The organism is Plebeiibacterium marinum (assembly GCF_026013615.1).
In the GTDB taxonomy this organism is placed as follows: domain Bacteria; phylum Bacteroidota; class Bacteroidia; order Bacteroidales; family Marinilabiliaceae; genus Saccharicrinis; species Saccharicrinis marinus_A.
In genome coordinates this window covers 57672-115342 of record NZ_JAPDPI010000005.1, presented here as the reverse complement: position 1 = coordinate 115342, position 57671 = coordinate 57672, and the positions used below count along the sequence as shown (strand labels likewise).

Below are 57671 nucleotides of genomic sequence, written 5' to 3'. Positions count from 1 at the left end.
GAAAAATCAAATTCTTCAATTAAAGTTGAAATTTCTTTACCTGTTGACTGTAAATATGCGTTTAAATATTTCCTTTCTGTTACTCTCATCTCAAAAATAGTTTACCTACAAATATAGGTAATTTCTGAGTCAACACCTTGTTTCATGTGGGATTCCAACACATTCAAAAAAAAGAAAAAGTGTCAATTTCCGTAGTTGTAAATATTTTATCTGTTTCTATTAAAAGTCTGTTTTTGGTCTGGAACGATTGCATGAAACCAAATCGGGATAGAATGATGGATTGCTCCACCTACCCCCACCGCAGATCCGGACATACAGAATTCCCGTATCCGGCTCCTCAATCAATATGTTTTATTATCTGGTGCGTAAATTGCAATTTGATATATGCGGTTTATGGTTTAAGAACAAAACCAACAGTCCTGAACTTCTATGTAAAAATCTAAATGTACCGGTTAAAACCATTAAGCTTTCCAGAGCTCAAGTATTGGAACTGAAGTTTGGTAAATGTTGCTGGAATAATGTTTAGTTCAACAAACCCTACAATGTGTAGGGCATGCAAGCAACCCTACATTAGAGGCTAAGTTATTCAACACAGCATCCTGCCGCTGTTGTACAAACAGGCAGGACGCTTAGTTATTAGCACGTTGATATTTCAATCAATCAAGCTAATAAAATCTCTGCTGGAATTTTTAATCCTTTGTATAATGATTTAATCATACCCAAAGTCAAACTTCTTTTTCTATTAAGAATCTCGCTGACTCTACTCTGACTACCAAGATATTTTACCATGTCAGCTTTAGTCATACCCATCTGCTCCATTCGAAATTTAATAGCATCAATCGGATCTGGTGGTGCAATGGGATAATGTTTCATCTCGTATGACTCAACTAAGGTCACCAATAAATCAAGCTCGTCACCATCTGGAGTATCTTTTTTTGCTCCCCACAAATCTTCAATCCTGTTTATAGCAGAATTATAATCTTGTTCTGTTTTAATTGGTCTTATTTCCATAATCAAATCGTTTTAGCATCAATTTTATCATACTGTTTATGAGTTCCGATAAACCTTACAAAAATCACCTGAAATTCATAATCAATAGCAACTACTAATCTATAATCATTGCCTTTAATATTAAAAACTACTCTTCCGTCTCCGACAATACTTGCGTTTTTATATTGTCCTTTCAATTCATTTGAATTCTTCCAATCAGCTGTTTTAGTATCATGATACCAAGCTCGTAATGAAACCTCAGAATCTGAGTATTCAGGTTTCTCGAAAAACTCTCTTATAGTTCTAAAAGCAATAATTCTCATAATGCAAATTTATGAAAATTAATTGTTATTTTCCCAATTTGGGATATTTTTATTGATTGGACTGTCAATTTGCACTGCCCCAATGTTCTACAACGGATTGGCCATATGATGCGTTGCGCTTTTCCGTAACTGCGATATAGTTAATTATCCTTACTTAAATTCCGAATTTTCACCAACCAAAATTTCCTAACGCGCAATGTATTATGATGGCGTGTTGTATGCTGGGCTTTATTCATTATCAGTTAATTATCAATATTTCTCAAACACTAATCCACTCAATCAAAGCACGGCTGTTCCCGAAAAAATTAGTTTTTAGGGTAGGACAAAAAGCGTTAGCAGACAGACAAGCTCTTTTATAATTTTTGGACGCGTGATGGCTCGTGCGAATTACAAATGTGCTTGGCTGTGAGGTAGGCCACTCCTGTAATTCTCTGGGATTCAAACCATTTTAAATCCAAACGGCCAATTCGGCCAATTATCGGTCAATTACATATTTTGAACCTCTACCTTTACTTCCTGCTTGCTTCAATAATCCTTTTTCAACAATCTTGTTTAATTCTGATGTAGCAACAGTTTTACCTATAGTATTTATTTCCTGATAAATGGAATTAGTTACTGCACCATGTTCTTTTGCATACAAAACAGCATTAATTTGGCGTTCATTTATACCAAGTTGTTTTAAAGTCTTTTCGTTATAAATATCCTTTCTGAAAACAACCCAAAAATCTTTGCCATTGTTTTCAAATTCTGGTTTTTGCAAACCATGTTCAGCACATTGCTCAATGATTTTGATTGTTCCCCTTCCCCAAGATTCTACATGACCAGCTCTAAAAAAAGCATTTGCAATATCAGGATTATATGGAATTGATGAATGTTTTTGCATTAAATTTTCAACTGTCCAATCTTCAGGTAATTGTCCATAATTCCAAATCATAAGTTTATCTTCATAAACACTAATTTGAATTGGAACACCCATTGAGTAGTCTTTATGGGCAAGGGCATTTAATATTGCTTCACGCACTGCATCTCTTGGATATTCGTAGGTTTCAACTCTATGAATTCCTTCGTAAGAAATTATTGCTTTTATGTATTTTGTAAAGAGTATTTCAATTGTCTTTTCTACTTGTTCAAATAAATTTCCTTTTACTTCGTCTTGAAATATTAATTCCGTATCAGTCTGAAAAAAACCGATTTTTATAAATGCTCCAGTAAAATATTTTTCAGGGTCAGGGTGAAAAAGCAATAGGGATGCACGTTTTAGATATGGTTTTTCAGTTAATCTCAAATTTTCAAGGATGCTAAAATTATCCTCGGTTAATATACTTTCATCAATTCTCTTGCTAACTATTGCCCTTTTCTTGAAAAACTCAAACGTTTCACTTTTTAAATCATCGACTGACACATTTGGCACTGGCACACCATCCCATTTCTTGCCTTTTTTTTCAAGCATGAATTTATCTAAAGCAGCACCTTTTAGCTCTTGTTTTGTACTTCCACTTCTATAATGATATTGTCCTTTATAGTTAACTGGGAAGGGTTGTGCTTCAACGATAATTTCAAGATAATTGCCACCCTCAGACTCTGCCAAATTAACATCTACTAAAATCCCAAGAATATCTCTCACCTTATTAGGAATGTCTTCTAGTAGCTTTTCTGCGTTGTCAATCCCAACAATTTCGCCTTTGTCATTTTTACCGATGAATATCTTACCCCCCTGAGCATTAGCAAAACCACAAATCCATTTTAGGTATTCGTCGCGCCAGCTTTCTTTCCATTCTATATTTTGACTTTCTGCCATTATTAGCAAACATTAAATATTCTCGCTCTTTCAAACTCTTTAATATTTGAAATGGCTTGTCTGTTTTGAATTTGCTCCATAGAACGAGCTACTTTTGAGCTTTCTTTATCACTAAATCCAAGGAATTTATTAATAATTTTCAAGTCATTTTTAGATTTTATATTCATAAGAAAGGCTGTTTCACACATACTTGAAAAATCAAACGAAGGTTGATTAAACTCCTCAATACCTTGTGATAATAAAACAACTGAAACACCTTTGGAGCGAATCTCTCTAAGTATTTTTTCTAAAATTTCTTTTGACTTTTTATCTTTAAAAACATTATGAGCTTCATCAATTAACAAAACATATCGCATTCCTTTAATTTCATTCTTCACCTCTGAATTTTCCATATTCATAAAGGTATTATAGATATAATTGATAATTAAAAAAGCTGCTGTAAACCTTACATTTCTACTCAAATCACCAGAAAGACTTAAGTAGTAATTTTTATTTAAAAATGCCCCATCATTATTTGTATCGAAAAGATTAATTTCACTTAATCCAATAAGAATTTCCGTCAATGTTGATGGCTTTTCTCCTGCAATATCATAAACATTACTCAAGATTTCCTGAATCGTAGGATATTTTCCACCATGATGATTATCAAAAGCCCTCTTTGTTGCTTCTTTGAGTTGCTGAACTTGAACTTTTCCAAGACCTGCATAATCAGTTATAATATCAACAAATTTATTTATACCTAATATTTTATTGTTTTCATTGATACTATCAATAAACGATAAAGGATTAACAGGAAAAGGTTTGTTTGGAGTATCAATTAACTCTGCCTGTGTTGATTTGAAGAAACCTTTAAACTCATCACTATCTTTCTCAGAATCACTAATTCCTTTAAAATCTAGGAACAAGAAGTTTGTTTGATAGTCACTTGCATCTACAATTCGTTCCAATATTCTTTGTGCAAAATACGTTTTACCAGAACCCGATTGACCAGCAACTGCTATATGTGCATTGCTATATAAAACTGTATCATTTGGTGTAAAATAGATTTCTTTGCCTTCATCATCTATACCAACAAGCAGTTTCCAAGGATTACATGAGTGTGTTTTTTGAATATTCTGATTATAATTATTTATATGCTCTAAACTTACGTTTGAACTTTCCAGCTCTGAAATTCCACTTTCAATATTATCAATAAGAAAGTCAAAACCAGAATAGTTAACATTATCCTCAAACAGTTTATTAATCATGCCTAAACCATGGTCAACATGCATCTTAACATATTTTCCTATATCCGTATTGGACTTGTGCAAGTTGTAGTGTTGGCACATCAAGGCTATGTAGTAATTTTTATACTTTCCAAAAAAAGTATCGTCTTTATAAGCCTTACCCCTAGAGTCTTTAAGGTCTTTTGTAATTGATAATCGAATCTTTGTTTTTAAAGAATACGCTAATGCAATTCTTGAAATATGATTTTCTGAGCCTAAATTTAGCTTTTTTGTTAAATCTAAACCATTTTTGTTGATATGTTGATTGCCTAATATCATCCTTTAAAAGTATTAATATTGTGCCAACGAATGTTTTCTAACGAAGGATAAAACCGCTGTTCTATCGGCAATTGAATTTGTTTGCTACGAAATTGAGTTAGTGAATAGTCTGTTTTATTTTCACTAAACTTTGTTGAGATTAGTACTCGGTAATTCTCATCTATTGAAATTAATCCTCTATCAAAAGCTCTATGCAAATTAGGACATAATGCTAAACCATTAGTTATTGTATCATTATTACTTTCAGAAAAAGGAATTATATGACAAGCATCTATCATTGAAATATTTATAATACTATCAATCCTTAAACCAGAAATGCAACATGTTTGATTATAAATTTTAGGAATTTCTCTTTTAAAAACATTACTCCTTACAAAGATTTCTTCTTGATATGAATTTTCTTCTAACTGCTTTTGTAATTCGGTAATTCTGGTTGAATAAGTTTCGGAATCCTCATTAACAATTTGGCTTTCAATATCTGTCAGATAAGAACTTTTTCCATAATTGCCTTTAGTATCGGGAAAATACTTATCCAAAATAAATTGCTTTACTATTTCATTATTCTCTTTTTGTTGAAGAATTTCAAATAAGTCAAGGTCAATCTCTGCATAATTAATTGCGATAGTCAAATTCTGCAAACTTCGCATTGAACTTTTTGATTTGACCCATAACTCACAACCTTTATTTGGAGTTAATCTCCAAAATGGTTCGGAATTCATATGGTAAAATGGAAGTGCAAATAAACATTGGTGATTTGTAACTACTAAACTATTCCAATTTGATTTAAACAATCCTACTATTTCAGGTGAAATATAGATTTGTTTTTTATTTATAAGTCCATTAGCTATAGCTTCACATAAACTTATCAATAAAATAGGTTTATGAGGAGCCCCTCCATTTTTATGGTCTCTACGAAGCTTCCCAAAAACATTTAAATAATATGGTAGTTCTTTCTTTGCCAAAACTTATGCAGCAAAATTTATAAGTGATACATCATTTTTACAAGCTTCAAGTAAAAGTTTGTTTTCTTTTTCTTGTCTTTCTGCTTTATCTTTCATATCGAGCTTAATGTTAAATACTTCGTTATAAATTAGAGAAACTTTTTTATCAAAATACAAATCCCTGTTCCATATTACTTGAATTGCAATTAACTCCTGATTAGTAATAAGTTCTAAGTGAGGTTTAGTTTCTTGTAAAGCTTTTTGCGTTTCAAGAACTCTTTTTAGTATAGAAGCCCTATAATGCGGCCAATAAGTACCCATGTCATTAATAGCAGGAGAACCATCTCGCCTTGTAGGCATTCTATTTTTCAAATCATTTCTCTCTTTATCCAGTTTATCCCTAAGTGTTAATAACGGCTTTAACCATTCAAATCCATTTCCAATTAATGCTGTCATTGACTTATCAACTTTCACAACCGTACAAGTCCAACACCCAAATCGACTCTGACCACAAGAAGAGTGTTCTTTACTAGTTACCATTGTTGGACACTCGTAATCATCAGCACTTGCATTTACATAAATATTAAAAAGCTCTGAATTATCAGCTTTCCATGGAGATGGGTGATTATTAATAAGCCCCCAAACTTCCTCTGTCAATAAATGTTTTATAGGTGCATAAACAAAAGTATTTGATTCATTTGGATGTTTAGTTAATCTTTTCCCTTTGATTTCGTGCTTTTTTATTGATTTTGCACGAGTTGCACTTTCTGCAGACCTAGTTCCAATTAAAATAATTGCTTCATTGTTTTCAGCTACTTGCTCTTTTATGAATCGTGAAGTAGGTTTTATTTTTAATTTGTCTGTGCACCAACGAAATGCATTGTTAGGCACGGGATAACCTTTTCCAATAATGTTTACCCAAAATGAATCTTCCAATCTAGGTATCGTTTTTTTTACAAAAATTGGCAAATCCTGCTCTCTTGCTGCGACGCTAATTTTATTAAGTACACGCTCAACGTACTCAACGACTATTGGATTTTCAACAAGGGTGTCATTACAAACGACATAAACAGGTCTTCTAAGTTGAAATGGTGTTGGCATTTCACGCACTTTTAAAAGTGCTTCCCAAACTAAAGTAAGTAATACAGTAGAATCTTTTCCTCCACTAAAACCAATAATCCAAGGCTTTTCTGTTGAATCAGCATAGCAATATTGGTCTACAATCTCATTTATAATATGTTCTACTCTTTTATTTTTCATTCAATTAAATACCACATTATTTTAAAATTGCACAAATATACATAAAGCAAGCGTGGGTTGGAAATAATTGCACTCTTTTGCAAATTTTGGTTTGTGCGTTAGCTTGTGGGGTTTGCAAATGTGTGCAATGTGCGTTGGCTTTCTTAACTGTCCCGAAGGGCAGAAGCGCGGTGGCAAAACTAATTTTTTCTTGCTCTGAAGCTCAATCAACAAGCTATATAACTGGTTCTCAATTTTAAAGTATTTTTTCTAACCAAGCTGTTATTCTTGCCTTGCATACAACATTTCCCTAAACCCATTAGCTTTATATATATTATATACAAGGACAACCACCCTTGCAACTAACTGATTTAACGAACATATATATGTTTTGTATATATTTGGTTATTAAAATTTCAGTTAAAAAGGTATGCTTGTTTTTTTAATACAATCAGCTCCATAGTTGCTCTTTATTTTTGGTGTTATTGAACATCGTAATAGTCAAAACGTCATTACATGTATTTAGGCCCAACAAAGGTAATAAATGATTTTAAATAATATTGCTTTAAACTATAAAGTCTCCAATATTGTCGAATACATTAATAAACAACTAATTAGCATATACTTTCAAACATACATCACAATTATTTGGTACACAATTTCAATAAACAATGATCAATGAACAATCATCAATCATCAATGATCAATCATCAATGATCAATTCATGTCATTGTTCATTGTTCATAACTATTCAATAAGGGAAGTCTCCTGATTGGCGTCCTATTGTTGTCTGTGCTTGTTCGGTTCTCCTTCGGTTCTCGTTCGGTTCTCGTTCGGTTCTTGTTCGGTTAAAATGGAATGAAATGGGTACAAATACCATCTTAATGGCATCTTAAATACAAAGTTTACTGCACCACAATAGGAATCAGTCCCGATGTCTTGACACAAAAACCCCGTCTATCCAAACGGACAGGGAAGCAGAAAAAGGAATCCATGACCCTGTTTCTGGTAAAGCAGAATGCAAAGTATTTTATACTGTTAAAGGAGATAATTATATTAAAACAGTACCGAGAATATACAGTTACTCATCGTTAACAAAAATGGATAAGGCTATGTTTTTCGACAAATATGCAGGTTATACACCATGGGTTTTGTGAACAACCTGCATATAGTTTGTGATAAAATCATATGTACCTGTAGGCTTTTGTCAGCGCAGATCTATTATTGCCCCGGACATAACGCGAACATTTTTCATCAATAGCTGATACTATTTTACTGCCGCCAGCTCTACGATTTTAAGAATGACTTCAACAGCTTTTTGCATGCTTTCAAGTGGAACAAATTCAAAACGTCCGTGAAAATTATGACCTCCGGCAAAAATATTAGGAGTAGGCAAACCCATAAAAGAAAGGCGCGAACCATCAGTTCCCCCTCTAATAGGACGAACATTTGGTTTTACCCCAACCAACTCCATTGCTTTTTCAGCATTATCTACAATATATTTTACAGGTTCTACCTTTTCGCGCATATTGTAATACTGGTCTTTAACCTCAATTTCAACCGTTCCGGAACCATATTCTTTATTCACTTTACTAACAATATGCTTAATTTCCTTCTTCCGGTCTTCAAACCGGTCTCTTCTGAAATCCCTGATTATATAGGTCAACTCACTCTTTTCCACCTCGCCAACAAACGACATTAAATGGAAAAAACCTTCGTACCCTTCGGTATGTTCAGGTGTTTCAACACGGGGCAACATAGTAACAACCTGGTTGGCTATACGAATTGAATTACGCATTTTGTTTTTTGCATAACCAGGATGCACATTCCTCCCATTAACGGTTATTTTTGCAATAGCCGCATTAAAATTTTCATATTCAAGCTCTCCAATCTCACCCCCATCCATGGTATAGGCATATTCAGCCCCAAACTTCTCAACATCAAAATGATCTGCTCCCGCACCAATCTCTTCATCAGGTGTAAAACCAATTCTTATTTTACCATGTTTTATTTCCGGATGGTTTATTAAATATTCTGCTGCAGTAACAATTTCGGCTACCCCGGCCTTATCATCAGCACCCAAAAGCGTAGTTCCATCGGTAGTTATCAATGTTTGTCCTACGTATTTACTCAATTCCGGGAACTCATCGGGAGCAAGAACAATATTTTCCTCCTGATTTAAGGTTATGGCTGATCCGTCGTAATTTTCTATAATTTGCGGATTCACATGCTTACCACTAAAATCAGGGCTGGTATCCACATGGGCAATAAATCCAATTACAGGTACTTCGGCCTCAACATTTGAAGGAATAGTGGCCATTAAGTAACCATTTTCATCCAGCTCCACATCTTCCAGTCCTATTGAATTTAGCTCTTCTGCCAATTGTTGCGAGAACAACATTTGCCCGGGTGTTGAAGGGGTTAATCCGGTATCGGTATCCGATTGGGTATCTATCCCAACATATTTTAAAAACCGCTCTTTTATATTTATCATTTTAACTAATAATTAATTGATGAATCTTCATGCTCTAAGTCAAATTCCCGTATTTCTACCCAAGAAAAAACAAAGCATTGCTCCAAAAAAAGGCACGTGCATTACAACCAGCACCCGCAATATTTTTTATGAGTAGAATGAATTCGAACTACCTAATTTTTTTAGGAAACTAAATGTAGAAGTAAATATCCCAAAAACAAAAAAGGGAGACTATAAAAATAGCCTCCCTGACAAATATCATCTGATACGGTTATCAATGAGCAATGAACAATGAACAATGAGCAATGAGCAATGAACAATGAACAATGAGCAATGAACAATGAACAATGAACAATGAACAATGAGCAATGAACAATAACCAATAACTAATAACCAATGACTAATAATGACTAACTATCAATACGCTTTAGCGAATATTACGCGCTGTGCAGATGGGTTTCCGGTAACAATACAATTTCCCGGTGTTTTATCGCCATCCAAAGGAATACAACGGATTGTTGCTTTAGTTTCATCCTTAATTTTTTGTTCGGTTTCGGATGTTCCATCCCAGTGAGCCATGATAAATCCACCTTTTTCTTCCAACACCTTCTTAAATTCATCATAAGATTCCACCACTGTAGTCTTTTCAGCTCTGAAATCAAGGGCTTTTTGGAATATATTATCCTGGATCTGATCCAACAAATCAGTTACGTAATCCTCTATCCCATCAATTGACACCACTTCTTTTGTCAAAGTATCACGACGAGCTACCTCCACGGTATTGTTTTCAATATCACGAGGACCAACAGCCAAACGCACCGGCACCCCCTGTAACTCATATTGAGCAAATTTCCAACCCGGCTTACGGTTATCTGAATCATCAAACTTAACTGAGATTCCACGTTTTTTAAGTTCAGCCACAATCACATCAACTTTCTCAGTAATTTTAGCCAAATCCTCTTCACTCTTATAAATAGGAACGATAGCTACCTGTATTGGAGCCAGTTTTGGAGGCAACACCAAACCAAAATCATCAGAGTGCGCCATAATCAAAGCCCCCATCAAACGGGTTGAAACACCCCATGAAGTAGCCCATACATAATCTTCAGTTCCTTCCTTGCTGGCAAATTTAACATCAAATGCTTTGGCAAAGTTTTGTCCTAAAAAGTGCGATGTTCCCGATTGCAATGCTTTTCCATCCTGCATTAAAGCCTCGATGGTATAAGTTTCCAATGCACCTGCAAAACGCTCGTTTTCTGTTTTTAAACCTTGAATAACAGGAACTGCAAGATACTTTTCAGCAAACTCTGCATAAACCTTAATCATTGTTTCCGTTTCTTCCAATGCTTCTTCTTTAGTAGCATGGGCCGTATGACCTTCCTGCCATAAAAATTCAGCTGTACGCAAAAACAAACGGGTTCTCATTTCCCAACGAACCACATTGGCCCATTGGTTACATTTAATCGGAAGATCGCGGTATGATTGGATCCAGTTTTTATAGGTGTTCCAGATTATTGTTTCAGAAGTTGGACGAACAATCAGCTCTTCCTCCAATTTTGCACTAGGGTCAACCACAACTCCGTTGCCATCAGGATCATTCATTAAACGGTAGTGTGTTACCACTGCACATTCTTTTGCAAATCCTTCAACGTGATCAGCTTCCTTACTAAAAAAAGATTTAGGAATAAATAACGGGAAATAAGCGTTCACATGCCCTGTCTCCTTGAACATCTTATCGAGTTGCTGTTGCATTTTTTCCCAGATGGCATAGCCGTAGGGTTTAATCACCATACAGCCTCTAACTGCAGAATTTTCAGCCAAATCGGCTTTTATTACCAATTCATTATACCACTGAGAGTAATCTTTACTCCTTTTAGTTAATCCTTTTGCCATTTTGTTCTTTATCTAAATCTTTCTATAATTTCTTTTTCTCACTTTTTCAGTACCATTACTAAAAAGGATTCGCAAAATAACAAAAAATACAGCACATTAGGAAGTGTGGATCAGTAGATTTTTAGACAAAAGATCAGGGACTTATTTAGCCTCTGTAAGAAAACCGCTGAAATTTTTGTTATGATAGTAGCAGAACAGACTGGAATCAAATCGTGCTGAAAGCACAGTTCAAAAATGAATGAGCTGTCCCTACAGGACGTTGATTACCCCTTACATAACCCCATGCGCTACATGGGGCCAGGATAAGCTGTGCTTTCAGCACGATTTACAAAATGCCTTTACAAAAGATCTTCAGCCTAAAATATATAACATTATTCCAGTAAAATAGAACCTTGGCCTGACGGCTATTCCCTAAAGGGGAAGTCTCTCTCGCTGTGGGGGTTGTGGCTCCCTTTAGAGGGTGTATAAAAACTCTTTTAACGAAAAGTGGTTACTTACAAGCACTCTCTCGTTTTACTCCCATACCTCCTCCCGTTTGATCGGGACAGGCTCTGAAGTGGAGGCTACCCTTATGGAGATTTATTTACAGCTTGTATAACCCCAAACCCCTAAAGGGGCTTCTGATTTACAGCTTGTTATCATGTGCTGCAGAAGTCTTGGTTACGGGAAGGGGTAAAGTCCCCTTATGGCGATATAGGGTTGTACAAGAAGGAGTTGTGATTTAAAATTAAAAGTTTCTCAAAGATATTTATCTATTTTCACACACCCTGTTTAGAGCCTGCCCCAAACTTGTATTCGGGAGAGTTGGAGGGTGCGGGTTGGGATAAAATCGAGTTTTCAGGCAAGCACAATTTGAATAGAACTCAGAGTCTGACTTTTACATGAAGACACAGCGGGTATATCCAAAACAATCCAACAACCGGCTTATACAGGATATTTTTAAACCAAACGCATTGATTACAATAGTTCGTTAGTTTTTTATAAGTGTAAGATTATGAGATATTTAATAAAATCAACTTAGATTGGGTAAAAATCTCATTTTAAGCATCTTGTAAATGAGTCTCTTATCTCTTATCTCTTATCTAAAATCTAACGATCTGTTAGATTAGAAAAAAACTATTAAATCATATATCACGATTTATTATATCGGCATGGTTATTGATAGATATAAAACGAAACCAATTTTCATTTTAAGCTCATTTTTTGCAGCTTTAAATGCGATTTTTACAGTAATAATTACTTTTTTTACGAAAAAAGATTTGTGTGAAACCCTTGTAACACTAGTGCCATGAAAAAGATTATTCAAATATCAGCCGTTGCCTTGTTTGCTTTAACAAGTTGTGCAACATACCAAAACAGTGCAAGTGTATACGAAGATGATTTATATTATTCACCTTCCGATAAACCCATTTCAATAGCAGAGGGGTATTCTTCTTTGCCATCTCCTGATAAGCAGGTTCAAAAGGAAGATAATAAAACCTATTCTCACCTGAAAAGCTCATACCAGCAAACACCTCAGGCAAAAGTAAATGAAGATTTAAGGGATTTTTCGGGCATACAGCAAGAATATACCTCCTTGTTAACTAATGACTCTGTTCAGGATGTAGATACCTTATTATATTACAACGAACAAACAGGTTATTGGGTAAATGAATTTGAAGGTTCACAAATGGATAAAGACTATGCAGAGCGCATTGCCCGCTTCCATGGACCTATGAGGGGGATTCCATATTGGTCGCCTTTATATGACGAAGTCATTTTTAACAGCGGCTTTGATTACAACGTATATATTGACGGAGACTATGCTTTTGTTGTACCTGAATGGCACAGCAGATATTACTGGGACTGGCGTTACAGCCGACCCTATTCAAACTATGGCTTTTACGGATATTACGGATGGAACAGTCCCTGGTATAGCAACTGGGGATGGGGAATCGGATTTGGTTACTATGACTACAGTTACCCATACTGGGGATGGGGATATCCATATCATTATGGAGGATACTATGGAGGACATTACCCATACCACGGTCATTATGCAAAAAACAACTTTTATCGTGAACGTGCACCAAGAGAGGTATACTCAGACAGGGTACGCAGCAGCAGGCAAATTTCCACAAACAAAGCAGCTACACAATCTTCAGGAACCGGTAACATTGGAAGAACAAGCCGTGTAGCACAAACAACAAGCAACCCTGCGGCCACTAAAACATACTCCAGCAGAACAACAAGGGCTTCGTATAACAGAGCTGCTTCTGCAACCACAAAATCTTCACAGGTTTCAGGCAACACAAGGAGCACTTCTACTCCTACATACACCAGAACATCAGGAAGATCAAATACAAGGAGCACTTACAATACAAATTCAAGCAGAACAAACAACACTGCTCCTACCAGAACATATTCAAACTCTTCAAGTAACAAAAGCTCTTACTCCAATAGCCGTAGTTCTTCAAACAGAACTTACAATACCGGGAGTTCAAGAAGCAGAAGTTCTAGTTATAACAATACCAGAAGCAGTACGCCAACAAGAACTTACTCACCATCATACAACAGCAGCACCAGATCTTCTTCATCTTCTTATTCAAGCGGAAGCAGATCAAGCAGCAGTAGCAGCAGCGGTACAAGAAGTTCGGGAAGCAGTAGCAGATCAAGTAGCGGAAGTTCACGTTCCAGCAGGGGGAGGTAAATACTAGATAAGAGATAAGAGATAAGAGATGAGAGATGAGCTGAGGGATTGACTTACAAATAGATTTAAAAAACATTACTGAATAAAAACACAGTGATACAATAACAATACAATCTTAATTTAAATACTATGATTAAATCTAAAATAATATATAGCTTATTTTTAATTTGCCTGAGCACTAACATGCTTGCTCAAAGCTATCTTGACGTCCTCAGATACTCCCAACCCCAATACAGCGGAACTGCCAGATCAACAGCTATGGGTGGTGCTTTTGGTTCATTAGGTGGGGATTTTAGTGCTATTGGCATCAACCCGGCAGGCATTGCGGCCTACAGGTCTTCCGAGTTTTCTGTTACGCCATCGGTTATACTCAATTCAACAGAGAGCATGTTTCATGCGCCAAGCGGCACAACGCTTAACACCATAAATTCAGAAGACAACAAAACCACATTTGCATTTAACCAGATAGGCTACGTGGGCACATACAAACCCATGCGAGAGGTTAAAAAAGGTATTGTCAGTACCCACTTTGGAGTTGGCTATAACAGGAACAACAACTTTAACTACCGCTCCATGTCGCAAGCCAGAAACGTTTCCAACTCAATGACTGATATGTTTCTTTTTGATGCAGATGGTTTACACCCTTCTGAACTGGAAAACTTATCTTTGCTTGGATATAATACCTATTTAATTAACGAGCTTGACCCAAATACCACCGACTATATTTATACCAGTCTGTTGGATATTGGCGACAAGGTTCACCAAACCAGGATTATTGAAAAAGACGGATACACCGGTGAAGTTAACTTTACATTTGGTGCCAACATCAGCAATCTGTTGCTAATAGGTACCAGCATTAACTTTTCCATGCTTAACTACGATGAAGAATCATCTTATTTTGAAGAGTTTAGTGAAGAAGACAATGTAATTTATGATGATTCATTCAGGCGCTTTACCGTATCTGATTATTTAGAGGCTTCAGGTACTGGTATTAACTTAAAACTAGGTGTTATTGTAACTCCGGCAAAAGGGTTGAGACTAGGTTTGGCTTACCACTCTCCCACCTGGTACAACATTGAAGAAAACTACGGTAGCAGAATAGACTCCTATTTTTACAATGAAATTCCGGAAGAAGGCTCCAGTAATATTTACGATTATTACGATGGCGAATACGATTACAACTTCCGAACTCCTGACAAATTGATTGCCAGTGCTTCGTATATTATTGGAAAGGTAGCCATCTTAAGTTTTGATTACGAAAGAATAAACTATGCCAACGCCAAGTTTAAATCAACAGTTGATAGCTGGAAAGATGTTACTACCATCAACTATCAAAACGACGAAATAAAAAACATATTTACCAATTCAAATAATTTTAGGGCTGGGGCTGAATTCAGAGTAAACAATCAACTTAGTTTGAGATGCGGTTATGCCCTGCAGGGTTCTCCTTATAAAAACGATCCTAAGGATAATGAAATAACAAGTTATGCTGCAGGCTTTGGATACCGTTTCAAAAGCTACTTTATTGATTTTGCGTATAAGTTATCATCATTCGATATCAATTATTACAACTACAATTGGAGTCCCGAACATGATACTGCTGTAGGTCCACCACCTATTACCAAAACAAGCACTGAAGACCACTCAATGGTTCTTACTTTTGGTATGAAGTTTTGAAAATAGACATTAGACAATAGATAAAAGACATAAGACTATATAATTACGCATAACAAAAAATCCCCGATAGAAATTCTACCGGGGATTTTTGATATTATCATATTGTTGTATTAACGAATCATACCTGCAGCTACCGTTTCATTAGTGCCTTCATCCACTAAAATTACACTACCTGTAATTCTATTTTGGTTATAGGTATCAATATGCAATGGTTTTGTAACCCTTAAAGTTAACTTTGCAATATCATTCATACCAACTTCTTTATCCTCTTCATTTTTTTCAAGCGTATTGATATTCATTTTATAATGAATATTTGTTACCATACATCTTGCTTCGGCTGAAGTGTGGCGAATAACATATTTTCCTCTAGGTATAACTTTACGCTCATTAAACCAGCATACCATCAAATCAATATCCTGTGTTGTTTGAGGCAAGTTATCTGATTTAACCAACATATCTCCCCTGCTGATGTCAATCTCATCTTCCAGGGTGACAGTAACCGATTGTGGGGCAAAAGCTTCCTCAAGGGTATCCTCAAAGAAATCTATTGTTTTTACTTTAGAGGTAAAACCAGAAGGCAACACCGTAATAGGATCTCCAACCTTAACAGCACCACTGGCTATTCTACCACCATAGCCCCTGTAATCAGGGAATTCTGCAGTTTGAGGACGAACAACATACTGTACCGGGAAGCGGAAATCCTGATGGTTAATATCACTACTGATATGTATATTTTCCAAAAGGTGCAATAATGTTGGTCCGTCATACCATTCCATTTTTTCAGAACGCTCTACCACATTATCCCCATTTAATGCACTTATTGGCACAAAACGAATATCCTTAACGTCTAATTTTGACGAAATCCCGTCAATATCATTCTTAATCTTCTCAAAAGTTTCTTCACTGTAATCCACCAAATCCATTTTGTTTACACAAAAGATAATATGTGGAATTTGCAACAATGACGCAATATATGAATGGCGCAACGTTTGTTCCAACACACCATGTCGGGCATCTACCAAAATAATGGCCACATTAGCAGTACTTGCCCCTGTTACCATATTTCGGGTATATTGTATATGCCCCGGGGTATCTGCAATAATAAACTTACGTTTTGGAGTTGCAAAATAACGATAGGCCACATCAATAGTAATCCCCTGCTCCCTTTCAGCTTTTAAACCATCAGTTAATAAAGCCAGGTTTACTTCTTCATTACCTATTCTTTCACTTGCCCTTTCGATAGCTTCCATTTGATCTTCAAAAATGGCTTTACTATCATAAAGCAACCTACCTATTAAAGTACTTTTACCATCATCAACACTACCTGCGGTGGTGAAGCGTAAAAGCTCCATATCTAAATATCCTGAATTTTTATCGCTCATAATAATTTGATGCTTAGCTTTATTGGTTAGAAATACCCTTCTTTTTTACGATCTTCCATTGCTGATTCCGATCTCTTGTCATCTGCACGGCCACCTCTTTCTGTAGTACGGGTAGCTGCTACTTCCTGAATGATATCTTCAATGTTATCAGCCTTTGAAAGTGTTAATCCGGTACAAGTAATATCTCCAATTGTTCTACATCTAACATCCTTCTCTATCAACTCCTCACCTGGTTTAAGCTGCATAAAAGGAGCTTTAAACATCCAAACGCCATCGCGGTTAAACACTTCTCTTTTATGCGTAAAATACAAGCTCGGCAATTCAATGTTTTCCATGTAGATATACTGCCAAACATCCATCTCTGTCCAGTTACTAATTGGGAAAACCCTAAAGTGCTCACCCATATTTTTTCTGCCGTTGAAAATATTCCAAAGCTCCGGACGCTGGTTTTTAGGATCCCACTGACCAAATTCATCCCTATGAGAAAAGAACCTTTCTTTTGCACGTGCTTTTTCTTCATCTCTACGTCCGCCACCCATTGCAGCGTCACATTTCAATTCGTCCAAAGCATCCAGCAAGGTAACTGTTTGCAATTTATTACGAGAAGCATTTATCCCTTTCTCTTCCACTACTTTACCCTGATCAATTGAGTCCTGAACATAACGCACCAGGCATTTGGCCCCGGTTTTCTCCATTAAATCATCTCTGTAGTCAAGTGTTTCCTGAAAGTTATGCCCCGTATCAATATGCAATAGTGCAAAAGGGACTTTTGCAGGATAAAACGCTTTACGCGCCAAGTGAAACATTACAATTGAATCTTTTCCTCCGGAAAAAAGCATCACCGGTCTTTCGAACTGGGCAGCAACTTCCCTGATAACAAAGATCGACTCTGCTTCAAGTTCTCTAAGGTGATTAATTCGGTATCTATCCATAGTTTTATCTTGATGTTTACCTTTTAGTATTTTAAAACGACGCCAAAGTTAAATGATTTTTAACTTAAAGCCTATTATAAAAAAAAAAATATCCCACTAAAAAGCGGGATATTATAAAGGCACGCTAACAATGCCCCAAATATTTTAATCAAGGTTTTCGATATCGTCGATATCAAAACTCTTATTATACTGAGTCATAGCCCGCAAACTCATACCCACATTAGAAAAACCTCCATCATGGAAAAGGTTCTGCATGGTTACTTTCTTGGTAAGATCTGAGAACATGGCTATACAATAATTAGCACACTCTTCTGCAGAAGCATTTCCTAGCGGCGACATTCTTTCTGAGAAATCCATCAGGCCATCAAAACCTTTAACACCACTTCCTGCAGTTGTAATTGTTGGCGACTGAGAAATTGTATTTATTCTCACTTTTTTCTCACGACCATAAATATATCCAAAACTACGTGCAATTGACTCAAGCAGAGCCTTGGCATCCGACATATCGTTATATCCATAGAAAGTACGCTGAGCAGCAACATACGATAAACCTAACACTGATCCCCATTCACTGATGGCATCCATTTTAAAGCCAACCTGAAGCATCTTATGGAAAGATATTGCTGAAATATCAAGTGTTTTGTTTAAGTAACTATAATTTAAGTCGTGATATACTCTTTTTTTACGTACGTTTAGAGACATACCAATTGAGTGTAATACGAAATCAATTTTACCACCCAATATCTCCATCGATTTTGAGAATACATTTTCTAAGTCCTCTACACTTGTAGCATCAGCAGGTATAACCTCCGCATTACACTTTTCCGACAATTCATTAAGTGTACCCATTCTACAAGCTACAGGGGTATTGGTCAATGTAAAAGTTGCACCTTCGGCATGTGCTAATTCTGCAACCTTCCATGCAATAGACATGTCATTTAGAGCACCAAATATAATTCCCCTTTTTCCTTTTAATAAATTATATCCCATTTTAATATTTATTTTTGAGCGTACAAATATATATGATTAATGCACTTTGAAAAACAGTAAGGTTTAAATATTTAATACTTTAACGTAATTTAAATAAAAAAACACGCCCATTTTAACACACTAAACATTCAATTACAACAACTTACAAACACAACAACTTCACCACACCCTATGACAGAATTAAATTTTAGAACACAAATCGTTAAAATTCAATCCTCTACACCTAACAAGTGTTTTGCATTGCTTAACGCTGCACTGGTAAGATCACTACCACTAAGCATTTTAGCTATTTCTGTTATTCTGTTATCTGTTGATAATTCCTCAATACTGGTTTGGGTACTATGATGATTGTCCTTTTTAAACACCTTGTAGTGCTGCTTACCTTTACCTGCAATTTGAGGCAAATGCGTAATACTGACAACCTGAATATTCTTAGAAATATCCTGCATAATTTTACCCATCTTATCTGCAACTTCACCAGAAACACCGGTATCAATTTCGTCAAATATTATAGTTGGCAATCCTTTTGATATGGAAAGCAAGCTTTTAATACACAACATTACACGTGACATTTCACCACCTGATGCCACTTTAGGTATGGCAGCAAGCGCACCATTTTTATTGGCTGAGAACAAGAAATTAACATCATCAATCCCATTTTCGGCATAGTCTTTCAAAGGTTCACAAACCACCCGTAAAGTAGCATTTGGCATCCCCAGCTCTAACAATTGCCCTACAATGGTACTCTCAATATTCTTTAAAACCTTTTTTCGCGACCCCGAAAGCTTACTACCTACAACCTTCAATTCTTCAAGGGCAAGATCAATCTGTTTCTGTTTTTCTTTTAAATCGTCATCAAAAGAAGTTATTTTTTGAAGTTGATCCCCCAGGTCGTCTTTAATCTTAATCAAAGCATCAACATCATCAACTTTATGCTTTTGCTGCAATGAAAATATCTGATCTAAACGGGAACTGATAAACAAAAGTCGCTCGGGATCATATTCAATCCCTTCCATTTTATCTTCTATTTCACTATTTAAATCATCCAGATCAAGAAAAGCAGAGTCTATTCTCTGAACCCACCCTTCCACATCAGGCAAAAACGAAGCTATCTTTTCAAGGTTTTTCAATGATTCCTTTAAGGCATTCAGCACAGGTGCATTGTCGCCACTTAACAACTGGCTAACCGAAAAAAGCCCGCCTTTGACCTCTTCGGCATGGGTCAACAATTCCTGTTCCTTTTCCAGCTCTCCCTGCTCCTCTGGCACCAGCTTCAGTTCTTCGAGTTGATTATATTGAAACTGCATATAATCCACATCGGCACTTAACTTTAAATTTTGCTCTTCCAGCTCTTTCCTTTGCTGTAACAAGTTGCGATAAACCTTAAATTTATCTCTATAATCTTTTAAAATACCACTGTTTTTGGCTACTGTATCAACCACATTCAACTGAAAAGCCGTATCCCCTAGCAACAAGTTTTGATGCTGTGAATGAATATCAATCAATTGATGCGCTATTTTTTTCAGAAAACCAAGATTAACAGGAGTATCATTTATAAAGGCCCTGGATTTACCATTTACCAGTATTTCTCTACGAATAAGCGTATTATCGTCATAGTCAATATCCTCTTCCTCAAAAAGCTTGTTGAAGCCATAATCCTTCACATAAAATTCAGCCTCTATTACACTTTTTTTTTCATTATCCTTTAACACAGACACATCACTACGCTGCCCCAACACCATGGCCAAGGCACCTAACATGATGGATTTACCGGCTCCTGTTTCACCGGTAATTACCGAAAACCCATCTTTAAACTCAATTTCTACCTGATCAATTAAAGCGTAATTGGAAATAAATAAAGATTTAAGCATAAAAACTATCTACAGTTATTTGTTTTGGATCAACTTTTCGTTGTATTTTGATGAATTAGCAGGATCTATCTCTGCTAATATTTCAACTGCCCTGCTTTTTTCTAAAGAAAAAGAATCCGAGAAAACGTTAATCAACTCATCTGATTTGGCATCAAAAAACAATTGCATAGCAAATGTCCCGGGACGTTGGCGGTGAACTTTTTGTAGTTTTTCAACAGCCAGCAATATTTCCTTTCGGCCATCTTCAGGTTTTTCACTCATTTTATCCAGCCCTTGCCTATGATATTGATACATACAATCGCGCATCGGTTTATGCTGCTGGTTCAAATAGTTTTCTACCAGCCAGTACCTATTCCTTTTACTTTCGTAAGATCTCCATCCTGAATATCTGGAATTCTGGGACATACTTACTATTTTTTCAGCCTGTTCAATATATTTTGTACCGCCGTTTTTTGAATAAGAATCATAATCAAGGCCCAGGATCACATAGGCATAATAAGACAATATACCCACCAAATCTGATTCAATAGAGTTTGGATTATATATCAGTGGTTCAAACTCTTCATATTTAAATTTAAAGTCCTGATCCAGATAATTAAAAAGCATACTGCGATAAGAAGAATTAAACACCGGACGGCGCGACTGAATCTGAATTGTACCGGAATATTCGCCTGCAGAAACAACTTCCTTAATATTAATAAGAATGCTGCATTCAATCCTTTCTTCAGGACTAAAAACATTGTCTGTCCATTTTTGGCCATTCACAAACTCCATAATGGCCGTTTGCATTGTTTGGTAAACTTGCTTATTGGTACCTTGTACACCTGGCGACACAACTGAAACACTACATTGAAGTTCCTGGGCATAAACACCCACTCCAATAAACAGAAGAAAAATAGAAAACAAAAGACTTTTCACAGTACACTTATATTTAAAAACGTTTATAAGGAAATTATTTTATCAACAATATCAATTGCAACTTCCTTTTTACTTTTTAACGAAAACTCCTCCTTATTATTATTTCGATCAATTATTGTGATCTGGTTTGTATCATGCCCAAAACCAGCACCTGTGTTTTCCAGTGAGTTTAACACGATAAAGTCCAGATTCTTTTTTTCCAACTTCTTTAAGGCATTCTTCACTGCATTTTCTGTTTCCAGCGCAAATCCAACCAAAACCTGCCCTTCCTTTTTCATTTGGCCAAGTTTACTGGCAATATCTACAGTAGACTTTAATGAAACCACCATCTGGTCATCATCACTTTTTACTTTTTGATCGGCACATATTACTGGAGTATAATCTGCCACCGCAGCCGACAACACAGCTCCATCACAATTGGGGAAGTATTCAGCACAAGCCTGGTACATCTCCTGGGCTGATGTAACATGGATTAATTTGATACGCTCCGACTTAACCTTTTGGTTTACCGGTCCGGATACCAATACCACTTCAGCCCCCCGCTGTGCCAACTCTTCTGCTATTGAATACCCCATTTTGCCACTGGAAAAATTTCCGATATAGCGTACCGGGTCAATTTTTTCATAAGTAGGCCCGGCGTTTACCAAAAACGTTCTCCCTTTCAGCTGGTCATTTTTAGCACTCGTCTGTTTCTGAAAGAAAGTGATCAGATCATCAACAATAGTTTCCGGTTCAGCCATGCGCCCCTTGCCACTCAACCCACTAGCCAACTCTCCAGAGCCAGCTTCTATTATATGAACACCATCCTCTTCGAGCTGTTTCATATTTCGTTGATTTGCCGGGTGGAGATACATATCAAGATCCATTGTTGGGGCAACAAAAACCGGGCATCTGGCCGACAAATATGTAGTTACTAAAAGGTTATCAGCAATCGCATTTGCCATTTTACCCATGGTATTAGCTGTGGCCGGAGCTACAACCATAGCATCAGCCCACAACCCTAAATCAACATGGCTATTCCAATCACCATTTTCGGGATTGTAAAAATCAACCATAATTGGATTTTTAGACAATGTTGCCATGGTTAGGGGAGTAATAAACTCTTTGGCCTTTTCAGTCATCACAACCTTTACCTCTGCCCCATTCTTTACCAAAAGCCTGGTCAACAATGCTGACTTGTATGCAGCAATCCCGGCAGAAACGCCTAAAATAATATTTTTACCTTTTAACATACCCTAAGCTTATAAACAAAAAAAGATAAAAGAAATATCATAAACCTCCTTTACCTTTTTTTAAAATTTCTTAAAAGAAATATATACCGTAATTACTTGCTTTCGGCACCTGCGTTACGATAATACACTTTGTCTTCTACAAATTCCTGAGTTGCAATTGCTGAAGGCTTTGGCAATCTTTCATAAAACCTTGAGATCTCAATTTGCTCACGATTTTCAAAAACCTCTTCCAAATTATCTGTGTAAGAAGCAAATTCCTGAAGTTTTTTGTTCAACTCCTCTTTCATTTCCACACTAATCTGGTTGGCTCTTTTGGCAATTACATTAACAGCCTCATAAATATTACCTGTATCTTTCGACAACTCTTGTGTATTCCAGGTAATTGTGCTGCCTGGAGCGTTTGATTTCTTATAATCCATGGTATATATTAATTATTCTAATTTACATCTTCAAATTTCACTTCTTTGGAGGCACTTTCAAATATTTTTACGGCCTTATCCATATAACCACTTTCCGGAAATTCATTAATGAATGAATAATATTCATCAATGGCTTCCCTCATACGGTCTTCCTTTTTATCCAATATACTGTTCTCAGCCTGAATATATTTTGCTTCCAGGATCAAAAACGACAGCTCTTCCCTATACTTGGTATCAGGGAATTCTTTTAGACTATTTTGGGCAGCAATTATAGAAGAGAGGTAGTTATTACCCATATAATTGCCCAAGTTAAAATACAGCTTTGCCGACAAATATGATTTATACACCAATTTATCCCTTAGCTCATCAATTAACCTGTTGGCCTCCTCAACCCTTGGACTCTGAGGATACAGATTAACAAACAATTGAAATTCGCTTATAGCTTCGTATGAATCTGTTTGATCGAGCCGTGGTTTGGGCGATGTCATATAATAACAATAACCACTCATAAACTGGCATTCTTCCACCATATCACTTGATGGGAAAGTTTTAACAAACTGACGAAAATAATGCCCCGCCATTATATAATCACTTAAACCATACAGACATTTTGCATAAGTAAAATTTATTACCTCAGCTTTTTCAGTCCCCCTGTATATCCCCTGAAGTTCATTAAGCAAAGTCGCAGCCCTCATAAAATCCTCAGAACCATAATATTCCATAGCTTTTGAGTACTTTAACTCATAATCAGTACTTTTTAAAATTTTTTGATACTGACTGCAACCAATAAACATTGGAATGACCACAAGTAGAATTAACAGTTTTTTCATCAACTTCTAATATTTTTATATAAACACCTATTATTCAATACAATAATTAAATACCAGGGGTCTAAGTTATCCTTTTTATCTAATAAACAACGTGCAAAGATAAAATATTAATATGAAACAACCATAAAAATTTATTGACTGACAGCCTATGCATGGCATTTATGAAGTAAAACAGCCACGCAGGTACAACTATAATTACGTTCAACCTTTATTAAATAAAATTTAAACTAATGTATTTCACATTGGTTATTAAAAAATATTACCTTTGCGCCAATAATTTATAAAAGATATACAAAGTGGATATTTTTGATAAGATAAAGAAAACCATGGGACCACTTGGTCAATATGGCAAGGATGCCCATGGATATTTTATGTTCCCAAAGTTAGAAGGAGAGATTAGCCCTAAGATGAAATTCAGGGGAAAAGAGGTTTTAACCTGGAGTTTAAATAACTATTTAGGTTTAGCTAATCACCCGGAGGTAAGAAAAGCTGATGCTGAAGCTGCTGCTGAATATGGATTAGGTTATCCTATGGGTGCCAGAATGATGTCTGGTCAAACAAGCAAGCACGAGGAACTTGAGGCTGCTTTGGCCGAATTCGTTGGCAAGGAAGACTCATATCTTTTAAATTTTGGCTATCAGGGAATGGTATCAATCATTGACACTCTTGCCTCAAGAAACGATGTTATCGTTTACGATTCTGAGTCTCATGCCTGTATCATGGATGGTATCTTCTTACATAAGGCAAAGGGTGGAAAAAGTTTTGTTTTCCCACACAATGATATAGCCAGATGTGAAAAGATGCTTGAATTTGCTACAAAAAGAGCAAAAGAAACAGGTGGAGGAATCCTTGTTGTTACTGAAGGTGTTTTTGGTATGGCAGGCGATTTAGGTGCCCTTGATAAAATTGTAGCATTAAAAGACAAATTTGAGTTCCGTTTGTTAGTGGATGACGCTCACGGTTTTGGTACAATGGGAAAAACCGGTGCAGGAACACCAGAACACTTTGGCGTTACTGATAAGGTAGATATACTTTTCAACACATTTGCCAAGTCGATGGCTGCCATTGGTGCTTTTGTTGCTGCCAACGAAGAAGTTGTTAGCTATTTAAGATACAACTTACGTTCGCAGATTTTTGCCAAGTCGTTACCAATGCCAATAGTAATTGGTGCACTGAAACGTTTGGAATTATTAAAGACCGAGCCTCAGTTAAAAGAAAACCTTTGGACAGTAGTAAACGCCTTACAAAAAGGACTAAAAGAACAAGGGTTTGATTTAGGAAAAACAGAATCTCCTGTTACTCCTGTATTCTTAAATGGTTCTGTACCTGAAGCTACTCAGTTAACAATGGATTTGAGAGAAAACTATAATATTTTCTGTTCAATTGTTGTTTATCCAGTAATTCCTAAGGATCAGTTAATGCTAAGAATTATCCCAACTGCAGTTCACACATTAGAAGATGTTGAATATACTATTAAAGCATTTGGTGAAGTTAAAGAAAAGCTTGCTGCAGGAGCATATCAAAGCGATAAAATTGCGAATATTTTATAATTGAAATATACCCAATAAAAAAAAGGAGGCCTTTAACAAAGCCTCCTTTTTTTATTAATATTGTTTTGATATATAGACATCTTTAAAATAATGCGCTATGATTTCTTCCATCCTGTATCCTTTTTCGGACATCACCATAGTGCCAAGCAAACACAAACCAGCCCTATGACCTTTACCTATCCCGTTAAAAGTAAATCCATCTCCCACACTCTCATTGTTTTCAAGTGATTTTACAACGAAGGCAGTAGTTGGCAAATCAAGTAAGGCTGAAAACAACATCAATTCTTTTTTCTGAAGAACAGTACTTTTATCCTCTCCAAAAATTTCGAGCTGCTTAATATTACCGTCAACACTTCGCTCTTTAATTGAAATGCTGTCTATACTCTCCCATCTTCCTTCATCAATTCTAGCAATTGCCGCACCAATATCTTTTTTAGAAACAACCTTATTCCACCGATATAATTCATCTCTATTTCCGATATCAACACTCACTAATTTCGACAACACATCACTCCGCTTTTCGTTGCAGAAACAATTATCCGTACTATACAACCAATTATAAAAATCATCGTCATTTTGCAAATCCAGACTTTTATCTTCAGCTGTATCTCTTCTGTTTTTTAGATAGTCACCTATCTTATCTTCACCTAAATAATACTCAACACCCGTTACACCCCCGCAACACAATGAAATTGGCAGAACAACTACCTTGCTATTATGAAATACAGCCATCCCTTTTGTTTGCTCCACAGCACTCTGAACCAATTTATTACTATTTAACGAACATCCTGTATATACAAAATGCAATTGCTCCGGCGTTGGTTCTATGTAGTTTTTATTGTGTAATAGTACATCATTATCTGCTTTTGGTTCAAGCAAGCCTACTGCATTTATTTCTTTATTAAATTTTAATAAATAACTCCGCAACAGGACAACTTGTACTTTTAAAAACTCCAATTGGTTGTTATCTGCATACCTTCTATCCAATACACTACTAATAAAAAAATCGATATCAACCTCATTTTCCACTTTCACTTTTCCCTCTTTCAGTGACACATGGATAGCCCCTTTGTAATAGTTTTTGGCAGCATGCTCACCCCCTTCTTCTTTCATAATAAAGAAACTTTCTTCCCAATCCAATGGAGCAAAAAGCACATTATTGTCAACAACAATAATTTCATCGTCATTTTCAATAACAATATTTTTTTGATCGGCCCGCACCAACCAATCCCCGGAAAGGCAACGCTGTGAATCTCCTATAAAATAGAAGCCTTCCAAGGATACCATTACGCTTTTACTGTATAATATATCAAGTTTTAGTGTCGGATTATTCATGAAGATATTCTATAGCATTTTTAAATTAAAATATTTTTGGGTTGCTAATATCACTAATCAATGGCATCAACAACTTTTTCAGATTAGTAAAGCTATAAGAAATTTGCTCATAAATACTATTAATTGAATCAATATTGCAATTATTATATGAAGATTCAGAATTGGTTATAAATACCCCGGCCATTTCGAACACGCCTGGTACAATATTTATCCTGTTTTCAGAGTTATCATAAAACTCCAGCGGCTTGTATACCACCCGGGGATAGATAACAAGAAAATAGAAGTCCGCCTCCTTTTGCACAATAAAATTTACATGAGGATATTTTGACAACGAATAGCTCCTCCCTAAAACCTTTTCTATTTCCAGATAAACATCAAAAAGCCAATTCTTATCTTTACTTCTTAAAACAATAGAGGATTTGAGATTCTGTTTTTTAAGAAAAATATCACCTGCTGAACCAGCCAGTAAGGTTGAGAAACACTCACCTTCAGATAAAAAATCAAAGAGTGGGATATACTCCTTATCTAAAAGATGACAATAAAAATGCCTCTTCTCTTTATCTGGATAATTGATACCATCACACATAACAAAGCTATCGCGGTACTCATCTGCAAGCAAAAGCATATCTCTTACTCTTTCAATATACTTTCTTCTGTGATGCAAGGAGTCAAAGATCAGGTTGTGCCCGGGTAATATCGAATCTGAGTATGTGGTTATGTGATATTTTCCTTGCAACAGACCAGGCCCGGCCTTAAGTGAACCCCTAAGGGAACATAAAAGGCAATCTCTTGTGGATATACTGTTTACCAGTCTATTCACCACCGATTCCCTGGCCAAAAGGAATACCACAACACTCTGGGTGTTTAATTCTAATATCTTATAATCATCGATTAAAGAATAATTTAAGAAACCGGCAGTATCAAGAAAACTCTTATGCATAAAAAATGGAAGACCTACACAAAGATAAGCCTTCCATTATTATAAAAATATAAATTTCTTTTAATTTTCGCTAAGGAAACGTTCTGCATCAATAGCAGCTTTACATCCAGAACCGGCAGCTGTAACAGCCTGACGATATTGGTTATCCATCACATCACCACAGGCAAATACTCCGGGCACATTTGTTTTTGAACTACCTCCAATGGTTTTGATATAACCAACTTCATCGGTATCAATATACTCTTTAAAAATATCGGAATTTGGAGAGTGGCCAATAGCCAGGAAGAATCCATCAATATCAATCTTAACCTCTTCTTCGTTTTCCTCACCCTTATTTTTCCAAAGAATAGCACCTTCTACAACACCGTCTCCTGTTAAACCTTTGGTTTGATGTTTCCACAACACTTCAATATTTTCGGTAGCAAGCAATCGGTCCTGCATCACTTTTGAAGCCCTAAGAACATCACGGCGAACAATAAGGTAAACCTTTTTAGCCAATCCAGCAAGGTACATAGCCTCTTCGCATGCAGTATCCCCGCCTCCAACAACGGCTACATCTTTTCCTCTGTAGAAAAATCCATCGCATGTTGCACAAGCAGAAACTCCACCTCCTGCATATTTTTGCTCATCTACCAATCCCAGATATTTGGCCGTAGCACCAGTGGCAATTATCAGTGTTTCTGTTTCAACCACTTTATTGCCATCCACAGTTATTTTAAACGGGCGTTCAGACAAATCAGCTGCCGATGCATATCCAAAGCGGATGTCAGTACCAAAACGTGCTGCCTGGTTTTTAAGATCCTCCATCATTGCAGGTCCGGTAATACCTTCGGGGTATCCAGGGAAATTTTCAACTTCGGTTGTTGTTGTAAGCTGTCCTCCAGGCTGCATACCTTCATAAAGAACCGGGCTCAGGTTAGCTCTTGCTGCATAAATTGCAGCAGTATACCCAGCCGGGCCTGATCCAATAATTAACACTTTTGTTTTTTCTACTTCAGATGCACCTTGCTTTTCATTTTCATTAGCACCTAAATTCATTTTTTCAAACAATGCCATAAGTATATCTTATTTTATTTATTTACAATAACTCCCGAAAAACGTTTGCAAAGTAAAGATTATATTTCAAGCAAACGATGACAAAACTAATCTTTATTTCTTTTAACACCATTTAATTATGGCTGGAATTATGATTTACTATTTCAGATAAAAAGAACACGGAACCATAAAAAAGGTTCACCATTACTGCAGATCAAATACTGAAACCGAATCAACATCAAAAGCCAGTCCCCCAACCAATCCCAATCCATTAGAAACATTGGAATACACATTACTCTGCTCATAAAAAGGATCTTCCCTAAAGGCCTCCTGTTCAGCAACAGATCTTACATATTTATAGTATTCCGGAGATAATGAATAAAGATAAAAATGAAGCGTTTTTCTTTTAACACCATCGGAAGGAGATAAATACTGATTAGGAATCAGGAACGACACCGTATAATACTGTCCGTTAAACAAATAATCTTCGAAGGTACTCTGATAGTCAATATCTGCAATCAACACAGCCTCATAATCACTTGCAAGAAAAACTTTATCCTGTTCAATAATATCCACAGTTTCTACCTGGCAGCTATTTTGTCCTTCTACCTCTGTATAAGTATATGCTTCAACCTTTACCTGATAGTAATTCCTGATAGAAGCGGCATCATAAATTCCTAATTCACACTTCAACATCTCCTCCTCAGTATTCTCGTCATTAAACTCCATCACACGAGCTGTATCAACGGAAATAATTTGTGCAGCAACAGGAACAATGGTCTCTGCACTTATAACAGTGCTATCATTTACACTAACCACTACATTAACCGTATCGTGCCTTTTAACAACTACATCTTCCAGCATCATCATATCCTCCTCAGTTGAGTAAACGGATTCTGATACAATCTGGTTATTGATACGTATTGTAGCATGAGCCCCTGTCACCTTATTATAGTTTTGCAAGGATAATATATCTGTTGTATAACTAACATGCAAGTTCATAGCACTATCAGCCATAGGAAAAGAATACATCACCAATCTGGATTTCTGGTTTTGGATCTGATAATCCAAACTCTTCTCACATGACGAAAAAACAAATCCCAGCAATAACAGGAAAAACCATATGGCACCTTTTTCTTTTATCATCATGGCATTAAAATTTTAATGTATAACGAATATAAGGTATTGGGAACGGGAAAATACTAAGTTGTTTCAACTCCCTTTTCATATTACCTGTAGACTCATCAATTTCATTTGAGAAATATAGGGAAAATGCATTTTGCCTCCCGTATAAGTTATAAACACCCATGGTCCATACACGTTCTCCCCTTTTGGTCTCCTTCTTCAAATTTATCCCAACATCCATCCTGTGAAAAACGGGCATTTTATAACCATTATATGTAGATATATACTCTGAATATCCACTTTGAAGGCTATTATCGCTACCGGGCAACCTGGGGTTATAATATTTTTGAGAGGGTAAAGTAACCGTATTACCGGAGCCAAACAGCCATGTGGCTGAAATATCAATTTTGGGACTCACCTCATAACTCCCAAAAATACCTAAATCATGTCTCCTGTCGTTCGTTGTTGGAAAGCTTTCTCCCCCGTTTAATTCTGCATATTTTTGAATGGCCTTAGCCAAAGTATAACCAACCCAACCAGTGAATTTACCGGTTTTTTTATGAATTAGAAACTCCAATCCTTTTGCATTCCCAACGCCCCTTACCAACCCTTCTTCCCATGAGTTGGTATAAACATCAGAGACATTATCTTCCCCTTGCGCAATAAGGTTATGATAATCTTTATAATATCCCATAACAGAGATATCAAAACCTTTATTTATCTCAAACTTTCCACCTATTGAAACCTGAGTGGCATGTTGTGGTTTAACATTATCGGATACCGGAATCCAATAATCAGTTGGCAAAGAGACTGCTGATGTAGAAAGTAAATGCATATACTGAGTCATTCTGGAATACGAAGCTTTTAATGCCAGCTTTGGTGTTACAAGATAACGCATTGACAAACGGGGTTGCCAAGACCTATACCACTTCCCCTTTGTAAAATATAACGAACCATGCATACCCGCATTTACTTTAATGTTGTGGGTCAAATCAAAATCATCTTCTAAATACAGATATAGCTCATTACCATGTACATTTTTACCTCCAATGGTTGAATCCAATACTGTAGCTGTGTTTCTGGACTCCCTAATTATATCAGATCCCGGATTAAAGGCATGAAAAATATAATTCCCCCCAAACCGAACATGGTGACTTGGGGTTAAAAAATAATCAAAATCCACCTTTGCCAGATAATCTGTTATCCCACTATAAGCCTTTTGCTCATAATAATCCCAGGTATCATAATCAATTAAATGCTCTTCGTGGCCAACAAAATATGTATAATTACTATATGCCAGGGATATGTTTGAAAATAATTTATCACTATATATCTTATTCCACCTAAATGATGATACTGTATTTCCCCAACCTGAATAATTTTCGTCGTTTACATCAATGGTTTCTGTTCCATCAATAGGTTGACTGGGGTTCCGTACTTCAGAAAAATTGTACTTTGTATAAACACGGTCACGCCCCCCATAAAAGCTTAAATACAATCTATTCTTATCATTAACCTTATGCGTAATTTTTGCATTGGTATCATAAAAATAAAACGAAGTTCTGGAATTGTTGGCTGATTGGATCAGCATAGAAACCAGATCGTAATAAGACCTTCGGAACGAAAGGCTAAAAGTAGTTTTTTCTTTATACAATGGCCCATCCAGTGCCAGCTTGGAGGACATCATACCTAAACTGGCTGTCCCCTTTATTTTTTTATCATTTCCATCCTTTAATCTGATATCAACCACCGAAGACAGGCGCCCGCCATAACGTGCAGGAAAACCACCTTTGGTTACAGTTACATTATTGATGGCATCTTCATTAAACACTGAGAAAAAACCAAAAAGGTGTGAAATATTATAAACAGGTACATCATCAAGCAAAAACAAATTTTGATCAGCACTTCCACCCCTGACAAACAATCCGCTTACACCTTCACTCCCCCCATTAATACCAGGCAAAAGCTGCAAAGTCCTTGCAACATCTATTTCGCCCATGAATGCGGGAACTTTTTTTATTTGAGCAACAGGCAGGCTGATAGTACTGTTTCTTGTAGAGTTGATTCCTTCAGGCGTAATAAAACTTACTATAGGGATTTCACTTATGGAAGCATTTTCCTGAAGAGAAAAATTAAGTACTGTATCATTTTTCAGATAAAAACGATGCTGAACACTTTCATACCCCACATAAGAGCAATTTATTACCACCTCGCCCTCCTGAAGTATCAGGTTATAATATCCAAAATTATTTGAGTTAATCCCCTCCCAAAGATGTGATTCATATACTGAAGCTCCAATCAGGATTTCACCATCCTTTTTACTCCTGACAAAACCGCTGATACAAATCTCTTTATTGTGTGAGTGGCTATTATCAGGAAGTAAGATTATCTTATTCTTTCTTTCTGATATAACTACAGGGCAGTCATGGAATAGTTCGTTAATAAAACCTTCTATGGTATTTCGCGAAGAAGAAAGAATCACGTTGTTATCCAGGCACAACCGATTGCTATAACTAAAAGGAATCCCTACTTCATTCTCCAATATTTGTAATAATTCAAGCGTTGAGCCTGAGACTTTAGGAATATCAATTTCCTTTTGCAGGATTGATTGTCCATAAGAAAACAAACAACTAGAATACAGAACAGTAAGTGTACAAATATATTTTAAAACTCTGCTTAGGTTCATTTAAACAGTACCACAATAACATTTCTAATTAAACTCTTGCGAATTTAATCAGAGATTGTTAAAACAGAACCATTTAATTTTATTTTTTTATTGAAGTGAATCTGTAATTCTTCCAGAATGTCTTTTAAATCCTGATTTTCAAAGGTAGTAGTAACCTTAATATCAACATCTTTACACAAATATTTAACTTCCTCTATTTCGTCAAAAGCTTTTTGTAAATCGGCACATATTTGTTTTAGTGAAGCTTGCTCAAACTTTAATGCACTAGATTTCCAGTATAAATCATTATAAGAGAGGATGTTTTCTTCAGTTACCACACCATCTTTTACTATAGCCCTTTCTCCCTTAGTCAGTTCCACTCTCTGTTCATATGCCTGCACCCCAACTTTTCCGGAAACAACCAATACCGATAGCTGTTGATTAAGTTCATTTACATTAAATTCTGTACCTAACACTTCTACTGTGGCATCATCCACATTTACGACAAAGGGGGTATCATTATGAGTTACGTCAAAAAAAGCTTCTCCATTCAAATACACTTCCCTGGATGCCTGGGTATTGATAGCTTTATTATATACTAACTTACTGTTTTTATTTAATACAACTACTGAATTATCAGGAAGAACAATCCTTTCAATTTTATCTCCGGATTTATAGGCTGTTAACCGACCGAATCCTGGTACTTTTAAATAAAGGAATAAAGCTGTTGACAAAAATAAAGCAGGCAACAGAACAGCTGCCATTTTTCTTAAACCGAATACCACATTTAATTTTCGGGAAACTCCTTTTGTACCATTTTGTTGCAATACATTTTTAACTATCTCAAAATCTCCCTGCACATCGATTGACTCAAACACTTTTAAATGTTGGCTTTTGTTCCACACATATTCAAATTTAGCGAACTCGTCTTCATTTTGTGCAGACTCCCCCCTCCACTTATTTAAAATAAGCATTTCTTCCTCTGAAATATCATTGGTTAAATATCCAACAATAATCCTTTCCATATTTTCCTCGTTATTCCTCACTTTCTGTACTGTAAATTCAACAATCCTACAACCCGAAATTAATGTTTAATGAAAATGCATCAGACTAAAGAATTCTTCCTCTGCCACAACTTCTTCAACCTCAACTTCATCAACTACATTGTTAATTTGTTGTTGCTGTATTTCTTCAGGATTACTTAGTAATTCTGCAATCATTTGTAATAAGAATTCCATAGTTGTACTTTTTACGAGTTATTGTGAATGTATGACAATTACTTTTATTACTACACGTATATTATATTTTTAAAATAATTCATTTAGAATTATTCTTAATTATATCCCCAATAGCACTATAAAAATCCCAATGGCTACAGAAACCAATATTCCCATGTATTGTGAAAGCTTTTGACGCATTTTTTTTAGTGCATTACTAATTTGTGTCTCCACAGTACGTTTTGATATTGAAAGCTCATCTGCAATTTCCTGATTTGTTTTCCCCTGAAAACGACTCATTTCAAAGATTTTACGACATTGTCCCGGAAGCGTATTTATCACTTGAAATATTTTATTTTCAAGTTCTGTTTCCTCCATGATATCATGAAATGCCCCTTCCGCTTCTTTGGATTCCTGAAAAAGTACAGAATGATGAGTTCTAAGAGTCTGTTCCCTTTTTAAATGGTTCAGGCATTTATTACGAACAGATTGATATAGATGTGCTTTTAACGAGGTGTGTATCTGAATTTCTTCTCTTTTTTCATAGAAGTGAACTATAACTCCTTGCACAAGATCTCTTGCCATATCAATATCAAAAACCAGTTTGTTAGCAAAAACAACCAGTGGCTGGTAATAGGCAACAAAAATCTGTTCAAAGGCAGATTCATCCCCACGTGAGAGTCTTGTTAATAATTCCTTTTCTGTCATAAATTCCAAAATTCCCTACAAAACTATATATTTTTTATTCTTCTGCAGTTTTTTTCTTATCAAGTGAACAATCCTAAGGATAAAACATGATATTTTTTAGATAGACAAGAATTATTATTACAGGTTGTCTGCTTCGCAGTAATTAAATTTACTTTTCGAACAATTTTAATACAACTTTTTTTATATATTTGCAATCCGATTTCGGGATGTGGCGCAGCCCGGTTAGCGCACTGGTCTGGGGGACCAGGGGTCGCAGGTTCAAATCCTGTCATCCCGACTTTTACAAAACATTAAAAAAGCGATTAGAAAAACATCTAATCGCTTTTTTTATCCAGTATTTCTTAAGATGACTATTAATCACAACTCTTACCCTGTGACAATATTTTAACGGCCTTTTGATTCATAATACTCTTTCAAAACAAAAAAGGCTTTTTTCTTGTATCCTTTTTCTGATATTAAACCTTTACGATTCCAACCATCCTGTATTTCCGGTAACTGGCGTAATGGGGATTGAAAGTCTACCAGGATCCAGGGCGTCATACCAGCGAGGCCATCAATTTTATCAAACATAGCAATACTTTCTTTATAAAGGTATTCCTGAAACTCCTCGCTCCATCGGGTTAAACTATCGCCATGAAATCCTTGTAAAGCGCCACCTCCAAATTCAGTTACGACAATTGGTTTTTCAAGACCCGCTTTAAAAGACTTAGTTCTGCATTCTTCGGGAAAACCTCCATACCAGCCAAGGTATTCGTTAAAACTAATAATATCCAGTTTTTCCATTAATGGATCATTATAAGTATAAACGCTGTCTGGATGCCCATCTGCTTCCTGGTCCTTTTTGCAAGCGGCGGATATTAGCCGTGTATCGTCTATTGATCTGATATAATCTGCTAAATCCGATAAAAACTTTGTTCTGTCTTCAGTTGGGGCTGTTTCATTAGCAACTGACCAAATGATTGAACTAGCCCGGTTATAATCACGATTGATCATCTCGGTATACTGAGCTTTTGCTTTTTTTAGCACTTCAGGGTTTCCCCATTGAATTCCCCAATACAGAGGTAGCTCTTCCCAAAGCAGCATTCCCATTTTATCGGCTAATCGCACAATTTTTTCCTGATGCGGATAATGGGCTAAACGTAAAAAATTACATCCTAATTCCCGGGCCCAACCAAGCATTAGTTTTGCATCCTCTATATTATTTGTACGATCTTTACGTAATGGATTTTCATCGTGCAAACAAATCCCTTTTAAAAAGACGGGCTTTCCATTTAACAGAATCTGTTTTCCTTTTGTTTCTATCGTTCTAAACCCTATTTCATCACTTATTTTATCGCTACCTGCAGTTATAGTAACTGTATACAATTTAGGGTTTTCAGGCGACCAAAGTTCTAAATGTTTTACTTCAAGTGTAAATTCTGTATCTCCTTCTTCATTAACTGAAATTTCTTTGTCTATTTTCAGTTCCGGGATGATTACGTTTGCTTTCTTGGGTAATTCAGATCCGGCAAATTGAATCTTACCCTTAATTTTTTTTGTTTTAAAATTAAGAGCTGATTTATCAAGAGCAATAAAATAGTTGTTAATGAAAGTTTTAGGCACTTCAATGATTTTTACATCGCGGGTTATCCCTCCATGATTAAACCAATCCGTAACCTTTGCGGGTATATAGTCTGCTTCCCGTGAATTATTTACTCCTATAATAACATAATTATCCTTTTCTTTCAACAGGTCTGTTACTTCGTATGAAAAAGGCGTGAAACCACCTTCATGTTTACCTAATATTTTACCATTGAGGGAAACGGTAGTTTTATAATTGGATGCACCTATATAAATAAAATATCGTTTATCTTTCGAGATATTCTCCTTGTTAAATGTTTTGCGATACCAAACAGAACCTTCATAATAGTTTAATTCTGGCTTTTGAATATTCCAACTCCCGGGCACCCACAACGTTCTTCCTGAAGTAAATCCATACTCTACCCTGTCTGATTTATCCTTTGGCTCGTAGTTTCTGAATATAGGCATCCCTCCCATTCCTCCAGTTTCATAAGCATCTACTACATATTGCCACTTACCATTTAAACTGGTACAGGTGCGGTTAAAAGTATTTGAAATAAAGATTTTTTGAGCCTGGGAATAGCTTAATGAGAAGCATATTGCCAGAATAAACAGTAGCATGAGTTTTTGTGTAGTCATAATAGATTTATATTACAATAAACTAGGAAAAGTAAAGTTACATTTTATGATTTAAATATGTTAGTGCCCTTTAGCGTCCATTAGCATTTTTACATTATAGTCCGCCTCTTTACCTTATTATCCACTAAAATACCCTCTGATTAAGAATTGTTGAGTTAAAAAACAAAGCCCTAATATATTTTTAAATGTAAATAGTCTCTGCAAGAAAACTCCGGTTTTATAGTTAACCCCATCGCTCACCCCTCGTCCCCTGAAGGGGAAGCCTCTCGCGCACTGTGGGTTGAGACTCTCCCTTTAATGTCTGTTCCGAACTTGTATTCGGGAAAGTTGGAGGGTGCGGGTTGGGAAAAAATCGAGTTTTCTTGCAAGTACTAAATATCATATCAGAATATTACTCAACCCGTTATTTTAAATTTTCATTAAAGAAAGACTCTAATTTATCAAAAGGAATGATATCTGTTTTATCATATAAATCAGTATGAACCGCACCTGGAATAATCATTAATTCCTTAGGTTCGTTTGCTGCTTTATAAGCATCTTCACTAAAGTAACGTGAGTGTGCATTTTCTCCTGCAATAATTAAAATAGGACGTGGAGAAATTTCATTGATGTAAGTCATCAAAGGCATATTCATGAATGATAATGCATTGGTTGCAGTATATGAACCATTAGAGTTGATAGAACGAGAGTGGAAACCTCTTTCCGTTTTATAATAATTAACATACCCTTTTACGAATTCAGGTTCTTGTCCTGTTAGTTGCTCTGGTTTTGGCAATCCTGCAGTTCCATAAGCAGGGGTACCGGCCTCTGCATCTTTCCATCTTTGTTGCCCCAATTGCTCTAATGTTTGTGAACGTTGTTCAGCTGTCATGCTATCGAAATAACCTTTAGCAGTAACGCGCGACATATCGTACATACTTGCTACAGCAATAGCTTTAACTCGTTTATCAGCAGCCGTGGCATTTAAACCCATACCTCCAAAACCGCAAATACCCATAATACCTGCTTTTTCTCTGTCAATAAATGATTGAGTTCCAAGAAAATCAATTGCAGCACTAAAGTCTTCAGTGTTAATATCTGGAGATGCTACATTTCGTGGTTCACCACCACTTTCACCTGTATATGAAGGATCAAATGCTACCACAGCAAAACCTCTCTGAGCTAATTCATTGGCATATAAACCTGAAGCTTGTTCTTTTACAGCTCCGTAAGGTCCACTAACAGCAATTGCAGGAAGAGGCTCAGTTCCTCTGTCATTAGGTAAATACAAATCACCTACTAACTCAATACCATAACGGTTTTTAAAAGATACTTTTTGACGAGTTACCTTATCGCTTAATTTAAATGTATAATGCTCTTCTGTTTCTGTATTTTTCATCTTGTTTTCTTTATTTTTTATTTCTGTACATGCTTGTGTCAATAATAATATTGACATTACTCCCACCATTAATATTTTTCTCATTTCTATTTTGTTATTTGCATAACAATATTTTAATTAAGATATCTTTTGCTATTTGAGCCAAAGTTTATTTATATCACCATGCTGTAAATCCCTATAGCCAAACTCTTAACAACCTAATGATTTACTGACCTAATGACCTATTAATCTATCACCCTAACATATTGTATTCTTCATCTGTTAAAGGTCCGCCCCATTCCGTTGTAGATCCTTCTACAGGGACCGACATGGCTACATGAGCAAACCAACTGTCTTTTGTTGCTCCATGCCAATGGTTAACTCCTGCCGGAATATTTACAACATCGCCAGGATTTAATATTTGTGCAGGTTTTCCTTCTTCCTGATACCAACCTGTTCCGGCAGTACATAATAAGATCTGACCACCTCCCTGATGAATATGCCAGTTGTTGCGACATCCTGGCTCAAAGGTCACATTAAATGTAGGTACTCCTTCTAATGTTAATAATGCCAAATAACTCTGTCCAACAAAGTATTCTGCGTAAGCATCATTTTTCTGTCCTAATGGAAATATTTGCTTAAAATCACTCATTTTATTTACTCATATTTTATACAAAAAAAAGGTTTCACGGCAATGATAATGTAATAGTTACATCACCATCCCCTAATACTTCTTTTAATTCCGAAGCATTAATATTATCTATTTTACCAAAACTCCTAATACGCATATTATATTCTTCATTTTTTATTCTTTATGATCTTTACAAAAACTACTCTTTGACGGTAATAAACCGATTACAAATATGGAAGGAAACAACACGAATAACATACCTTAATTACAGTAATAATTACCTTAATTACGGAATATATCACGTTATAAACATGACGAAAAAAGGAGTTTTTACTTATACTACTTTTCTGCAAAAATGCTTTTAAAAGCCTTCTCTGTTCTTATCAATCCTTCTAGCAAAGTATCTTTAGGGCAAGCAATATTTAATCGCATAAATCCCTCTCCTGCTTTTCCATATATAACACCTTCGTTTAGTCGTATATTTTCAGCTTCAATCATTTTATCCAACAATTCTTTTGATGTCATATTTAATACAGAACAATCAATCCACATCAAGTAAGTGGCTTGGAGTGGTAAAACAGGAAATTCAGGAAGTTTCTCCACAAAGAATCCCTTAACCATTTGGTAATTACCCCATAAATAATTCTTTAAATCTTCCAGCCATTTTTCTGAATCAGGATGTGTATATGCAGCTATTAATGCTTCAATGGCAAACGGACTAATATCACATACTTCGTTAATATTAATTGCTTTATCAATTTTTTGTTTGATTTGTGGATTATATGCTATGATATTAGCAACCTGTAAACCAGCTAAGTTAAATGTTTTGCTTGGTGCAATACAAATTGCGGAATTCTCCAAAAATTCAGGACCCATAGAACCAAAAGGAATATGAGTATGTCCATTGTGTACCAAATCGCAGTGAATTTCGTCGGATATAACAAAAACATTATTTCTAAAACATATATGGCCTATCCTTTCTAATTCTTCTTTTGTCCACGCTCTTCCTGCAGGATTATGAGGATTACACAATAACATAACCTTAGCTTTTGGATCGGCTACTTTCATTTCTAAATCATCAAAATCAATAGAATATGTACCATCAGCATATATTAAATCGTTCGAAACGCTTTCGCACTGGTTATTGCGAATGGAAGAAAAGAAACAATTATATACCGGTTCCTGAACAATTACTTTATCTCCAGGCTGAGTCATGGCTAAAATAATTGCAGACACAGCAGGAACCACTCCAATGGTGTATATCATCCAGTCCCTTTCAATTTTGAAGCAGTGTCTCCTGCTAAACCAATCGATTACTGCATTATAATAAGCATCCGGCACATTGGCATAGCCAAAAACACCATGTTGCACTCTTTTAGCCAGTGCATCTATAATTGGAGGTGCTGTTTTAAAATCCATATCAGCCACCCACATAGGTAATACCTCGTTATTTGAATTCGTATCCCATTTGTAGGAGTTACTTCCTTTACGATTTATTATTTCGTCGAAATTATATTTCATATTAAAAGTTATAAGTTGAAAGTACCTAGTTGAAAGTTTATAAAGTAAAAAGGTGTATTTCAATAAATACCTCTACTTCTATGCAAGGTTATATCTTGTGACCCTATCTCTTAATAATTTATTTGTTGATAATTACTGTTAATGAGAATATCAAGATCTTTCTGAACACAACAGGGTTTTACCCTATTCTATTATATCACGAACTAGTCCGTGGTTTCAGTCTTTTAAGTACTTATACAAGCTGCAAATTCCCTTCTTCTTGTTCCCTACTCCCTTTCTCCATATTATTTACTTCACACTACGCCCTTTGCTCTATGCTCATAGCCATAACCTTGTTACCCTTAACCCTTCTACCTTTTACCTTGTTACCCATCTACACATTAACCTCATCTTTTACTTTAATCAAGCAATCTCCAGGCTTTTTACAGTTTTCGTCAATAATAATTTCACCAATATTATCCGCTAAAATCTCCCCACTTCTTGGATTTTTTATACTTGCTATTGAACCTTTAATTTCAGCTATTAAAGAACTGTATTCAAAAGCCAAATCAGCATCTTCTTTCATTTCACAGTTTTCCATTATAAGATTTTGAGCATAACACAATGGTTGTGTACCTGCTATGATGCAATTTACCAGACGTAAGTTTTTTGAGTGCCAACCTAAATATTCACCCTCGATAACAGAATCGTAAACGGTCACATTTTCTGTATTCCAAAATGCATCTTTGGTTTTTAAATATGAATTACGGATTTCAACATTTTTAGTGTATTGAAAACTGTAGTTTCCTTGAAGTGTAAGATTATCTATTTTAATATTTTCGCAATTTTTAAAAATGTAATCTCCATTATTGACTTCAACATCTTTAAACTCAACATTCTTACACCACCAGGTACATTCTTGAGCATCGGTCAATTTTACATTTTGAATGTACAATCCATCAATTTCCCGAAACATTTTTGGTGCTTCAACACGAGTGTTCACCATACGTAAATCATCACAATACCAAATTGCAGCTCTTCCCCCTTCTGTAAACAATGAATCATCTATAACAGTGTGTGAATTGTGCCAAAATGGATATTTACCCATAAATACACAATTGATTGCATTTACATTATTCGATTCTTTTAATGCCGACTCTCCGGTATAAATCTTTACATTTTCAAGTTGTACATTATTTGATGCAAATAATGGTCTCTCTCCCTGAAAAGACTTGTTTTCTATTATATTCATTTGAATCTGTGTTTTGTTAAATTTTACAGGATACAAAGATGAAGAAGTGCCTATAAACAAACTGACCATAATTACGGTAGTATTTACCATTTTTACGGAATCTGGTTTTATATACTGGCTGATGCCTATATAGAACGTACTAAAGAAATAGATTCTTTTATCTGACAGGAATAAAATTATATATTAAACATACCAATCAAGGGTTAAAAAACGAACACAGAGTCGCCAAGACACAGAGTTTAATATTTTTTTTCAAAATCCGTTAGGATTTACTTCTGTGCACTATTTTCTTTCTATTAATAAAGATACTTTATCATTGTCATTATTCATGAAAGTGCCGTTTATACCAACCAAGTATATAAAAAAACTCTGTGCCTTTTTGTCTCTGTGTTTATTTTTTATTTCAACTCTTGATTCGCATTAAACATTAATGTTTCATCTCCCGATAAAATCATCAACATACCTCAATTACGGATATACTTACCCATATTCCGGAATGTAAACCTCGAGAGAAACACTTAAAAGAATAGCTCTTTATATTTGCACCAGAATTAAGCAAGTACCCAATCAACAAAAACATTTAATAAAAATAAACGTGCTTATTATCAAGTAATAATAAAGAACCAATATGAATTTAGATTTTACTTATCACAACCCAACAATTATCCATTTTGGAAAAGAAGCATTAAGCAATTTAAAAGCCGAGTTAGCGAATTATGGCGATACTGTAATGTTGGCTTATGGAAAAGGTTCTATAAAAAAAATAGGACTTTATGAACAGGTTGTTTCTATTTTAAAAGAATGTGGAAAAAACATTGTTGAAGTAACAGGTATTATGGCTAATCCTACATGGGAAAAAGTAAAGGAAGGAGCCAAAATTGTTAAAGATAATAATGTAGACCTTATTCTTGCTGTTGGTGGAGGTTCTGTTATTGATTGCGCAAAAGCAATTTCGGTTTCAGCATACAGTGAAGAAGACGCTTGGACTAAATACTGGTTACAGTTTAAACCTGTTGATAATAAAATTGTACCCGTTGCATCTATCCTGACTTTAGCAGGAACAGGATCTGAAATGAATGGAGGTTCGGTTATTACAAACGATGACATGAAACTTAAAATGGGACGTGTATTCCCTCCAAATGTTTATCCTAAGTTCTCTATCTTAAATCCGGAATATACTTTCTCATTACCTAAATATCAGATGGTAAGTGGTATTTTTGATATGATGTCGCACCTTATGGAAGCATATTTTTCGGGTGAAGATGACACAACCTCAGATTATATTGTTGAAGGTGTACTTCGTTCTATTATTCATAGTGCTAAAATTGCTATTAAAAATCCTGAAGATTACGAGTCGAGAAGTAACTTAATGTGGAGTGCGACACTTGCTATGAATCCATTAATGGGATTAAGTAAACCACAGGATTGGCAAGTGCATATGATTGAACATCAGATTGGTGCATATACAGACTGTGCTCATGGTATGGGATTGGCAGCAGTATCACTTCCTTATTACCGTTTTATTTACAAAAACGGATTAGATAAGTTTGTTCGTTTTGCAACTCAGGTTTGGGGTATTGAAGAAGAAGGAAAAACAAAAGAAGAAATTGCTCTTGCCGGAATTGATGCATTAGAAACGTTTGTAAAAGAATGTGGTATAGTTATCAATTTAAAAGAGCTTGGAGCTACTGAAGAAATGTTACCTGCCATTGCTGAATCTACAGTTATCTTAGGTGCATATAAAAAATTAACTTCTGATGATATTCTTGAAATATTAAAAGTTGCTTACACCGCTTAATAAATCCACCTTATAAAAATCCCCCGTAATGAATAGGTATGATCTACCTATTTTTGAGTTGTTGTTTCTGATATTTTAAATCTCAAACAACAACTCTTTTCATCTGTTTAAATTTGCTTTTAATTGCCATATGGAACCCGCCAATAATCATTCTCGTGTTTAAATACAGACCTATAATGGCTTGTTTCACATTACTCAACAAGGTTAAAATCCAAAAGAATATAATGCCAACTCCTATTACATTAAAAGTAGACGATACAATAATATCTGCAACGTTAAATGATCCTACAGAAACACAAACGGAATGCAAGAGGCTGCCTTGTTCAAAAACTAAAACCACATTACTAATTAAGTATAATCCAATTATTAAAACATCATCAAACTGATAAAGGAAAAACTTACAATGTTTTTATATATTTATAAACTATATTATTTAAAGTTTTTTCCATGTTATTCAGATTTTGGCTTTCATTTTTCATTTTACTAATCTCCACATTTTCCTTTGCAAGTAAAAAATACACTATTGGTTTTTCTCAATGTGGACAAAGAGATAACTGGCGACTAAAAATGGAAGCAGAGATGGAAAGAGAATTGCTATATCATCCCGATCTATCTATAATTATTAAACAAGCTTTAGATGATAGTAAAACGCAATTAGAACAAATTGATGAGCTTTTGAATCAAGACATTGACCTTTTAATAGTTTCTCCAAATGAAATAAATCCTGTACAAAAAGCAATTGAAAAAGTTTATAAAAAAGGAATACCTGTTATTCTGATTGATCGTAGAATTGATTCCGATTACTATACTGCATATATTGGTGGAGATAATTATGAAATAGGAAGATTCGCTGCTGAATATATAGGTGGAAAACTAGATTATAAAGGTAACGTATTGGAAATACAAGGAGCCATGACAATGTCTGCAGCCGTAGAAAGAAGCAATGGTTTCAATGACGCCTTGGCCAACTACTCAAAACTAAAAAATGTTTACAAAATACACTCTTTTTGGAATGAAAATATTCTTGCTGACAGTTTGCCTTCAGGTTTCAATCAACACCCGGATATCAAAGCAATATTTGCTTTCAATGATGATCTTGCGTCTGACGCAGTTGATGTCCTCAAAAAACACACAAATTATTCTGATTTAGTTGTAGTGGGTGTTGATGGTTTGGCAACACCCAAAGGAGGAATTTCAATGGTTGAAAACGGAACTATAACAGCAACAATAATTTACCCAACAGGAGGAAAAGAAGCCATACAAATCGCATCTAAGATACTTCATAATAAACCTTTTAATAAAAATAATCTTCTGCCTACTGTTGTTATCGATAAAACAAATGTAAAAACAACCCGGCTTCAATATAATCACATCGAGACACTCCAACAAGATATTGACAGGTCAAAGAATATGCTTGAAAAATTGGAAGAACAGTATCAATCACAAAAAACATTGTTGTTAATTGCTGTATCATTACTTTTAATCGTTATCCTTCTTACTGCATTAGTTTTTAGAGCTTTCAGACATAAGAATATTGCAAACCTTAACCTTGAGAGACAAAAAGAGGCTATTTCAAAACAGAATATTGAACTAAAACGAGTATCCGAACAATTAGATGAAGCGACTAAGGCTAAACTTAAATTTTTTACGAATATTTCGCATGAGTTCAGAACTCCTTTAACCCTTCTGTTAGGTCCTGTATTTGATATGGAAAATGATGCAGACCTTAATGAGAAGAATAAGTGGAGACTAAATTTAATTCATAAAAATGCAAAAAGGCTGTTAAAGCTAATAAACCAGTTGATGGATTTCAGGAAAATAGAGATGGAAAAAATGGGATTATTAGCTAGTGAATATGATCTTGTAGAATTTCTTCAATCTATTAAAAATGACTTTATCAGCCTGGCATCAAACAAAAATATTAACCTTAGCTTTAATACTAATGTTGAGAATATACCGGTTTGGTTTGATAAAGGTCACATGGATAAAGTATTTTTTAACCTGTTATCGAATGCTCTGAAATTTACGGATCAGGAAGGAACTATAAAAATACACTTAAGCCAGGTTACATATACATTTGGTGATAAAGAAAAAGAGTGCGCCAAAATTATTGTTGAAGATAATGGCCGAGGAATATCAAAGGAACACTTGAATAGGATTTTTGATCGTTTTTATCAAATAGAACAAAGTGAAAACCGTTTAGAAGGTACAGGAATTGGCCTTTCATTAACCAAGGGATTAATTGAAATTCATAAAGGAGCAATTGAAGTATGGAGTGAAAAAGGTAAAGGTACACGATTTAGTATATTCCTTCAATTGGGGAATGAGCATTTTGAACCAGATGAAATAAACCAGTCGCAAACAGAAAAAGGCTTGATGGATGATCTTATAAAAACAGAAACTGATCTTGCTATAAATGGTTCCTATTCTGAAAAAAAGGTTGTTAACGAGAACATTAATAAACCGGTTTTATTGCTTGTTGAAGATAATGAAGAATTAAGAAATTATATTAAACAAAGTTTGATTCAGAATTATATTATTGTAGAAGCCGGGAATGGTAAAGATGCGCTAGATTTAATTGATGAAAACGAGTTAGATTTAATTATTACCGATGTTATGATGCCTGAAATGGATGGACTTGAGTTTACCCAAATTATAAAATCAAAAATTGAAACCTGTCATATCCCGGTAATCATGCTTACAGCAAAATCATCTGAAGAACAAGTTATTGAAGGTATCGAACAAGGAGCTGATGATTATATAACAAAACCATTTAGCGCAAATTATCTTTATGCTAAAATCCACCAACTCATTGAAAACAAAAACAATATAAGAAAATACTTTAAAGAACTAGGGGCTAACATGCCGAGGAAAGGACTCTCTAAACTAGACAATCGTTTTATCAAAAATATTGACAGTTTAATTTTAGAAAATTTGAATAACGAGCAATTCGGAGTTGAGTTCTTAGGTGAAAAAATTGGCATGTCGCGGGTACAACTATACCGAAAAATTAAACAAATGACAGAACTATCCCCTAATGATTATATAAAATCTATACGACTAAAAAAAGCAATTAAATTAATGACAGAGGAGAACCTTACCATTTCTGAAGCTTCTTTTAAAACGGGTTTTAGTACGCCTTCCTACTTTTCTAAATGCTTTAAGGATATTTATAAACAGACACCAAGGGAGTATTTAAATGAGATAAATCAAAAGTAATTTTTTTGTATAAAAAAAGAGGATGTCCTCTCCTCGGAAAAAAACACCCTCTTTTACTTGCCCAATTTGCTATACGATCATTATGATAAAATCTTCCTAATTATCCCAAATAGATTTTAATTCATACAAAGCAGCTTTATTGATTGCTATTCCACCATTCTTTGCAAATGCATTAATGGTACGGTAATCTTCTTTAGGAAAAACAAGGCTTGTCATTACCTTTTCGCCATTGTTCACAAATATTTCTATAGACGACCAATCTACAATAACTCTAAAATTCAATGTACTTTTTGCTTGATATGGCGCATATTGTAGTCCGTTAAAATCCTCAGAGAAATCTGAGACACCAGAATTATCTCTGTTAATGATCAATTCCTGTTTAGTTGAGTTATAGGAAACAATAAATTCCTCACCATCCTCATTTTGTAAAGAGAATCCATATTCTGAAACACTATTAAGTTCTGAATGATTAATCGTTTCAAATTCAAGTATAAATTCACATGGTAACTTTATTTCTTGAAATACTTTTTCAGATCCCAAGATCATAAGTTGCTCCTTAGTTTTCATTTCTTTTCTGAGTGTTTCAAATTCGTTTACCGGTATAGATGTTACAATTAAATCCTCACCTTCACTTTTAAATTTTAATTCTCTGGTAACAGTCATTGCTGAACGCCATCTTTCGGTTGGAACTTTAGTAGCATACTGCCAGTTACTCATCCAGCCAATAAATAAGGTTCTTCCATCTTCCTCCGGTATATCTGACCAGGTAACGCCCGCATAGTTATCCTTTCCATAATCCAGCCAATAAAGGTTCTTATTTTCATTTATAAATTCATGACCATCAAAGCTTCCCACAAAGTATTGCGTACCGGAACCGCCATTAGGAGCTCCCGGATTGATACTAACAAAAAGCACCCATTTTTCCTCTCCTGAAACTTCATCCATTATTGGAAATAAATCGGGACATTCCCACACTCCTCCATAAGCTCCCAGCTCTGGTTGAAAATCACTTTCGTGTTCCCAGTTTTTTAAATCTTTTGAAGAATAAAAGCTAATACGGTCTTTAACCGCAAGACTCATGATCCACTTTTGCTGTGGTTGATACCAACGTACTTTAGGATCACGAAAATCTTTAATGCCCGGATTTGTTAATACAGGATTGTTTTCATATTTAGTCCAGGTTCTGCCCTTATCATTGCTATATGCAATACCCTGAGTTTGATAATCATTTGCACCTTCCATCTCCTTAACCCTATCGTTATAGGTATATATAGTTATCAATGGGGGAACTCCATCTTTACCAAAACCAGAAGTATTATTCCAATCTACTACTGCACTACCAGAATAAATATATCCCAAACTATCCGGGTATAATGCTATAGGCAAATGCTCCCAGTGAACAAGATCATTACTAACTGCATGACCCCAATGCATGGGTCCCCAAACATTACTATCCGGGTAATACTGGTAAAATAAGTGATATTCTCCTTCATAATAAAACATACCATTCGGGTCATTCATCCACATACTATCCGGAGTAAAATGAACTTGTGGTCTGTACCTTTCAGAATAGCGTGTTACTCTTTCCACTGTCGAATCCTGCTTATTAGTTTTTGATTGGCATCCAAATGCCAGAATTATCAGAAATATTATAATAAATGCTCTCATACCTTTAATTTATTTATCCCATAAACCCTACTTATCTTCTGTTAGAAGAAATACACCACTATCAAACTGATCGGATATTTGTAGCTCAACACCAACATTCATCAAATACTCGCCTTTAAAAGTCAGGCCATTTCCCCAAAAACGATTTTTACCATTTTCATTGATCTCTTTAATTGTATAATCTTTTAATGGATCAAGTCCGTTTAACTTAATAGTAGGAAATAATCCTCTTGAATGAGGCTCTATGCTAAAGGCAAATAATGCAGCTGTCTTTTTGTTCTTTGAAACAAATAATTGCGATGCCCAACCTCCTTCATCATAGGGTGATATTAAGCGATAAAGATCTCCTTCTGTTACCAGTGGACGTATATGTTGTTTGTAATTATTGATTGCATCTATAGCAAAAATCCGCTCTTCTCCCTTTATATCTTTTGGCTGAAGTTCCATTCCCAAACGACCAGTCATGGCTACATCAAATCTGAATTTAAGAGGAGTGACTCTTCCTGTCTGGTGATTAGGACTGGTAGACACATGAGAAGCTGATGCTACGGGCGGATAAATCAGGTTAGTACCATACTGAATAAATATTCTTGATAAAGGATCTGTATTATCGGAAGCCCAGAATTCATTGTGATATTTTAATGCACCATAATCAAGACGTCCACCTCCTGAAGCACAATCCTGAATCACAAAATTTGGATATTTTGCACGGATACGCTCATAAACAGAATAAAGCCCCTTAGTATATGATACCCAAAAGTGAGTTTGCTCTGAATCCGGCAAATAGGTTGAACCAACTTGTTCTACATGGCGGTTGGCATCCCATTTAATGTATTCTATTTTAGGATGAGTAGTTAAAAGACTGTCAACCATATTGTAAATAAAATCCTGAACCTTTGGATTAGATAGATCGAGTAAAAGTTGATGTCTCCATGTAATTTTATCCCTTCCCGGACTTTGAACTATCCATTCCGGATGCTTTTCTGCTAATTCGCTTGCTGGGTTTACCATTTCCGGTTCAATCCACAAACCAAATTTTATTCCTTTAGAATTTGCATGTTTAATCAAATAGTCTAGTCCACGAGGTAATTTTTTGGTATTAGTTTGCCAGTCTCCCAATCCTGCATTATCATCATTACGAGGATACTTATTACCAAACCATCCATCGTCAAGTACAAACATCTCCACTCCTATTTTCGCAGCCTCATCCATCATACCAGTAAGCGTTTTCTCATCAAATGAAAAATAAGCTCCTTCCCAACTGTTCAATACTATATCGTGGGATTCATATCCACCTGTCATACCATACTTTCTTCCCCAACGGTGTAAGTTACGTGATACTTTCCCCTGACCTTCATTACTGAATGTATAAATCATTTCAGGTGTAGTAAAAGTCTCTTCCGGTTTTAGGTTCCATTCAGCTAGAAAGGGATTGATGCCAGAAAGTACATTCAGGTTTTTCCACTCATCAATTTGAAAAGACAGACGATAATTACCAGACCAGGCCAAAGCTCCGCCATAACATTCACCTTCATTTTCAAGTGCCGGATGATCAAGGCTTAATATAAACGATGCATTCTCACCTTGGGTTGTACGTACTCCTTTCTTTGATTCAATAACTTTAATTCCATTTTCTATTTTCTCTTCCACCTTTTGCATTTCTCCGGCCCACGGACCATAAAAATGAGTCAGATAATAACTTTCTGAATTCACTTTCAAGAAGGAAGAATAAAATCTTTTAAGCGTTATTGCTTTGGGTTGGTGATTAATAATTTTTACCCATTGAGTAATAACATCTTCTGAAACATAGGCTTTTGTATGCAACTCTACCTCTAAGGCGTAAACTTTATCTTTTAATTTGATGATTGAATGAGAAACACCTTCTTCAGATTTATCCATATCATGTCCCACATAAGCCAGTTCTGTATTCAGGCTTCCATCTGATTGGATAGCTGCAAATGCCGGTTCATTTATATTTCCTAATCCCATAGTAGGATAAGCCTCATAACTTAAGTCTCTGTCAGTATCAAGTTTACGATAAGATTGTTGATGGTGAAAAGGTTGTACATCTTCAATTCTTTTACCATAATATTGAAATACCAATCTATTATTCTTATCAACCGAATAAACTAAAGATGTTTCTTTTGTATGAATGGGAATAACAGCTTTATTTTGACTGAATACAGCACTGCTAAATATCAGCAAAACCAACATCACATTGCTCATCCATATTCTCTTTATATATTTATTTTTTATTGTCTCCATAACTATTTATTTAAGACTCTTATAATCCAGTCTGATTTCCATTTAATAATTTCACATGACCGTTTTCTGCAAAAAGATTCAGGTGCTTTATTCCTTCTGGTAATGCACATTTTTTAGTCATTGAAATAAATCCGTCAATGGCAAATATCTCCACTGATGCTTGATCGATGATTATTTTAAGATCGAGTGTAGATTTATCAATAGCATAAAAAGCGTAATCAATGTCGGTGTATTTTTCTGTGACTTTATTCTTATCTTCTTTTCTAACAAAGAAATAACGTCTTACACTATTATAACCAATAATGGTCTTTTCATTTTGATGATTTATTATTTCAATCCCAAAAACTTCGGCTAAATCCAAATAAGTCCGGTTGTTTACATCAAAAGTCAGGTTTAATGCTATTGGTAACTCCAAATTTTTACCAAGAGCGAATTGATCTTTAATATTCTGTGGTTGAAAAGGTAACTTTGTATTATTCTGTGTTTCATTATACTCTACTGGCACAGATTTTAGGTAATAATCATTGAATTTGTTTATTAAAGTCAGTTTTCGTGGTAAAGTATACAATTCAGGCATCCCATTATTATTAATAGAATTTCCATATTTACTATTGTTTATCCATCCAAGGTAATAACCGGGCTCTTCCGGTTCATAATAGTTTGTTACACCTACCCCGGCAAAATTATCACTTCCATTATCCACCCATTTAGGCTTATGTGTGATTGGATTAAATTCAAAACCATTAAACTCTCCTACAAAATACTGAGTTCCACTTCCATTATTAGGAGCACCTTCTGTTGTGCTTACAAAAAGAACCCAATATTTATTGTTTGAGTTATCAACTCCTATTTGAAAAAACTCAAGGTCTGTCCATTCTCCTTTTTTCTCGTCAACTTTATTTCCAAATTCATAAAAGTACTCCCAGTTTAACAGATCGTCAGAGAAATAAAACTGAACATGATAACCTGATAATACCAACATTACCCATCTCTGCATTTCTTCATGCCAAATCACTTTTGCATCTCTAATGTCTGAGTTGGTGTTATAAAGTTGAATATCGTATTCTGGTTTCTTTAACCAACTATTACCGTCATCAGTGCTAATTGCTAAATTGATAGACTTAAAATTACGGTTTTTTGATTCCGCCTTACTACTGGTATTAGTGTAAAATCCAATAAAAGTAGGATTATCAGATGCCAGACCACTCTGATTATTTTGGTCGACCACAACACTCCAAACCCCAATTGATCCAAGAGAATCCAGTTCATTGGTTTTTGTTGCTTGATGCCAGTTTTCTAAATCCTTACTAATTGCATGCTTACAATGAATTAATTGGTCATTTTCTTTTGCCTGATAGAATAGGTGATATTCTCCATTATGCAAGAATAGTTCCTTTGGAGCTCCCAACTGCATCTCTTGTGATACAAAGTGAATTCCATGTGATTTAATCTTAGAATCCATCTTGCAACCATGTAACGATAACAGTATTAATATAAAAGGTATAACAAAAAATGCCTTCATCGTAAATAAATTAAGTTGTACTTCTATTTCTATTAGGACAAAAGGAGGTTGAAACCGGAGTGAATATTTAAAAGTTCACTCCGGGAATTAATTCCTTAATAATAGTAGCAGGATCTAGTATCCAACATTTTGTTCATACAATTTTTTTGTAAAATCTATCTCTCGTTGTGGAATAGGATAATATTCATCTCTTCCTGCTGTAAACTGAGCTTTATTCAAGAAATCTTTCCTGGTTTTTTCCTTTTCCAAATAGGCATTCAATGTAGGTTCTGCAATACCCCAACGTACCAGGTCAAAGAAACGAGGACTTTCCATTGCAAATTCTAATCTTCTTTCCCATTGTAAAGCTATTCTTGCATTTTCCTGTGTCCATGAAAGGTTTGCTCCATCATACTCACTAATCAGATAATTAGAAGGATTTGTGCCATCTGCCAACTTAGTTCGTCCTGTACTTTCAGAGGCTCTTTTGCGAATTTGATTGATTAACTGCATTGCATTGGCTTGTTCACCAAGTTCAATATAAGCTTCTGCCTGCATTAAAAGCACATCAGCATATCGAATAATATCAATATTTTTAGAAACACCCATAAACGGACCTTGCTTCTTATAGCAAGAACAATCAGCAGCCTGTTGTTCTTTCATACTTTGAAAGTAACCATATACTCCAGGCTCTCTAATCCAACTATTATCAAAAATATAAGTTTCCTCGTTCCTATATTTATAAGGGTGTCCGTTCATACCTACTGTATGATCAATTCGGGGATCAACAGTTACTCCTGTAGGTGTAATATCTTCAGCACTTAATTCCACATCATTAAAAGTGTCAAATTTTGGCAATCCACTTTCATCAGTAGCAAAAGCATTTACCATATTCTGACTTGCCTGGTGAAATCCACAACAACCATACTGAGGAGCTCCATGAGGATAATTTAATCCATTTTCGAAATTCAAACGTCCGGCAGTAGTACCATCACTTATAGAAAATTGAATGGCAAAAACAGATTCCGGGCCATTATCATATCCATCAAGAAAGTTCTCTGCAAAATCTGGCTGTAAAGAATATTTACCTGAGTTAATTACCATCTGTGTTAAGTCAACAACTTCCTGTAAACGAGTTGCATTGATATTTACAACCTGGTTATTATCATCCTGCTCATATGCCTGATATAGTCTCAATTTAGCCAGATATGCAGCAGCTGCAAATTTGTTTGCTCTACCTATTTCAGCTTGATCTTCTGGAAGATTATCCACACCATATTGAAAATCTTTAGCAATTACATTCCAAAGTTCATCATTGGTATACTCTCTGTTTGATGTTTGTATGATTTCATCGTTGGATAGATTCTCATCAATATAAGGGATATATTTAAACAGAATTTTTAGCATAAAATGACTATGTCCTCTTAAAAAGCGAGCTTCTGCAATACGGGCTGTTCTATCTTCATATTCATCATCTGTAAGTTGATTCAACATTCTTAAAGCTGAATTAGCTCTTGAGATAGCAGAATAATAGTTTTCCCAAGTATAAGGAAGACCAGCTAACCAGCTTTGTTCAGGTTGCGTTATATTATACTGCTCATAAAAGTTAAATGGCTCAACATCACCTGTTCCTCCACCACCTTTATAGGCATCATCAGAACGAACACTTCCGTAAACCCACATGCTGGCAATAGGGCCAATCATATCATTATTACCAATGGCAGCATAAGCTGCAGTTACCAAACCTTCAGCACTTTCTACAGATGGAGATCCCGCTTCGATAAAACCCTGTGGTTCAACTTCAAGATAGTCCTTACAAGAATATAATAAGACTACTAATATGATAGCAAACCAATTTTTATATATGTATTTCATAATTTTCATTTTTAATCTTTATAATACGATGTTTACTCCAAATGAGAATGATCTTGGAATTGGAATAGTATTTATATTAGTTCTTTCAGGATCCGGCCCCTGAAATTCTTTACTCTTAATAAGAAACAGATTTTCTGTCATGAAATATACACGAAGATTTTCAAAACCTAATTTCTCTGATACTAATGAAGTAAGGTTATAACCTATTTGTAAGTTTCTTAATTTAAAGTAAGATGAATTTACATTATAATAATCTGATGGTCTTACTTCATTATTGTTGTCTGATAAACTTAATGCAGGAATAGATGTGTTTGTATTTTGAGGTGTCCATGCTTTAAATACGCCTGGTCCAACATTATCCCTACTTCTTACAAAATTATTCACATTTATATAATAATCATAACCTGTTTTCCCGGCAACACCAGAACCAAATAAGGATAAATCAAAGTTCTTATAGTTGACAGCAACTCGCAAACCATATTCAAGATCGGGAAGGGTTGTTCCCAGGAAATCCTGGTCAAGTGCATCGATTTTACCGTCATTGTTTAAATCTTTATATCTGATTCTTCCCGGTGCTGCTCCTACTTGTGTAGCATGATCTTCTACTTCTGCATCGTTCTGAAAAATACCATCGGTTACATATCCGAATATTGAACGGCTGGAATGCCCAATAATAGTTTTTTCAGCATTTCCGGCATAAGCTGTTCTAACTTCTTCAGGTAGTTTTGTAATCTTATCACTGAAGTGACTTAAAGTGGTTGATACTTCATAAGTAAAATCCTCATTAACATCTTTACGATAGCTCAATGCAAACTCCCATCCGTTATTCTTTTGAGTAGCCCCATTCAGGAATTGTTTTTGTCCTTCACCTAAAGCTGATGCAACTGGTGGTTGAATAAGAATATCCGATGTTGTTCTTGTGAAATAATCAAAAGCTCCCATTAACTGGTTATTGAAAAATCCAAAATCAATACCAATATTTAGTTCTTCTGTAGTTTCCCACTTCAACGCAGGATTTGCTGCCTGTACCGAAACAAAACCTGATGTAAGATTACCAGAATCAGAACCATCCAGTGCATACGCTGAACCTACATTCCAGAATTGGTCGAAAAATGAATTGTGTTCAATAGATGAAATCTGATCAGCAGTAGCACCATAACGAGGTTCGAATAATGCAAGACTGGCATACTCTCCTACATCCTGATTACCTACTCGTCCAGCTCCAAGTCTTAATTTAAGATTGCTTAATTTCTTAATTGATTTAAAGAATGCTTCCTCGCTCAATCGCCATCCTAAAGTAGCTGCAGGAAATAAACCATAGCGATTATCTTTACCAAAACGAGATGATCCGTCACGTCGTAGAGTAAAAGAAGCCAGATATCTACCGGCATAACCATAATCTATTTTTCCAAACTGAGAAAAAAGTCTGCTCCCTGATGCAGTTCCATAACTATTACCATTACTGGTTCCGGAACTTAATACAAAGAAGTCCTCTGTTTGAGTAGAAAAACCTTCTTTATAACCTGTCATATCTTTAAAATTGTCGCTAACAGATTCAACTCCAAGTAAAAATCCAAAATCACTATTCCCTTTCTTTAACTTATAGTTTGCTGTATTCGACCAGGTTACACTGGTAAAGTCGCTGTTATACATCGTTAAACTATTAACTGATCGCGAAATAAATCCATTCTCAAATGCAGGTTCTATATCTTTATCTTTTACCATTGAATAATCAATTCCTACGTTAGTTCTCAAAACTAAATTTGGAATAAGCTCCAATTCAGCAAAAACATTTCCAAAAAGATAAGAACGATTAGTATTGTCAAATCGATTAATATACTGCATAAATACGGGATTGTTTCTATCTGAATAACCTGAACCTAATGGGCCGGCGTATTCACCAGTAGAGGTATAAACAGGTATAGTCGGAGGTGAAGAAATAGCTAACGCAGGAGTTGGTACACTACCCAAGTCTGGTGTTTCAAGAGTTTCATTCGAAGAAACAACCTGAGTATTAATTCCCACTTTTAACTTTTCATTAAACATGCTTGTTTGCGCATTTAAACGAGCTGTAATCCTGTCGTAATTGGTATATTTTAACATACCCGTATTTTTAAGGTAGCCCAGATTCAATAATACAGACGATGTTTCATTTCCACCAGAAATTGTCAGATCGTTATTGATTACATAACCTGTTTCGTAAGTTTCATCCTGCCAATCAGTATCTCCTGCAGGTACATTAGTATCACCTCCTACATAAGGTTGAACTGTTACACTGTTTAATACCGGATTATCAAAATTATTATTCCAGTCAAAATTGTATATCTCGCCATAACCCGCAGACGGATCTACTCGGTCATTCACTGAAGCCTGCCACAATGCTCTTCCTCGCTGAACAGCATTGGCCATTTTAAAACGTTGTGGTTTTTCTGATTGGATTGAAACATTAGAATTAAACTGTACAGTTACTTTTCCATCCTGCTTTGCACCATTTTTAGTAGTAACGATTACTACCCCATTTGAAGCTCGTGCTCCATAAATAGAAGAAGCTGAAGCATCTTTTAATACCTGAACAGAAGAAATTGAACCCGGACTCAGATTTTGAAATACCTCTGGTCTTTTTGTTGGAACTCCATCTATTATAAACAAAGGATTATTATCACCTAATGTATTTTCTCCACGAATAAGAACTCTTGTATCAGCACCTGAAGGTGATCCTGATTTCTCAATATACATTCCTGGTACTCTTCCTTGTAAAGCAACAACTGGACTTCCAGAACTCAAACTAACATCAGAAACTGATTCCATCTTAACAACCTCAACAGCACCTGTTAAATCAGCCTTTTTCAATACACCATATCCAACTGCAACTACCTCATCTAATCCAATATTTTCCTGCTCAAGTATAACATCTATTATACTCTTCCCCTGAACTTGAATTTCCTGACTTACCATTCCAATAAACGATATTGAAAGAGTTGCGCTCTCCGGAACGTTAATTCTATAAGCACCATCCAGATCAGTTATAGTACCATTATTGGTTCCTTTTTCCAGAATAGTTACTCCAGGTATACCAAAACCATCTGTTCCGGTAACTTTACCTTTAACTGTTTTTTCCTGTGCATTGGCTCCTATTGTACAAATAAATAGAAACATGGACAGAAAAATGCCAGTTAGTATTTTCCAATTGTCTGATTTTTTCATAGCATAAATTTGTTTATAAATTAGTAAAAATTGATTTAATTTGCTCTAAGTCATAAGCAGGAGTTGCACCTTCTTTTGAAGCTACATAAGCACCTGTAGCTGAAGCAAAATACAAAGCCTCAATTGGGTCGTTATCTTGTAAATAAGAAGAAATAAAACCGGCCAAAAAAGCATCACCTGCGCCAACCGAATCTATTGTTTCTACTTGATATCCACTATGTTTATGAAATTCACCTTTATCTAATAATACAGAACCTTCTGGTCCTTTGGTCATACAAATAGTATCTACACCCGACTTCTCACCTAACCAGCTCATCAAGCTTTCTTCGCTTTTATCTGTCAGGTTATACCACCTTCCAACTTCTCTCATTTCATCATCATTGAGCTTAATGAAGTTAGCCCTGGCAATTAAGGGTTCTACTATCTCTTGTCTATCGTAAGGAGGACGTAGATTTACATCAATAATTTTAAAGTCTACCCTGTCAA

General features: G+C 35.4%; 41 protein-coding genes and 1 tRNA gene (2 of these 42 cut by a window edge). 6 read left to right on the top strand and 36 right to left on the bottom strand.

Going from position 1 to position 57671, the window contains the following annotated elements; genetic code table 11:
- From OM074_RS04165 to proS, 9 genes are all read right to left on the bottom strand, one after another.
- Positions 1 to 89, bottom strand: partial view of a Fic family protein gene (locus OM074_RS04165; protein ID WP_301198030.1) — the start only. It extends 673 nt beyond the left edge of the window; the window shows 89 of its 762 coding nt (coding positions 1–89); its start codon is at positions 87 to 89; its stop codon lies off the left edge, out of view.
- Between the two features lie 571 nt (positions 90 to 660).
- Positions 661 to 1011 carry a helix-turn-helix domain-containing protein gene (locus tag OM074_RS04160; protein WP_301198029.1) on the bottom strand — a complete coding sequence of 117 codons (351 nt, stop codon included), beginning with the start codon at positions 1009 to 1011 and terminating at the stop codon, positions 661 to 663.
- Positions 1012 to 1013: 2 nt separating this feature from the next.
- On the bottom strand, positions 1014 to 1313 hold the full coding sequence (locus OM074_RS04155; protein ID WP_301198028.1) for a type II toxin-antitoxin system HigB family toxin: 300 nt from the start codon (positions 1311 to 1313) through the stop codon (positions 1014 to 1016).
- Between the two features lie 475 nt (positions 1314 to 1788).
- The gene (locus OM074_RS04150; protein WP_301198027.1) at positions 1789 to 3111 is read right to left on the bottom strand and encodes an ATP-binding protein; all 1323 of its coding nucleotides are present in this window, start codon (positions 3109 to 3111) and stop codon (positions 1789 to 1791) included.
- A gap of 2 nt (positions 3112 to 3113) precedes the next feature.
- Positions 3114 to 4655 carry a DndE family protein gene (locus tag OM074_RS04145; protein WP_301198026.1) on the bottom strand — a complete coding sequence of 514 codons (1542 nt, stop codon included), beginning with the start codon at positions 4653 to 4655 and terminating at the stop codon, positions 3114 to 3116.
- The gene (locus tag OM074_RS04140; RefSeq protein ID WP_301198025.1) at positions 4652 to 5617 is read right to left on the bottom strand and encodes an HNH endonuclease; all 966 of its coding nucleotides are present in this window, start codon (positions 5615 to 5617) and stop codon (positions 4652 to 4654) included. Before OM074_RS04140 ends, OM074_RS04145 begins: the two co-directional genes overlap by 4 nt.
- Before the next feature lie 3 nt (positions 5618 to 5620).
- Positions 5621 to 6856, bottom strand: coding sequence for a DNA phosphorothioation system sulfurtransferase DndC (gene dndC / locus OM074_RS04135; RefSeq protein ID WP_301198024.1), 1236 nt, complete (start codon positions 6854 to 6856; stop codon positions 5621 to 5623).
- Positions 6857 to 8102: 1246 nt separating this feature from the next.
- Positions 8103 to 9329, bottom strand: a complete 1227-nt coding sequence (gene pepT, locus OM074_RS04130) for a peptidase T (protein WP_301198023.1) — start codon at positions 9327 to 9329, stop codon at positions 8103 to 8105.
- Between the two features lie 396 nt (positions 9330 to 9725).
- Entirely contained in the window at positions 9726 to 11201 is a 1476-nt protein-coding gene (gene proS, locus OM074_RS04125) for a proline--tRNA ligase (RefSeq protein WP_301198022.1), read from the bottom strand.
- Positions 11202 to 12489: 1288 nt separating this feature from the next.
- On the opposite strand from proS, the gene OM074_RS04120 reads away from it, so the two are divergent.
- Complete coding sequence (locus tag OM074_RS04120; protein ID WP_301198021.1) at positions 12490 to 13890, top strand: hypothetical protein; 1401 nt, start codon at positions 12490 to 12492, stop codon at positions 13888 to 13890.
- A 129-nt stretch (positions 13891 to 14019) separates the two neighbouring features.
- Positions 14020 to 15567: an OmpP1/FadL family transporter gene (locus OM074_RS04115; RefSeq protein WP_301198020.1), complete on the top strand. Its 1548-nt coding sequence runs from the start codon at positions 14020 to 14022 to the stop codon at positions 15565 to 15567.
- A gap of 110 nt (positions 15568 to 15677) precedes the next feature.
- Here the strand turns inward: OM074_RS04115 and cysN are convergent, their stop codons facing one another.
- The 8 genes from cysN to OM074_RS04075 form a co-directional block, all read right to left on the bottom strand.
- Positions 15678 to 16949, bottom strand: a complete 1272-nt coding sequence (cysN, locus tag OM074_RS04110; RefSeq protein WP_301198019.1) for a sulfate adenylyltransferase subunit CysN — start codon at positions 16947 to 16949, stop codon at positions 15678 to 15680.
- Positions 16950 to 16975: 26 nt separating this feature from the next.
- Entirely contained in the window at positions 16976 to 17881 is a 906-nt protein-coding gene (gene cysD / locus OM074_RS04105; protein WP_301198018.1) for a sulfate adenylyltransferase subunit CysD, read from the bottom strand.
- A 144-nt stretch (positions 17882 to 18025) separates the two neighbouring features.
- A complete protein-coding gene (locus OM074_RS04100) occupies positions 18026 to 18871 on the bottom strand; it encodes an enoyl-ACP reductase FabI (RefSeq protein WP_301198017.1) in 846 nt (281 codons plus the stop codon).
- Between the two features lie 209 nt (positions 18872 to 19080).
- The gene (gene recN / locus OM074_RS04095) at positions 19081 to 20742 is read right to left on the bottom strand and encodes a DNA repair protein RecN (protein ID WP_301198016.1); all 1662 of its coding nucleotides are present in this window, start codon (positions 20740 to 20742) and stop codon (positions 19081 to 19083) included.
- 15 nt (positions 20743 to 20757) lie between these two features.
- On the bottom strand, positions 20758 to 21660 hold the full coding sequence (porD, locus tag OM074_RS04090; RefSeq protein ID WP_301198015.1) for a type IX secretion system protein PorD: 903 nt from the start codon (positions 21658 to 21660) through the stop codon (positions 20758 to 20760).
- Positions 21661 to 21683: 23 nt separating this feature from the next.
- Entirely contained in the window at positions 21684 to 22892 is a 1209-nt protein-coding gene (gene coaBC / locus OM074_RS04085) for a bifunctional phosphopantothenoylcysteine decarboxylase/phosphopantothenate--cysteine ligase CoaBC (RefSeq protein WP_301198014.1), read from the bottom strand.
- A gap of 92 nt (positions 22893 to 22984) precedes the next feature.
- Positions 22985 to 23311: a DNA-directed RNA polymerase subunit omega gene (locus OM074_RS04080; protein ID WP_301198013.1), complete on the bottom strand. Its 327-nt coding sequence runs from the start codon at positions 23309 to 23311 to the stop codon at positions 22985 to 22987.
- Between the two features lie 17 nt (positions 23312 to 23328).
- Positions 23329 to 24141: an outer membrane protein assembly factor BamD gene (locus OM074_RS04075; RefSeq protein ID WP_301198012.1), complete on the bottom strand. Its 813-nt coding sequence runs from the start codon at positions 24139 to 24141 to the stop codon at positions 23329 to 23331.
- Positions 24142 to 24437: 296 nt separating this feature from the next.
- Here OM074_RS04075 and OM074_RS04070 point away from each other — a divergent pair, with 296 nt between their 5' ends.
- Positions 24438 to 25691 (top strand): aminotransferase class I/II-fold pyridoxal phosphate-dependent enzyme, encoded by a 1254-nt coding sequence (locus tag OM074_RS04070; RefSeq protein ID WP_301198011.1) that lies wholly within the window; start codon positions 24438 to 24440, stop codon positions 25689 to 25691.
- 54 nt (positions 25692 to 25745) lie between these two features.
- Here OM074_RS04070 and OM074_RS04065 read toward each other — a convergent pair whose 3' ends face one another.
- The 8 genes from OM074_RS04065 to OM074_RS04030 form a co-directional block, all read right to left on the bottom strand.
- Positions 25746 to 27026 carry a DUF8618 domain-containing protein gene (locus OM074_RS04065; RefSeq protein WP_301198010.1) on the bottom strand — a complete coding sequence of 427 codons (1281 nt, stop codon included), beginning with the start codon at positions 27024 to 27026 and terminating at the stop codon, positions 25746 to 25748.
- 25 nt (positions 27027 to 27051) lie between these two features.
- Positions 27052 to 27966, bottom strand: coding sequence for a hypothetical protein (locus tag OM074_RS04060; protein ID WP_301198009.1), 915 nt, complete (start codon positions 27964 to 27966; stop codon positions 27052 to 27054).
- 60 nt (positions 27967 to 28026) lie between these two features.
- Positions 28027 to 29022, bottom strand: coding sequence for a thioredoxin-disulfide reductase (gene trxB / locus OM074_RS04055; RefSeq protein WP_301198008.1), 996 nt, complete (start codon positions 29020 to 29022; stop codon positions 28027 to 28029).
- Positions 29023 to 29205: 183 nt separating this feature from the next.
- Positions 29206 to 30150, bottom strand: coding sequence for a DUF4249 family protein (locus OM074_RS04050; protein ID WP_301198007.1), 945 nt, complete (start codon positions 30148 to 30150; stop codon positions 29206 to 29208).
- Between the two features lie 4 nt (positions 30151 to 30154).
- Positions 30155 to 32812, bottom strand: coding sequence for a TonB-dependent receptor (locus tag OM074_RS04045; RefSeq protein WP_301198006.1), 2658 nt, complete (start codon positions 32810 to 32812; stop codon positions 30155 to 30157).
- Between the two features lie 44 nt (positions 32813 to 32856).
- Positions 32857 to 33816: a FecR family protein gene (locus OM074_RS04040; RefSeq protein WP_301198005.1), complete on the bottom strand. Its 960-nt coding sequence runs from the start codon at positions 33814 to 33816 to the stop codon at positions 32857 to 32859.
- 66 nt (positions 33817 to 33882) lie between these two features.
- On the bottom strand, positions 33883 to 34029 hold the full coding sequence (locus OM074_RS04035) for a hypothetical protein (protein WP_301198004.1): 147 nt from the start codon (positions 34027 to 34029) through the stop codon (positions 33883 to 33885).
- 99 nt (positions 34030 to 34128) lie between these two features.
- On the bottom strand, positions 34129 to 34716 hold the full coding sequence (locus OM074_RS04030; RefSeq protein ID WP_301198003.1) for an RNA polymerase sigma-70 factor: 588 nt from the start codon (positions 34714 to 34716) through the stop codon (positions 34129 to 34131).
- A gap of 202 nt (positions 34717 to 34918) precedes the next feature.
- Between OM074_RS04030 and OM074_RS04025 the strand changes: the two genes are divergently transcribed.
- A tRNA-Pro gene (locus OM074_RS04025) sits at positions 34919 to 34993 on the top strand.
- Positions 34994 to 35100: 107 nt separating this feature from the next.
- Here the strand turns inward: OM074_RS04025 and OM074_RS04020 are convergent.
- From OM074_RS04020 to OM074_RS04000, 5 genes are all read right to left on the bottom strand, one after another.
- Positions 35101 to 36915, bottom strand: coding sequence for a glycoside hydrolase family 2 protein (locus tag OM074_RS04020; RefSeq protein WP_301198002.1), 1815 nt, complete (start codon positions 36913 to 36915; stop codon positions 35101 to 35103).
- 403 nt (positions 36916 to 37318) lie between these two features.
- Positions 37319 to 38377 (bottom strand): alpha/beta hydrolase, encoded by a 1059-nt coding sequence (locus OM074_RS04015; protein ID WP_301198001.1) that lies wholly within the window; start codon positions 38375 to 38377, stop codon positions 37319 to 37321.
- Positions 38378 to 38525: 148 nt separating this feature from the next.
- Positions 38526 to 38924 (bottom strand): cupin domain-containing protein, encoded by a 399-nt coding sequence (locus OM074_RS04010; protein WP_301198000.1) that lies wholly within the window; start codon positions 38922 to 38924, stop codon positions 38526 to 38528.
- Between the two features lie 318 nt (positions 38925 to 39242).
- Positions 39243 to 40424 carry a MalY/PatB family protein gene (locus OM074_RS04005; RefSeq protein ID WP_301197999.1) on the bottom strand — a complete coding sequence of 394 codons (1182 nt, stop codon included), beginning with the start codon at positions 40422 to 40424 and terminating at the stop codon, positions 39243 to 39245.
- 373 nt (positions 40425 to 40797) lie between these two features.
- Positions 40798 to 41655 (bottom strand): DUF3737 family protein, encoded by an 858-nt coding sequence (locus OM074_RS04000; protein ID WP_301197998.1) that lies wholly within the window; start codon positions 41653 to 41655, stop codon positions 40798 to 40800.
- 628 nt (positions 41656 to 42283) lie between these two features.
- Here OM074_RS04000 and OM074_RS03995 point away from each other — a divergent pair.
- Together OM074_RS03995 and OM074_RS03990 are read left to right on the top strand one after the other, a co-directional pair.
- Entirely contained in the window at positions 42284 to 43453 is a 1170-nt protein-coding gene (locus OM074_RS03995; RefSeq protein WP_301197997.1) for an iron-containing alcohol dehydrogenase, read from the top strand.
- Positions 43454 to 43900: 447 nt separating this feature from the next.
- Positions 43901 to 46672 (top strand): hybrid sensor histidine kinase/response regulator transcription factor, encoded by a 2772-nt coding sequence (locus OM074_RS03990; RefSeq protein ID WP_301197996.1) that lies wholly within the window; start codon positions 43901 to 43903, stop codon positions 46670 to 46672.
- A gap of 96 nt (positions 46673 to 46768) precedes the next feature.
- Here the strand turns inward: OM074_RS03990 and OM074_RS03985 are convergent, their stop codons facing one another.
- The 6 genes from OM074_RS03985 to OM074_RS03960 all read right to left on the bottom strand — a co-directional run.
- Entirely contained in the window at positions 46769 to 48340 is a 1572-nt protein-coding gene (locus OM074_RS03985; RefSeq protein WP_301197995.1) for a glycoside hydrolase family 32 protein, read from the bottom strand.
- A 27-nt stretch (positions 48341 to 48367) separates the two neighbouring features.
- Positions 48368 to 50605, bottom strand: a complete 2238-nt coding sequence (locus OM074_RS03980; protein ID WP_301197994.1) for an alpha-galactosidase — start codon at positions 50603 to 50605, stop codon at positions 48368 to 48370.
- A gap of 19 nt (positions 50606 to 50624) precedes the next feature.
- Complete coding sequence (locus OM074_RS03975; RefSeq protein WP_301197993.1) at positions 50625 to 52067, bottom strand: glycoside hydrolase family 32 protein; 1443 nt, start codon at positions 52065 to 52067, stop codon at positions 50625 to 50627.
- A 174-nt stretch (positions 52068 to 52241) separates the two neighbouring features.
- Positions 52242 to 53981: a RagB/SusD family nutrient uptake outer membrane protein gene (locus OM074_RS03970; RefSeq protein ID WP_301197992.1), complete on the bottom strand. Its 1740-nt coding sequence runs from the start codon at positions 53979 to 53981 to the stop codon at positions 52242 to 52244.
- 18 nt (positions 53982 to 53999) lie between these two features.
- Positions 54000 to 57185, bottom strand: coding sequence for a SusC/RagA family TonB-linked outer membrane protein (locus OM074_RS03965; protein WP_301197991.1), 3186 nt, complete (start codon positions 57183 to 57185; stop codon positions 54000 to 54002).
- 13 nt (positions 57186 to 57198) lie between these two features.
- Positions 57199 to 57671, bottom strand: the 3' portion of a protein-coding gene (locus OM074_RS03960) for a carbohydrate kinase family protein (RefSeq protein ID WP_301197990.1). 424 nt of this gene lie beyond the right edge of the window; 473 of the gene's 897 nt are visible here — the last part of the coding sequence; the start codon falls outside the window, past its right edge — the gene reads right to left on this strand; the stop codon is at positions 57199 to 57201.

Coding starts and splice junctions, on each gene's coding strand:
- OM074_RS04160 (WP_301198029.1), bottom strand. CDS start 1,011: ATGGAAATAAGACCAATTAAAACAGAACAAGATTATAATTCTGCTATA.
- OM074_RS04155 (WP_301198028.1), bottom strand. CDS start 1,313: ATGAGAATTATTGCTTTTAGAACTATAAGAGAGTTTTTCGAGAAACCT.
- OM074_RS04150 (WP_301198027.1), bottom strand. CDS start 3,111: ATGGCAGAAAGTCAAAATATAGAATGGAAAGAAAGCTGGCGCGACGAA.
- OM074_RS04145 (WP_301198026.1), bottom strand. CDS start 4,655: ATGATATTAGGCAATCAACATATCAACAAAAATGGTTTAGATTTAACA.
- dndC (WP_301198024.1), bottom strand. CDS start 6,856: ATGAAAAATAAAAGAGTAGAACATATTATAAATGAGATTGTAGACCAA.
- pepT (WP_301198023.1), bottom strand. CDS start 9,329: ATGATAAATATAAAAGAGCGGTTTTTAAAATATGTTGGGATAGATACC.
- proS (WP_301198022.1), bottom strand. CDS start 11,201: ATGGCAAAAGGATTAACTAAAAGGAGTAAAGATTACTCTCAGTGGTAT.
- OM074_RS04120 (WP_301198021.1), top strand. CDS start 12,490: ATGAAAAAGATTATTCAAATATCAGCCGTTGCCTTGTTTGCTTTAACA.
- OM074_RS04115 (WP_301198020.1), top strand. CDS start 14,020: ATGATTAAATCTAAAATAATATATAGCTTATTTTTAATTTGCCTGAGC.
- cysN (WP_301198019.1), bottom strand. CDS start 16,949: ATGAGCGATAAAAATTCAGGATATTTAGATATGGAGCTTTTACGCTTC.
- cysD (WP_301198018.1), bottom strand. CDS start 17,881: ATGGATAGATACCGAATTAATCACCTTAGAGAACTTGAAGCAGAGTCG.
- OM074_RS04100 (WP_301198017.1), bottom strand. CDS start 18,871: ATGGGATATAATTTATTAAAAGGAAAAAGGGGAATTATATTTGGTGCT.
- recN (WP_301198016.1), bottom strand. CDS start 20,742: ATGCTTAAATCTTTATTTATTTCCAATTACGCTTTAATTGATCAGGTA.
- coaBC (WP_301198014.1), bottom strand. CDS start 22,892: ATGTTAAAAGGTAAAAATATTATTTTAGGCGTTTCTGCCGGGATTGCT.
- OM074_RS04080 (WP_301198013.1), bottom strand. CDS start 23,311: ATGGATTATAAGAAATCAAACGCTCCAGGCAGCACAATTACCTGGAAT.
- OM074_RS04075 (WP_301198012.1), bottom strand. CDS start 24,141: ATGAAAAAACTGTTAATTCTACTTGTGGTCATTCCAATGTTTATTGGT.
- OM074_RS04065 (WP_301198010.1), bottom strand. CDS start 27,026: ATGAATAATCCGACACTAAAACTTGATATATTATACAGTAAAAGCGTA.
- OM074_RS04060 (WP_301198009.1), bottom strand. CDS start 27,966: ATGCATAAGAGTTTTCTTGATACTGCCGGTTTCTTAAATTATTCTTTA.
- trxB (WP_301198008.1), bottom strand. CDS start 29,022: ATGGCATTGTTTGAAAAAATGAATTTAGGTGCTAATGAAAATGAAAAG.
- OM074_RS04050 (WP_301198007.1), bottom strand. CDS start 30,150: ATGATGATAAAAGAAAAAGGTGCCATATGGTTTTTCCTGTTATTGCTG.
- OM074_RS04045 (WP_301198006.1), bottom strand. CDS start 32,812: ATGAACCTAAGCAGAGTTTTAAAATATATTTGTACACTTACTGTTCTG.
- OM074_RS04040 (WP_301198005.1), bottom strand. CDS start 33,816: ATGGAAAGGATTATTGTTGGATATTTAACCAATGATATTTCAGAGGAA.
- OM074_RS04035 (WP_301198004.1), bottom strand. CDS start 34,029: ATGGAATTCTTATTACAAATGATTGCAGAATTACTAAGTAATCCTGAA.
- OM074_RS04030 (WP_301198003.1), bottom strand. CDS start 34,716: ATGACAGAAAAGGAATTATTAACAAGACTCTCACGTGGGGATGAATCT.
- OM074_RS04020 (WP_301198002.1), bottom strand. CDS start 36,915: ATGACTACACAAAAACTCATGCTACTGTTTATTCTGGCAATATGCTTC.
- OM074_RS04015 (WP_301198001.1), bottom strand. CDS start 38,377: ATGAGAAAAATATTAATGGTGGGAGTAATGTCAATATTATTATTGACA.
- OM074_RS04010 (WP_301198000.1), bottom strand. CDS start 38,924: ATGAGTGATTTTAAGCAAATATTTCCATTAGGACAGAAAAATGATGCT.
- OM074_RS04005 (WP_301197999.1), bottom strand. CDS start 40,424: ATGAAATATAATTTCGACGAAATAATAAATCGTAAAGGAAGTAACTCC.
- OM074_RS04000 (WP_301197998.1), bottom strand. CDS start 41,655: ATGAATATAATAGAAAACAAGTCTTTTCAGGGAGAGAGACCATTATTT.
- OM074_RS03995 (WP_301197997.1), top strand. CDS start 42,284: ATGAATTTAGATTTTACTTATCACAACCCAACAATTATCCATTTTGGA.
- OM074_RS03990 (WP_301197996.1), top strand. CDS start 43,901: ATGTTATTCAGATTTTGGCTTTCATTTTTCATTTTACTAATCTCCACA.
- OM074_RS03985 (WP_301197995.1), bottom strand. CDS start 48,340: ATGAGAGCATTTATTATAATATTTCTGATAATTCTGGCATTTGGATGC.
- OM074_RS03980 (WP_301197994.1), bottom strand. CDS start 50,605: ATGGAGACAATAAAAAATAAATATATAAAGAGAATATGGATGAGCAAT.
- OM074_RS03975 (WP_301197993.1), bottom strand. CDS start 52,067: ATGGATTCTAAGATTAAATCACATGGAATTCACTTTGTATCACAAGAG.
- OM074_RS03970 (WP_301197992.1), bottom strand. CDS start 53,981: ATGAAATACATATATAAAAATTGGTTTGCTATCATATTAGTAGTCTTA.
- OM074_RS03965 (WP_301197991.1), bottom strand. CDS start 57,185: ATGAAAAAATCAGACAATTGGAAAATACTAACTGGCATTTTTCTGTCC.